General features: G+C 57.5%; 46 protein-coding genes and 1 pseudogene (1 of these 47 running past the window's edge). 24 read left to right on the forward strand and 23 right to left on the reverse strand.

Going from position 1 to position 54233, the window contains the following annotated elements:
- The 7 genes from CL546_RS09030 to CL546_RS09060 all read right to left on the reverse strand — a co-directional run.
- Positions 1 to 764: the 5' portion of a putative solute-binding protein gene (locus CL546_RS09030; protein ID WP_290494250.1), read on the reverse strand. Its footprint begins 430 nt before the window's first position; the window shows 764 of its 1194 coding nt (coding positions 1-764); it begins with the start codon at positions 762 to 764; its stop codon lies off the left edge, out of view.
- A 159-nt stretch (positions 765 to 923) separates the two neighbouring features.
- Positions 924 to 1970 carry a putative solute-binding protein gene (locus tag CL546_RS09035; RefSeq protein ID WP_290494252.1) on the reverse strand — a complete coding sequence of 349 codons (1047 nt, stop codon included), beginning with the start codon at positions 1968 to 1970 and terminating at the stop codon, positions 924 to 926.
- A gap of 164 nt (positions 1971 to 2134) precedes the next feature.
- Positions 2135 to 3304: a putative solute-binding protein gene (locus CL546_RS09040; RefSeq protein WP_290494254.1), complete on the reverse strand. Its 1170-nt coding sequence runs from the start codon at positions 3302 to 3304 to the stop codon at positions 2135 to 2137.
- 226 nt (positions 3305 to 3530) lie between these two features.
- Complete coding sequence (locus tag CL546_RS09045; RefSeq protein ID WP_290494256.1) at positions 3531 to 4298, reverse strand: YciK family oxidoreductase; 768 nt, start codon at positions 4296 to 4298, stop codon at positions 3531 to 3533.
- A 163-nt stretch (positions 4299 to 4461) separates the two neighbouring features.
- Complete coding sequence (locus tag CL546_RS09050) at positions 4462 to 5142, reverse strand: HAD-IA family hydrolase (protein WP_290494257.1); 681 nt, start codon at positions 5140 to 5142, stop codon at positions 4462 to 4464.
- 108 nt (positions 5143 to 5250) lie between these two features.
- Entirely contained in the window at positions 5251 to 5985 is a 735-nt protein-coding gene (gene ubiG, locus CL546_RS09055; protein ID WP_290494259.1) for a bifunctional 2-polyprenyl-6-hydroxyphenol methylase/3-demethylubiquinol 3-O-methyltransferase UbiG, read from the reverse strand.
- Entirely contained in the window at positions 5978 to 7309 is a 1332-nt protein-coding gene (locus CL546_RS09060) for a TRZ/ATZ family hydrolase (protein WP_290494261.1), read from the reverse strand. Before CL546_RS09060 ends, ubiG begins: the two co-directional genes overlap by 8 nt.
- Before the next feature lie 381 nt (positions 7310 to 7690).
- Between CL546_RS09060 and gyrA the strand changes: the two genes are divergently transcribed.
- The 12 genes and pseudogenes from gyrA (at position 7691) to CL546_RS09120 (ending at position 22465) form a co-directional block, all read left to right on the forward strand.
- Positions 7691 to 10447, forward strand: coding sequence for a DNA gyrase subunit A (gene gyrA / locus CL546_RS09065; protein ID WP_290494262.1), 2757 nt, complete (start codon positions 7691 to 7693; stop codon positions 10445 to 10447).
- A 219-nt stretch (positions 10448 to 10666) separates the two neighbouring features.
- Positions 10667 to 11749, forward strand: coding sequence for a 3-phosphoserine/phosphohydroxythreonine transaminase (gene serC / locus CL546_RS09070; RefSeq protein ID WP_290494264.1), 1083 nt, complete (start codon positions 10667 to 10669; stop codon positions 11747 to 11749).
- Positions 11750 to 11927: 178 nt separating this feature from the next.
- Positions 11928 to 13010, forward strand: a complete 1083-nt coding sequence (gene pheA / locus CL546_RS09075) for a prephenate dehydratase (protein ID WP_290494266.1) — start codon at positions 11928 to 11930, stop codon at positions 13008 to 13010.
- A 95-nt stretch (positions 13011 to 13105) separates the two neighbouring features.
- Complete coding sequence (gene hisC / locus CL546_RS09080; RefSeq protein WP_290494268.1) at positions 13106 to 14212, forward strand: histidinol-phosphate transaminase; 1107 nt, start codon at positions 13106 to 13108, stop codon at positions 14210 to 14212.
- A 128-nt stretch (positions 14213 to 14340) separates the two neighbouring features.
- A complete protein-coding gene (locus tag CL546_RS09085; RefSeq protein ID WP_290494270.1) occupies positions 14341 to 16599 on the forward strand; it encodes a bifunctional prephenate dehydrogenase/3-phosphoshikimate 1-carboxyvinyltransferase in 2259 nt (752 codons plus the stop codon).
- Complete coding sequence (gene cmk, locus CL546_RS09090) at positions 16596 to 17267, forward strand: (d)CMP kinase (protein ID WP_290494272.1); 672 nt, start codon at positions 16596 to 16598, stop codon at positions 17265 to 17267. The genes CL546_RS09085 and cmk overlap by 4 nt, the downstream gene beginning before the upstream one ends.
- A gap of 175 nt (positions 17268 to 17442) precedes the next feature.
- A pseudogene (gene rpsA, locus CL546_RS09095) lies at positions 17443 to 19124 on the forward strand (30S ribosomal protein S1).
- 67 nt (positions 19125 to 19191) lie between these two features.
- On the forward strand, positions 19192 to 19542 hold the full coding sequence (gene ihfB / locus CL546_RS09100) for an integration host factor subunit beta (RefSeq protein WP_007149969.1): 351 nt from the start codon (positions 19192 to 19194) through the stop codon (positions 19540 to 19542).
- A gap of 42 nt (positions 19543 to 19584) precedes the next feature.
- A complete protein-coding gene (locus CL546_RS09105; RefSeq protein ID WP_063521210.1) occupies positions 19585 to 19815 on the forward strand; it encodes a lipopolysaccharide assembly protein LapA domain-containing protein in 231 nt (76 codons plus the stop codon).
- A complete protein-coding gene (gene lapB, locus CL546_RS09110) occupies positions 19812 to 20981 on the forward strand; it encodes a lipopolysaccharide assembly protein LapB (RefSeq protein WP_290494275.1) in 1170 nt (389 codons plus the stop codon). The genes CL546_RS09105 and lapB overlap by 4 nt, the downstream gene beginning before the upstream one ends.
- A gap of 328 nt (positions 20982 to 21309) precedes the next feature.
- A complete protein-coding gene (pyrF, locus tag CL546_RS09115; RefSeq protein ID WP_290494277.1) occupies positions 21310 to 22005 on the forward strand; it encodes an orotidine-5'-phosphate decarboxylase in 696 nt (231 codons plus the stop codon).
- 97 nt (positions 22006 to 22102) lie between these two features.
- Positions 22103 to 22465: a ComEA family DNA-binding protein gene (locus CL546_RS09120; protein WP_290494279.1), complete on the forward strand. Its 363-nt coding sequence runs from the start codon at positions 22103 to 22105 to the stop codon at positions 22463 to 22465.
- A 57-nt stretch (positions 22466 to 22522) separates the two neighbouring features.
- On the opposite strand, the gene CL546_RS09125 is transcribed toward CL546_RS09120, so the two are convergent.
- Together CL546_RS09125 and uup are read right to left on the reverse strand one after the other, a co-directional pair.
- Positions 22523 to 23881, reverse strand: coding sequence for a succinylglutamate desuccinylase/aspartoacylase family protein (locus CL546_RS09125; RefSeq protein ID WP_290494281.1), 1359 nt, complete (start codon positions 23879 to 23881; stop codon positions 22523 to 22525).
- A 56-nt stretch (positions 23882 to 23937) separates the two neighbouring features.
- On the reverse strand, positions 23938 to 25818 hold the full coding sequence (gene uup, locus CL546_RS09130) for an ATP-binding cassette ATPase Uup (RefSeq protein ID WP_290494283.1): 1881 nt from the start codon (positions 25816 to 25818) through the stop codon (positions 23938 to 23940).
- A gap of 314 nt (positions 25819 to 26132) precedes the next feature.
- On the opposite strand from uup, the gene CL546_RS09135 reads away from it, so the two are divergent.
- A complete protein-coding gene (locus tag CL546_RS09135) occupies positions 26133 to 27251 on the forward strand; it encodes a sterol desaturase family protein (protein ID WP_290494284.1) in 1119 nt (372 codons plus the stop codon).
- 37 nt (positions 27252 to 27288) lie between these two features.
- Positions 27289 to 27696 (forward strand): SMI1/KNR4 family protein, encoded by a 408-nt coding sequence (locus CL546_RS09140; RefSeq protein ID WP_290494286.1) that lies wholly within the window; start codon positions 27289 to 27291, stop codon positions 27694 to 27696.
- A 166-nt stretch (positions 27697 to 27862) separates the two neighbouring features.
- Here the strand turns inward: CL546_RS09140 and trmY are convergent, their stop codons facing one another.
- Positions 27863 to 28465, reverse strand: a complete 603-nt coding sequence (gene trmY, locus CL546_RS09145) for a tRNA (pseudouridine(54)-N(1))-methyltransferase TrmY (RefSeq protein ID WP_290494288.1) — start codon at positions 28463 to 28465, stop codon at positions 27863 to 27865.
- A 748-nt stretch (positions 28466 to 29213) separates the two neighbouring features.
- On the opposite strand from trmY, the gene CL546_RS09150 reads away from it, so the two are divergent.
- From CL546_RS09150 to CL546_RS09175, 6 genes are all read left to right on the forward strand, one after another.
- Positions 29214 to 29501: a hypothetical protein gene (locus tag CL546_RS09150; RefSeq protein ID WP_290494290.1), complete on the forward strand. Its 288-nt coding sequence runs from the start codon at positions 29214 to 29216 to the stop codon at positions 29499 to 29501.
- Positions 29502 to 29651: 150 nt separating this feature from the next.
- A complete protein-coding gene (locus CL546_RS09155; RefSeq protein WP_290494292.1) occupies positions 29652 to 30080 on the forward strand; it encodes a hypothetical protein in 429 nt (142 codons plus the stop codon).
- A 221-nt stretch (positions 30081 to 30301) separates the two neighbouring features.
- Complete coding sequence (locus CL546_RS09160; RefSeq protein WP_463671039.1) at positions 30302 to 30664, forward strand: DUF3592 domain-containing protein; 363 nt, start codon at positions 30302 to 30304, stop codon at positions 30662 to 30664.
- A gap of 599 nt (positions 30665 to 31263) precedes the next feature.
- A complete protein-coding gene (locus CL546_RS09165; RefSeq protein WP_290494294.1) occupies positions 31264 to 32052 on the forward strand; it encodes a hypothetical protein in 789 nt (262 codons plus the stop codon).
- Positions 32053 to 32148: 96 nt separating this feature from the next.
- A complete protein-coding gene (locus CL546_RS09170; protein WP_290494296.1) occupies positions 32149 to 32712 on the forward strand; it encodes a hypothetical protein in 564 nt (187 codons plus the stop codon).
- Positions 32713 to 32964: 252 nt separating this feature from the next.
- On the forward strand, positions 32965 to 33894 hold the full coding sequence (locus CL546_RS09175; protein ID WP_290494298.1) for an alpha/beta fold hydrolase: 930 nt from the start codon (positions 32965 to 32967) through the stop codon (positions 33892 to 33894).
- A gap of 332 nt (positions 33895 to 34226) precedes the next feature.
- On the opposite strand, the gene mscK is transcribed toward CL546_RS09175, so the two are convergent.
- Both mscK and CL546_RS09185 read right to left on the reverse strand, forming a co-directional pair.
- Positions 34227 to 37580, reverse strand: coding sequence for a mechanosensitive channel MscK (gene mscK, locus CL546_RS09180; RefSeq protein WP_290494300.1), 3354 nt, complete (start codon positions 37578 to 37580; stop codon positions 34227 to 34229).
- A gap of 103 nt (positions 37581 to 37683) precedes the next feature.
- The gene (locus tag CL546_RS09185) at positions 37684 to 38346 is read right to left on the reverse strand and encodes a tRNA/rRNA methyltransferase (protein ID WP_290494301.1); all 663 of its coding nucleotides are present in this window, start codon (positions 38344 to 38346) and stop codon (positions 37684 to 37686) included.
- Between the two features lie 223 nt (positions 38347 to 38569).
- Between CL546_RS09185 and CL546_RS09190 the strand changes: the two genes are divergently transcribed.
- From CL546_RS09190 to CL546_RS09200, 3 genes are all read left to right on the forward strand, one after another.
- A complete protein-coding gene (locus tag CL546_RS09190; protein WP_290494303.1) occupies positions 38570 to 39601 on the forward strand; it encodes a phospholipase C/P1 nuclease family protein in 1032 nt (343 codons plus the stop codon).
- 114 nt (positions 39602 to 39715) lie between these two features.
- On the forward strand, positions 39716 to 41083 hold the full coding sequence (locus tag CL546_RS09195; protein ID WP_290494305.1) for a peptidylprolyl isomerase: 1368 nt from the start codon (positions 39716 to 39718) through the stop codon (positions 41081 to 41083).
- On the forward strand, positions 41083 to 41766 hold the full coding sequence (locus CL546_RS09200) for a hypothetical protein (RefSeq protein WP_290494306.1): 684 nt from the start codon (positions 41083 to 41085) through the stop codon (positions 41764 to 41766). The genes CL546_RS09195 and CL546_RS09200 overlap by 1 nt, the downstream gene beginning before the upstream one ends.
- On the opposite strand, the gene CL546_RS09205 is transcribed toward CL546_RS09200, so the two are convergent.
- The 11 genes from CL546_RS09205 to CL546_RS09255 form a co-directional block, all read right to left on the reverse strand.
- Positions 41712 to 42686, reverse strand: a complete 975-nt coding sequence (locus CL546_RS09205) for a PA2778 family cysteine peptidase (RefSeq protein ID WP_290494308.1) — start codon at positions 42684 to 42686, stop codon at positions 41712 to 41714. The two genes, CL546_RS09200 and CL546_RS09205, sit on opposite strands and share 55 nt — an antisense overlap.
- Before the next feature lie 15 nt (positions 42687 to 42701).
- Positions 42702 to 43097 (reverse strand): PA2779 family protein, encoded by a 396-nt coding sequence (locus tag CL546_RS09210; RefSeq protein WP_290494310.1) that lies wholly within the window; start codon positions 43095 to 43097, stop codon positions 42702 to 42704.
- A 27-nt stretch (positions 43098 to 43124) separates the two neighbouring features.
- Entirely contained in the window at positions 43125 to 45341 is a 2217-nt protein-coding gene (selD, locus tag CL546_RS09215; protein ID WP_290494312.1) for a selenide, water dikinase SelD, read from the reverse strand.
- Positions 45338 to 46111: a PhzF family phenazine biosynthesis protein gene (locus CL546_RS09220; protein ID WP_290494314.1), complete on the reverse strand. Its 774-nt coding sequence runs from the start codon at positions 46109 to 46111 to the stop codon at positions 45338 to 45340. The genes selD and CL546_RS09220 overlap by 4 nt, the downstream gene beginning before the upstream one ends.
- A gap of 72 nt (positions 46112 to 46183) precedes the next feature.
- Entirely contained in the window at positions 46184 to 46612 is a 429-nt protein-coding gene (locus CL546_RS09225; RefSeq protein ID WP_290494315.1) for a hypothetical protein, read from the reverse strand.
- Between the two features lie 71 nt (positions 46613 to 46683).
- A complete protein-coding gene (locus tag CL546_RS09230) occupies positions 46684 to 48177 on the reverse strand; it encodes a PhnE/PtxC family ABC transporter permease (RefSeq protein WP_290494317.1) in 1494 nt (497 codons plus the stop codon).
- A gap of 16 nt (positions 48178 to 48193) precedes the next feature.
- Positions 48194 to 48850 carry an ATP-binding cassette domain-containing protein gene (locus CL546_RS09235; protein ID WP_290494318.1) on the reverse strand — a complete coding sequence of 219 codons (657 nt, stop codon included), beginning with the start codon at positions 48848 to 48850 and terminating at the stop codon, positions 48194 to 48196.
- Between the two features lie 21 nt (positions 48851 to 48871).
- Positions 48872 to 49738 (reverse strand): putative selenate ABC transporter substrate-binding protein, encoded by an 867-nt coding sequence (locus tag CL546_RS09240; protein WP_290494319.1) that lies wholly within the window; start codon positions 49736 to 49738, stop codon positions 48872 to 48874.
- A gap of 121 nt (positions 49739 to 49859) precedes the next feature.
- Positions 49860 to 50948 (reverse strand): tRNA 2-selenouridine(34) synthase MnmH, encoded by a 1089-nt coding sequence (mnmH, locus tag CL546_RS09245; RefSeq protein WP_290494321.1) that lies wholly within the window; start codon positions 50946 to 50948, stop codon positions 49860 to 49862.
- Positions 50949 to 51140: 192 nt separating this feature from the next.
- A complete protein-coding gene (locus tag CL546_RS09250) occupies positions 51141 to 52010 on the reverse strand; it encodes a MaoC family dehydratase (protein WP_290494323.1) in 870 nt (289 codons plus the stop codon).
- 161 nt (positions 52011 to 52171) lie between these two features.
- On the reverse strand, positions 52172 to 52822 hold the full coding sequence (locus CL546_RS09255; RefSeq protein ID WP_290494325.1) for a TetR family transcriptional regulator: 651 nt from the start codon (positions 52820 to 52822) through the stop codon (positions 52172 to 52174).
- Positions 52823 to 53016: 194 nt separating this feature from the next.
- Here CL546_RS09255 and CL546_RS09260 point away from each other — a divergent pair, with 194 nt between their 5' ends.
- Positions 53017 to 54126, forward strand: a complete 1110-nt coding sequence (locus CL546_RS09260) for a ferredoxin reductase (RefSeq protein WP_290494327.1) — start codon at positions 53017 to 53019, stop codon at positions 54124 to 54126.
- Positions 54127 to 54233 lie beyond the last annotated feature (107 nt).

Genomic DNA, 54233 nt, shown 5'->3' on the forward strand with positions numbered 1-54233 from the left:
GGTGCAGAAACAATATCGGATGCGACCGGTGTTGCCCCGATCTGCGAGACCATCTCCGCTTGCGTGGGGTCATAGTCGAGCACCGCCACACGCTTTCCTGCTGCATTGGCAAGAGTGTTGATGCTTCTGTCGTTAACAAAGACATACGCGCCGCCAGCTGGAGCCAGGCCGAGAATGACATATTCGCCGCTTGCCATCTTGTCGGCGCTTTTCGGGCTGGCCAGGACCTGCAGAAGAATTTTCATGTGTGCCTTGGTGGGAAGTGCACCAATGGCATCGATAGTGCCTGTGTATCTGTTGAACTGACGGCCGCGTAAGCCGGTAATCAGTGCGGCATCACAAATGCCGGCCTTGAGGTCTTCGGCAACGACGCTTTCGCTGGTGTAGGGCTGCACATCCAGATCCACACCGTATTGCAGCAGGCGTGTACGCTGGTCCTCTGCTGCCTTGAAAATCGGTCCGGCGCGGCCTGCGATATCCCAGATACAAATACGTCGTTTGAGAGGTTCGCCCTGGCTGAAGCCCGCCGCTTTCTGCATGGCCTTGATGCGATCATCCAGGCTTCGGTTCTGATCGAAAGCAATGGCGCGTAATTTTTCTGCCAGCGCTGGGGTTAACTCCACGCCGGGGGCAAAGCTCTCCAGTTCAGCTTGTTGGGCTGGCGACAGATCAAGCCTGTCATCGCTGAAGGCAAAGGGGCTGCCAATTAGCAGGGAAAGTAGAAACAGGTGACGAAGAAATCGCACGATAGCCTCCGTGGCCATTATTGTTTGTTGTTGGCATCACGATCTGGTGTTAGCCGTAATAGCGTTACAGCATTGTGGGCAGGTTAGAGGCGTTGCGTCGCTGGCTGATCAGCCCGCCTGCCTGGCGGCGCCGCCAATCGGGCTGATCAATATTGCGTGGCATTTGATGCGTGTTGATTACTCTGTGCTTTGACTGCATTCCGGTCGGTCTGCTTCAAGGGTGCAGCGTATCCTTTTCATAATGCTCAACATGGCTGGGTCATAGTAGCCACTGCTACGCAGTTTGATGCGTGCGTCACGCATCATGCTGTTGTAGTCGCGTTTTTCTTCATCAGGGAGAGGAATCCACCAATGTGAAGGAATGCGCCCGGCTTCTTTTTCCAGTGCCGTCTGCACAGACCGGAAGCTGTCGGCGGCGACTTCGCGGATCAGTCCGGCAAAGGCGGGTGGGAAGCGATCCGTGTGTGCGATGAGTTGCGCGGTTAGTTGCACGATGGGGTAATCCACAATTCCGCCTGCGGGCTCCATTCCCTTGTAAAGCTCCAGAGCTTGATAGGCAATCAGCGGAGCAGGCAGCACATCGACACTGCCATTGTTGAACTGGCTGGGAGCTGTGGCCAGGGTGCTGGCAACGGGAGTGGCGCCAATTCGGGTCACCATCTTTGACTGGCCGGGATCAAAATCCAGAACCGCCACTTTTTTTCCTGCCACTTTGCTGAGGGAATTCAGGGCGCGGTCATTGACGAAAAGGTACGCGGCCCCCGCAGGCGTGATGGCCAGTGTCTGAAATTTGTTGCTGACCATGTTGTCGGCCAGTTTTGGGTGGGCCAACGTGCGTAACAGAAGGTTGACGTGTTCCAGTGTTGGCAGCGCACCCAGTGCATCAATGCTGCCGGTAAAGCGATTGAACTGACGGGCGCGAAATCCACTCATTAGGGCGGCATCGCAGTGGCCGTTCTTCAGCGAGGCAACCAGCACGCCTTCATTGGTAAATGCTTCCAGGCTGATATCAACATTATAACGCAGCAAATCCACGCGCAAATTGGTCGCGCCGTTATACACGGGCCCGGAACGACCGGATAAATCCCAGAGGCAGATATGCCTTTTCAGTTTTTCGTTTTCCGCAAGGCCCATGGATTGCCGGGCCTGTTTGAGTTGTGTTTGCTGCTTGTCGGTAAGCGTCAGCGCTGAGCCATTGGCTGCAGCAACAAAAAGCAGTGCCATGCATAAGTATCGAAACGTTCCCATGACCGATCCTTTGTCATTATATGAAACGCTTATAGCACGTTGCCGGGCGGTGAAGTTTTACCGCCTGTATGACAATTGTACGAAGCGCCCTGAGGGGCGCTGCAGGGCTGGAATTCTTTGTAAATGGCTAGCCTGAGATGTTACTGGGTGATACTGCACTCGGAGCGTGCCGCGTTGAATTTGCAGCGAATTTTTCGTTGCAGCATCAGCATTTCGCTACTGTAATAACCTTGCTCGCGCAGGGCGTCACGGGCGTCTTGCATCATGACTTCGTATTCCTGTTTGTCTTTTTCCGGGATATGGATCATCCAGCGGTCAGGTACCCGTTTGGTTTCCTGTTCAATGCGGCCCATCACCATGGGGTAGGCTTCAAAAGAGGCTTCACGAATCAGTTGCGCCACTTCATTGGGGAACTTGTCCAGCCTGCCGATTAGCTGCATGGACAGTTGCGTTAGCGGGTAATCGACAATGCCACCATCCGGGCTCATGCCTTTATAAAGTTCCAGAATTTCGTAGGCAACGAGGGGGGCCGGGAGGATGTCAATCTGGCCGTTGTTGAATTTGTTCGGAGCGGAAACGATATCGGTGGTGACCGGGGTGGCACCGATGGCGGCCACCATTTCTGCCTGGGTCTGGTCATAATCGAGCACGGCCACACGGTGGCCGGCGGCTTTCGCCAGTGAACTGATGCTGCGGTCGTTAACAAAAATGTGGGCTGCCCCGGCAGGGTAAATACCCATTACGACGTAGTCACCTTGCACCATATGACCGGCTTGTTTCGGATGAGAGAGCACCTGCAACAGGGTCTGCATATGCTGGTCGTCAGGCACGGCACCAATGGCGTCCACGCTGCCGCTGTAAAGGTTGAATTGGCGTGCCCGCAAGCCGCTCATTAATGCCGCATCACAGCGGCCAGCCTTGAATTCCTCCACCATCACGGTTTCGTTGGTGTAGGGCACCATGTCCAGGTTGATGCCGTATTCCACTGCCAGAGCCCGTTGCTCCATGGCGGCATTGAAAACCGGCCCATTGCGTCCGCCAATATCCCAAATGCAAATGGTGCGTTTAAGGGTGCTGCCGGCAGGCATTTGGTCGAGACCAACCATCTGGCTGATGGCCTTGAGGCGACTGCGCACTGGCATTTCCCGGGTATAAAAGACGTCTTCGAGCTCTTCGATGGTGCTGTCGCTCAACGTCACGCCGGGCAGCAGGGTCTTGAGTCGGTCTTTCTGGGCCTGTGTCAGTGTGGCGGCACTGAGTGAAGAGCACAGCAGGCTGATAAGGAAAAATAGTGTGATGGTGATGCGCATGGCGGTCTCCCTGACGCGGCATTCTTGTTATGAGCGTCATAAGTAGCATGCTGTTGCAGGATAAGGGAGGACTTTGGCGCAGGGGGTGGCCGCGTTACGGCAAGCAGGGGCGAAACGGTCAAGGGGCGGGCTGGGGATACGGACGGGAAGGGGAAAAGGAAAGACAAAGCGAGTGGCGAGTGTCGAAAATCCTGATCTTCGCTCCTCGTCACTCGCTTCTCGCGACTTACCTGGGCTGCGCGTCGATGGACACCCCGTTGACCTCGCGGCTGGCCGGGCCCAGCAGGTACAGATAAGGGGCCATGATGTCCGCGGGGGTCTTCAGTGTCTGCGGGTCTTCGCCGGGATAAGCAAGGGCACGCATATCCGTGCGGGTGCCGCCGGGGTTGAGTGTGTTGACGCGAATATTACTGGTGTTTTCCAGCTCTTCGGCCAGCACCTGGGCCAGGTTTTCGGTGGCCGCTTTGGAAACCGCATAGGCCCCCCAGAATGCCCGACCCTTGCGGCCCACGCTGGAGGACGTGAACAGCAAGCGGGCGTCGTCGCTGGCGCGCAACAGAGGCAGCATGGCCTGGGTCAGGTAGAAAGCGCTGTTTACATTGGTCTGCATGACGGACTCCCAGGTGCCGGCACCATAGCGGTCCATGGGGGTGATATCACCGAGCATGGAGGCGTTGTGGAGGATGCCGTCCAGGCGGCCGAATTCCTTGTCGAACAGACCGGCCAGCTCCTGGAAATCTTCCGGGCGGGCGACCGTCAGATTGACCGGTGCCAGGGCGGGTTCTGGCCCGCCAGCGGCCTTGATTTCATCGTAAACCGCTTCCAGTTTTTCCTGGGTGCGCCCCAGCAGAATGACCGTGGCGCCGTGGGCGGCCAGTGTGAGTGCGGCGGTGCGGCCGATGCCGGCACCGGCGCCAGTGACAAGAATAATGCGGTCTTTGAATGTGTCTTGAGCGCATTGATAGTTGAGGGCGTTTTGCTGGATGTCGGTCATGGTGATTCCTGTGTTTCTTTTGCTGCAGGCGTAATGCCTGACGCCGAATACCTTTAATCGTAGGGCGGAAATCCGCGCGAGTCACATGTGTGGCACATAAAGCTGGCCGCTGTGACCTTGGCCGATGGCGGTGGCGGATAATGTGTCCATTTCCGTCCTGCGGTTAGTGTGCTTTCTGCTCGTAGAGTTTCTGCAAAAGTGGCAACAGTTCGCTGCCTTGTTCCAGATAATAGTCGGCTTGCCAGTCGCGGGGATCATCGTCCGCGTCGATGTAGCCGAAGGCCGCCACGGCTGTTTCCATGCCTGCGTTCTGGCCGGCCTGAATGTCCCGCAGGTGGTCGCCGACGTACAGGCAGTTGGCCGGGCTGACGTTGTCATCGCGGGCCGCGATCAGCAGGCCTTCCGGATCCGGTTTGCGCTGTTTGACGTGGTCCGGACAAATGACGGGTCCCACCCGTTGATGGAGGTCGAGCCCTTCCAGTACCGGGCCGGTAAAACGGGCCGGTTTGTTGGTGACGATGCCCCAGGGCAGCTGCTGGGTGTCGAGCCAGTCGAGTACTTCGGCCAGGCCGGGAAACAGCACGGTATCCACGGCCAGGTGTTGTTCGTAGGCATTGAGCAGTTCGTCCAGCAGGGGCGCAAAGCTGGCATCGCCCGGCCCGACACCGAAGCCCAGCTCGGTGAGTGCGCGGGCGCCGTTGGAGACGTTGGCGCGTACGGCAGAGTAAGTGACTTCCGGGCGGCCGTGTTTTTTCAGTAGGGCATTCAGCACCGTGTAAAAGTCCGGTGCGGTATCAATCAGGGTGCCGTCGAGATCGAAGTAAACGGCTTCCAGCTTTTCCATGTATTCTCTCTACAGAGTCGCCGTAGGAGCGCCGCTTGAGGCGCGAAGTGAGCGCGGCGGAATACCGAAACGCCTTCGCGCCTCAAGCGGCGCTCCTACAGGGGGAATTTATTCGCCCTTGCGGGCGTGCATCAGATAGTTCACGGATACATCCCGGTTCAGCTTGTACACCTGCGTTAGCGGGTTGTAGACCATGCCGGCGGTGTCTTTGACTTCCAGCCCGGCATCGCGGGCCCAGCCGGCCAATTCCGACGGTTTGATCAGTTTGGCGTATTCGTGGGTGCCGCGGGGCAGCAGGCGCAGCACATATTCCGCCCCGACAATGGCAAACATGAATGCCTTGGGGTTGCGATTGATGGTGCTGAAGAACACCTGCCCGCCAGGTTTTACCAGCGTGGCGCAGGCGCGGATCACTGAGGACGGGTCCGGTACGTGTTCCAGCATTTCCAGACAAGTGACCACGTCATATTGACCAGCGCGCTGTTCGGCGATCTGTTCTGCCGGGGTTTGCAGGTATTCCACGGCCACGCCGGCTTGTTCGGCATGAATGCGCGCCACGGCCAGCGGCGCTTCCCCCATGTCGATGCCAGTCACTTCCGCGCCACGGCGGGACATGCCTTCGGAAAGCAGGCCGCCACCACAGCCGATGTCGATGACTTTCTTGCCCGGCAGGCTGACGCGCTCGTCGATATAATTCAGGCGCAGGGGGTTGATGTCGTGGAGCGGGCGGAACTGGGAATTCGGGTCCCACCATTGCTCGGCCAGGGCGTTGAACTTGGCGATTTCACCCGCGTCTACGTTCTGTTTGTTAGAGGGGGGCGTTTGGGCTTGTTGTTCAGTCACGGTCGGCTCCGGCAATTTTTTCCTGCCACTGCTGGGCATTGTTGAGGATCAGGGCTTCATTGAGCGTGGTCAGCTGACGGTTGTCCATCAGGCAGCGCCCGCCGACCCAAGTGTGGGTAATCTGATCGCGGGTGGCGGCGTAAATCAATTGGGCCACCGGATCATAGACCGGTTGGGTTTCCAGTCGGTTCAAGTCCACCGCCACCATGTCCGCCTGCTTGCCGATTTCCAGCGAGCCGATTTCGTCATCTCGACCCAACGCTTTGGCGCCATTCAGGGTGGCCATTTTCAGTGTTTCCATGGCGGGTTGGGCATCGGCCTGCAGGCTCACGCCCTTGGTCAGGAAGGCCGCGGTGCGGGCTTCGCCGAGCATGTCCAGGTCGTTATTGCTGGCGGCGCCGTCGGTGCCCAGTGCCACGTTGATGTTGGCCTTGCGCAGTTTTTCCACCGGGGCAAAGCCGCTGGCCAGCTTCAGGTTGGATTCCGGGCAGTGCACCACGTGAGTGCCGGTCTCGGCCACCAGCGCGATCTCGTCGTCGGTGAGCTGGGTCATGTGCACGGCCAGCAGGCGTGGCGACAGCAGGCCGAGGTTGTGCAAGCGGGTGAGCGGGCGCTCGCCGGTGTTGCCCACGGCCATCTGGATTTCGCCAGCGGTTTCATGCACATGCATCATTACGGGCACATCCAGCTCTTCGGCCAGGGTGATCACTTTCTGTAGCGGTGCATCGGACACGGTGTACGGTGCGTGGGGGCCGAATCCGATCTGGATGCGTGGCTCATGCTGCCATTCGTCCATGGCGTCCGTGGCCAGGCGCAGGTAGTCCTCCGGCCCGGAGCCCATGGGGGTGGGGAAATCCAGCAGCGGGCAGAACAGGCTGGCGCGCAGGCCGGCTTCCACGGTGGCGCGGGCCGCATGGGCGGGGAAGAAATACATATCGGCAAAGCAGGTGGTGCCGGAGCGGATCATTTCCGCCGCCGCCAACCGGGTGCCGTCGTACACAAAGCTCTCGCTGATAAAGCGCCCTTCGGCGGGCCAGATATGTTTTTCCAGCCAGGTCATCAGGGGCAAGTCGTCGGCGATGCCGCGCAGCAGGTTCATCGCTGCGTGGGTGTGCGCATTGACCAGGCCGGGGATCAGCAGGTGATCACCCAGATGCTGTTGTTCCTCGCTTTGCCACTTTTCGTTGGCCAGGGCGCTGGGCAGCAAGTCGGCAATACGGCCGTCCTTGACCACCAGGGCATGGTTTTCCAGTACAGTGCCCTGCGGGGCGACGGGGGCAATCCAGCGGGCGTGGACGATCAGGTCGGCCTGATGGTCGCTCATGCATAACTCCTTGACGGAACAGGGGGCTGCGGCCCCGAATTATGCGCCGCAGTATAGCCTGTCACGGCGCGTTTTGCCTTTGCTCTATGGTGAGAAAGTGCTCTGGCACTGGCGAAGAAAAGCCATCTTGCGAGGATCGACGCGAGTATGGCGCCGATACCGTCCAGCTGTGCTATCATCCGGGGCTTTTCCGGGCTTTATGAGCCGGAATTCGCGACGGTAGTGGAGCCGGGTAGGGCGTCTGCCCCCTGAAATTCCACTGCCTATAAGAACAGACTGCACGGGCGGCCATGGGCATCCCGTGAAATCGGCCCCGAAAACGGGCCGGCTTGGGGAAGCCGCAGGGGCTTTCCCAACACCTTGTGGATAGTAAGGATCGCTATGACGGATCTCGCCAGAGAAGTTACCCCGGTCAACATCGAAGACGAACTCAAGCAGTCATACCTGGATTACGCCATGAGCGTAATCGTCGGGCGGGCGTTGCCGGACGTGCGCGATGGCCTCAAGCCGGTGCACCGCCGTGTGCTGTTTGCCATGCACGAGCTGAACAACGACTGGAACAAGCCCTACAAGAAATCGGCCCGTGTGGTCGGTGACGTAATTGGTAAATACCACCCCCACGGTGATTCCGCGGTGTATGACACCATCGTGCGGATGGCGCAGCCTTTTTCCCTGCGCTACATGCTGGTGGATGGTCAGGGTAACTTTGGTTCCATCGATGGTGACTCCGCCGCTGCCATGCGTTACACCGAAGTGCGCATGGCCAAGATCGCCCACGAGCTGCTGGCGGATCTGGACAAGGAAACCGTGGATTTCGTCGATAACTACGACGGCACGGAAAAGATTCCCGATGTGATGCCCACCCGGGTGCCCAACCTGCTGGTAAACGGTTCTTCCGGTATTGCCGTCGGCATGGCCACCAATATCCCGCCTCATAATCTGGGTGAAGTGGTGGATGGCTGTCTGGCGCTGATTGATGACGACAGCCTGACCCCGGACGACCTGATGGAATACATCAAGGGCCCGGATTTCCCCACCGCCGGTATCATCAATGGCCGCGCCGGTATCGTGCAGGCTTACCGCACTGGCCGTGGCCGCGTATACATGCGCGCCCGCGCCGAGATCGAGGCCACGGACAAGAGCGGTAAAGAAGCCATCATTGTCACCGAGATCCCGTATCAGGTGAACAAGGCGCGGTTGATCGAGAAGATCGCCGAGTTGGTGAAAGACAAGAAGATTGAAGGCATTACCGAGCTGCGCGACGAATCCGATAAAGAAGGGATGCGCGTGGTGATCGAGCTGCGCCGTGGCGAAAATGCCGAGGTGGTGCTCAACAACTTGTACCAGCAGACCCAGATGGAGTCTGTGTTCGGTATTAATACCGTGGCGTTGGTTGACGGTCAGCCCAAGATTCTTAACCTGCGCGAGCTGCTGGATGCCTTTATCCGCCACCGCCGTGAAGTGGTGACCCGTCGTACCGTGTTCGAGCTGCGCAAGGCTCGTGAAAAAGCGCACTTGCTGGAGGGCCTGGCGGTTGCCCTGAGCAACATCGACCCGGTGATCGAGCTGATCAAAGCCTCTCCCAGCGGCGCCGAGGCTAAAGCCAAACTGCTGGACAAGGGCTGGAAGCCCGGTGACGTGTTGCAGATGCTGGAGCGGGCCGGTGGCGAGAACGCGGCGCGCCCGGATGGCTTAGAAGAACAGTATGGCCTGGTGGATGGCCTATATCACCTGAGCCCAGAACAGGCTCAGGCGATTCTGGACCTGCGCTTGCAGAAGCTGACCGGCCTGGAACGGGAAAAGCTGATCAGTGACTACCAGGAATTGCTGGAGCAGATCGCTGAATTGCTGAAGATTCTGGGTAATCCGGAACGCCTGATGGAGGTGATCCGCGAAGAGTTGCAGGCGGTACGCGAAGAATACGCCGACGAGCGTCGCTCCGAGATCGTGGCCTCCCGTCAGGACTTCAGCATGGAAGACCTGATCGCCGAAGAAACCGTGGTGGTGACCCTGTCTAACGGTGGTTACGCCAAGATGCAGCCCATCGACACTTATCGCGCCCAGAAGCGGGGTGGCCGCGGCAAGTCCGCCGGGCAGCTGAAAGACGAAGATTATGTGGAACATCTGCTGGTAGCCGGCACCCACGACACCCTGTTGCTGTTTACCGATGCGGGCAAGGTGTTCTGGCTGCGTACCTTCGAGTTGCCCCAGGGCGGTCGGGCATCGCGCGGCAAGCCGATCGTGAATTTGTTGCCGGCACTGGGTAATGAAGAACGCATTACGGCCATCCTGCGTCTGGATGCGGAAATGGTGCGCCAGCAGAAGGCCGACGCGGAAGATGATGCCGTTGATGTCGAGGATGCGGCGGACGTTATTGAAGACGAAGTGGATAGTGAGGTTGAGGGTGAAGTCGAGGCGGTGGCCGATACTGTTCCCGGGCCCTTTATCTTCATGGCCACCTCCAGCGGTATCGTCAAGCGAACTGCGCTGGCTAACTTCGCCCGTCCGCGCAGCTCCGGTCTTATCGCGGTCAAATTGCAGGAAGGCGAGCACCTGGTGAATGTGGCCATTACTCAAGGCCACGAAGACATCATGCTGGTTGCCCGCAACGGCAAAGCGGTGCGCTTCCATCAGTCCAAGGTGCGCGTCATGAGCCGTCTGGCCCGTGGTGTGCGAGGTATCAAGCTGGCCGAAGGGGTGGACGTTATTTCCCTGATCGTGCCGGAAGAAGATGGCCAGATCCTCACTGCCTCCGAACATGGCTACGGTAAGCGTACTCCGCTCACCGACTATCCCACTAAAGGTCGTGGTGGCCAGGGTGTGATTGCCATGGTGATCAATGAGCGAAATGGTGAGCTGGTTGGTGCCACCCAGGTGTTCGGCGAAGAAGATATCATGCTGATTTCCAACCAGGGCACCCTGGTGCGTACCGGTGTGAATCAGGTGAGCACGTCTGGCCGTAATACCCAGGGTGTCCGCTTGATCCGTCTGGCTGATGGCGAAGCCCTCTGTGGTCTGGCCACTATCCCCGAGCTGGAAGGTGTCGAGGAAGAGGAAGGTGAAGACGGCGAGGTGATCGAAGGGGAAGCGTCCTCGGAAGCACCGGAATCCGACGCCAGCGACGACGCTGAGGAATAAAGCCTCAGAAGCGAGTGACGAGTAACGAGTCTCGAAGAGCAATAGCAGAAAGCGCTTTTGCATTTCGCAGCTCGAAACTTGTCACTCGCAACGCTTGTCACGCTTTTAACCCGATATCAGGGCAAGGGCGGGCAAGCGGAATGATGAGCAAGGTAATTCCCAAGCCCGGCCCCGCCGGGCTTCTTTGATTAACCGGATTCGTTTAAACGGAGAAAATGCATGTCCCGCGCCTATAACTTCTGCGCAGGCCCGGCGGCGTTGCCGCAGGCGGTACTCGAACAAGCCCAGCAGGAAATGCTGGATTATCGGGGACTGGGTCTTTCCATTATGGAAATGAGCCACCGCGATAACGTCTTTGTAGAGATTGCCGAGCAGGCAGAGAAAGACCTGCGCGATCTGATGGGCATCAGCGATGATTACGCTGTGCTGTTCTTGCAGGGCGGGGCGTCCAGCCAGTTCGCCATGGTGCCGATGAACCTGTTGGGTGAAGGGCAAACGGCGGATTACATCAACACCGGGCAGTGGTCCAAGAAAGCCATCAAGGAAGCGGGCCGTTACGGCAAGATCAATGTGGCGGCCAGCAGTGAAGACACCAATTTCAGTACCGTGCCGCCGCAGGACAGCTGGAACCTGTCTGATAACCCGGCCTATGTGCATTACTGCCCCAATGAGACCATTGGTGGCCTGGAATACAGCTTTGTGCCGGCGGTAGGTGACACCCCGCTGGTGGCGGACATGAGCTCGACCATCCTGTCCCGGCCAGTGGATGTGAACCAGTACGGGCTGATTTATGCCGGTGCCCAGAAAAATATCGGCCCGGCCGGCCTGACTCTGGTCATCGTGCGTAAGGACCTGCTCGGCAAAGCCTCAAGCAGTGTTCCTGCCATGCTCAATTACCAGATCCATGCCGACAACGGCAGCATGTACAACACCCCGCCCACCTATGCCTGGTACCTGTCTGGTCTGGTGTTCTCCTGGCTGAAAAAGCAGGGCGGCGTGGGCAACATGGGTGAAATAAACCAGCGCAAAGCAGAAAAGCTGTATGGTTTTATTGATGCCAGCGGTTTGTACAGCAACCCGGTAGAGGTGATCAGCCGCAGCCGCATGAATGTGCCTTTTGTCCTGGCTGATGACCGTCTCGACAAGCCGTTCCTGGATCAGGCTCAGGCAGCTGGCCTGTTGAATCTCAAAGGTCACCGCAGCGTGGGTGGCATGCGCGCGAGCATCTACAATGCGGTGCCGGAAGCGGCGGTGGATGCGCTGATTGCCTTTATGGCAGAGTTTGAAAAGAAACACGGCTAGACGCTTCAGGCAACACGCATCACGCCATACTTGCCAGGGTAGTGCAGGTGTTTAGCGACGAGATTGTTTGAGAGGTGGGTAGAACAATGGATTTGAATGGTTGGCACGAAATCGCAACGAATGCTCCCACGCCTGTTCGCGTGTTGCGTGATGCGTGCTGCATGCTTGCGAGGGCAGAATGACCGATTCTCTGGATTCCCTGCGTAACCAGATCGACGAGCTGGATCAAAAACTTCAGGACCTGCTCAACGAGCGCGCGACTTTGGCCCATAAAGTGGCTGAGGTGAAAACGGCCACCGACCCCAACCCGGTTTTCTACCGGCCTGAGCGTGAAGCCCAGGTGCTGCGTCGGGTCAAAGAGCGTAATCAGGGGCCGCTGGATGGCGAGACCATGGCGCGCTTTTTCCGTGAAGTGATGAGCGCCTGCCTGGCGCTGGAACAGCGCATGAAGGTGGCGTTTCTGGGGCCGGAAGGTACCTTTACCCAGCAGGCTGCCCTCAAGCATTTTGGTCATGCAGTGGAGAGCCTGCCGCTGGGTGCCATTGATGAAGTCTTTCGTGAAGTGGAATCCGGTGCCGCCAACTACGGTGTGGTGCCAGTGGAAAACTCCACTGAAGGGGTGGTGAACCACACCCTGGATACGTTCATGACCTCCAGCCTGAAAATCTGCGGGGAAGTGGAACTGCGTATTCATCATCATCTGCTGGCGGGTGAGCATACCCGCCAGGACAAGGTGACTCGGGTGTATTCCCACCAGCAGACGCTGGCCCAGTGTCGTCAGTGGCTGGACGCCCACATGCCCGGGGTAGAGCGGATCGCGGTTAGCTCCAATGCCGAGGCAGCGCGCCGCCTGAAAGATGAATGGAATGCCCTGGCCATTGCCGGGGAAATGGCGGAAGAGCTTTATGGGCTCACTGCCGTACAACGCAACATTGAAGATCGCCCGGACAACACCACCCGCTTTATTATCATCGGTCGCCAGGACACGCCGGCCTCCGGCTGCGACAAAACCAGCCTGATGATCAGCGGCAAGAACCGCCCGGGGTTGTTGTACGAAGTGTTGTCCCCCTTCCGGGACGAAGGCATCAACCTGACCCGTCTGGAATCCAGGCCCTCACGCACTGCCAACTGGAGCTATGTGTTCTTCGTGGATTGCGAAGGCCACAAGGAAGATGCGGCCTTGCAGGCGGTGCTGGATAAACTGGAAGCCGCCGGCAATACCATCAAGCTGCTGGGCTCGTATCCCAAGGCAGTGCTTTAGAACGCTCGAAGCCTGATGCAGGATGCCTGACGCTGGAAGACACCCCTCGTCAGGCATTGGGCGTCCGGCATCAGGCCTGAAATTGCGGAGCGAATATGGACTACATCAAACTCGCCAACAACGGTATCCAGCAGCTCAAGCCCTACGAGCCGGGCAAGCCCATCGAGGAGCTGGAGCGTGAGCTGGGCGTCACCGATATCGTCAAGCTGGCCAGTAACGAGAATCCGCTGGGGGCCAGCCACAAGGCGCTTCATGCCCTTAAACATCTCCACGATCTGCATCTGTATCCGGATGGCGCCACGTTTTCCCTGAAAGCGGCCTTGTCGGAGAAGCTGGGTGTGGACAGCGCGCAGCTGACACTGGGTAACGGTTCCAACGATGTACTGGATCTGGTTGCCAGGGCTTACCTGCAGGAAGGCGACGAAGCGATTTTCTCCGAATACGCTTTTGCGGTGTACCCGATTGCAACCCTGGCCTGCAACGCCAAGCCGGTGCAGGTGCCTTCCAATCTGTTTGGTCACGATCTGGCGGCCATGGCCGAGGCTGTGACCGATCGCACCCGGGTGATTTTTGTTGCCAACCCGAACAACCCCACCGGCACCTGGTTTAATGCTCATGCCCTGGATGAATTCCTGTCACGGATTCCCGATCGGGTGGTTGTGGTGCTGGATGAGGCCTACGTGGAGTATGTGGAAGAAAGCCACTACCCGAATGGGATTGAACGACTGGCCAAACACCCTAACCTGATCGTGACCCGCACTTTCTCCAAGATCTATGGTCTCGCCGGGCTGCGGGTGGGGTATGGCATCTCCAGCCCGCAGATCGCCGATGTGCTGAATCGCGTGCGCCAGCCGTTCAATGTGAATACGCCGGCACAGGTGGCGGCGGAAGCGGCCCTGCAGGATGACGATCACATCGAAAACTCCCGCAGCGAGAACACCTCAGGTCTGGTGCAGATCGCCGAAGGCCTGCAGAAGCTGCATCTTGAGCAGATCCCTTCCGTAGCCAATTTCATTGCCTTCGATTGTGGCCGTGACGCCATGCCTGTCTATGAAGGGCTCTTGAAGCAGGGAGTGATCGTGCGTCCGCTGGGAGGTTACGGCATGCCCAACCACCTGCGCGTCACCGTGGGCACCAGCCGCGAAAATGAACGCTTCCTGGATGCGCTCAAGCATGTGCTGAAGGATTTGGCGGATGGGTAACGTCAAAACCTTGGAAATGCCCGCTGTAGGAGCACCTCTTGAGGTGCGAACCTGCTTGCGGCATGCCGTGCCAGATTCGGTTCGCACCTCAAGAGGTGCTCCTACAATGCGAAGCGGGAGCGTTTGCCATGCCTGAACCTCTCTTCAATCGCATTGCCGTTATTGGCCTTGGCTTGATTGGCGGCTCTTTCGCTGCCGCCGCTCGCGAAAACGGCCTGGCCCGTTCCATCGTGGCCGGTTCCCGCTCCGAGCGTACCCTGGAGCAGGGCATCGCTTTGGGCGTGGTCGACGAGGGCAGTCAGGATCTTGCCGAGGCCGTGGACGGCTCCGATCTGGTGTTCGTGTCCACCCCCGTGTCCGCCATGGGGAAGGTGCTGGCGGCTTTGAAACCGGGCCTGTCCGGCACGGCCATCGTCACCGATGGCGGCAGTGTGAAAGGCAACGTGGTTACGGCCGCCCGTGAAGCGCTGGGGGAACATTTCTCCCGGTTTGTGCCCGGCCATCCTATTGCCGGCAAGGAAAAAAGCGGTGTGACCGCCGCCGATGCCCAGTTGTATCGCGATCACCGGGTGATCCTGACGCCCACTGATGCCACCGACCCGGCGGCCACCGCCAAAGTGCGGGCCATCTGGACGGCCATGGGCGCGGAAGTGTTGCAGATGTCGCCGGATTACCACGACCAGGTCTTGGCGGAAACCAGCCATTTGCCGCATCTGTTGGCGTTCTCACTGGTGGATACGCTGGCCAGGCAGGGAGATTCCACCGAGATCTTCCGCTATGCTGCCGGCGGTTTTCGCGACTTCACCCGCATCGCCAGCTCTGATCCGGTGATGTGGCACGACATCTTTCGTGAAAACAAGGCGGCCTTGCTGCAGGCGCTGGACCAGTTCAGCGACGGCATCGGCCGCTTCCGCCAGGCGGTGGAAAACGAGGATTCCGATGCCCTGATGGGCATCATGACCCGGGCCAATACGGCCCGGGCCCATTTTTTGGCTATGAACGGGCGCACCTCCTATACGCGCGCCCACCATGTTCAGTGTGCAGGTGACGACGTAACCATGACAGACAGTAATGACGCCGCCCAGAATCCCACTTTTGTGGTAACACCGGGTGGTCAGCTACAGGGCCGCCTGCGCGTGCCCGGCGATAAATCCATGTCCCACCGTTCCATCATGCTTGGTTCGCTGGCAGAAGGGGTGACCCAGGTAGAAGGCTTCCTGGAAGGGGAGGATGCTTTGGCGACCCTGCAGGCATTCCGCGACATGGGGGTAGTGATTGAAGGTCCCCATAACGGTCAGGTAACGATTCACGGGGTCGGACTGCATGGCCTCAAAGCACCGGGTAAAGCGTTGTACATGGGCAACTCTGGCACCTCCATGCGCCTGCTGACCGGCTTGTTGGCCGGCCAGGCCTTCGATGTGGAGCTGACCGGGGATGCCTCCCTGTCCAAACGCCCCATGGAGCGCGTCGCCAAACCGCTGCGGGAGATGGGCGCCCAGATCACCACGGGCGAGCAGGGGCGTCCCCCGGTGCGGATTCGTGGCGGCCAGCCGCTCAAGGGTTTCCATTACGACCTGCCCATGGCATCTGCTCAGGTGAAATCAGCCGTGCTGCTGGGCGGCTTGTACGCCGAGGGTGAAACCTCTGTGACCGAGCCGGCTCCCACTCGGGATCATACCGAGCGGATGCTGGGCGGGTTTGGCTATGACGTGCGCCGCGACGGCCCCACCAGCGCGCTGACGGGCGGTGGCACACTGTCGGCCGGCAAGCTGGAAGTGCCGGCGGACATCTCCTCCGCCGCGTTCTTCCTGGTGGGGGCGTCCATCGCGGCCGACAGCGAAGTGACCTTGCCGCACGTGGGCATCAACCCTACACGCACTGGCGTGATCGACATTCTCAAACTGATGGGGGCGGATATTCGCCTGGAAAATCAGCGAGATGCCGGCGGCGAGCCGGTGGCGGACCTGGTCGTCAAGGCGGCGCCGCTCAAGGGAATCGAGATCCCCGAAGCGCTGGTGCCGCTGGCCATCGACGAGTTTCCGGCGATCTTCATCGCTGCGGCCTGCGCCGAAGGCGAGACAATCCTGCGCGGCGCGGAAGAGCTGCGCGTGAAGGAATCCGACCGCATCCAGGTGATGGCCGATGGCCTGGCCGCACTGGGCGTGAGCCATGAGGTGTTCGAAGACGGCATTCGTATCACCGGTGGTGCGTTTGGTGGTGGTGAGATCCAGTCCCATGGTGATCACCGCATCGCCATGAGCTTTGCCATGGCCGCCCTACGGGCCACTGGCCCCATTACCATTCATGATTGCGCCAACGTGGCTACCAGCTTCCCAGGGTTCGCCCAGTTAGCGACCCATGCGGGCCTGAAGCTGGAGGTGAAATGACCCCGATTTTAACCATTGATGGGCCGGTATCATCCGGCAAAGGCACCGTGGCCCGCCTGGTGGCAATCCGCCTGGGCTGGCATCTGCTGGATTCCGGTGCCTTGTACCGTGTGCTTGGATATTATGCGCAAAATCAAGGGGTTGCCCTGGATGATGAGCCTGCACTGATCGCTCTTGCGGAAGATTTGCCGGTGCGGTTTGTGGAGCAGGAAGGTGATACCGCGGTGATGCTTGCGGGTGAGGATGTATCCAATATCATTCGCCAGGAAAGTGTCGGCGAACTGGCCAGCCAGGTGGCCGTGCTGCAGCCCGTGCGCGACGCCTTGTTGGCCCGTCAGCGGGCTTTTGCCGAGTCCCCCGGACTGGTGGCGGATGGCCGTGACATGGGCACTGTGGTGTTTACCTCCGCCCCCCTCAAGATTTACCTGACTGCCAGCGCTGAAGAGCGCGCCAGACGGCGCTTTGAGCAGTTGAAGGAAAAGGGCTTTGGTGCTACCCTCGCGACCCTCGTCGAGGACATCCGCACCCGGGATGATCGTGACATGAACCGTGAGGTGGCGCCATTGCGCCCGGCAGACGATGCCGTGGTGATCGATTCCACCACCATGACGGTTGATGACGTGGTAAACCGGATTCTTGATGAGGCTGCCGCACGTCAGTTGGCGTAACGGTAGCACACACTTCGTTAGCGCCCTCCGGTTGATTGCCATCGCGGGGCAACTCTGTGTTAAGCGGCCGATCTGCTCAACCCTGAAAAAGTAAGCCAGCTGGGGAAGGGCGGATCTCATCTATTGACTAACCCATGTCTGCTGGTTGGCATGTGCGAAAACTTGAGTGAATTTCATGACTGAATCTTTTGCTGATCTCTTTGAAGAAAGCCTAAAGGACCTGGACGTTGCCCGTGGCTCCATTATCAAGGGTACTGTTGTATCCATCGATAGCGACTGGGTAACCGTTAACGCAGGCCTGAAATCCGAAGGCATTATTGCCCGTGACGAATTCATTAACGAGGCAGGCGAACTGGAAATCGTCGAAGGCGATGAAGTAGACGTAGCCGTAGATGCCATCGACGATGGCATGGGCTTCACCCGCCTGTCCCGTGAAAAAGCCAAGCGCGCCGAAGTATGGGGCGAGCTGGAAAAAGCTTTCGACGAAGACGAGATCGTAAAAGGTATGATTTCCGGCAAAGTGAAGGGTGGCTTCACTGTCGATATCGGCCCGATCCGCGCCTTCCTGCCAGGCTCTCTGGTTGATATCCGTCCGGTTCGCGACGTTGCGCACCTGGAAGGCAAAGAGCTGGACTTCAAGGTCATCAAACTCGATCCCAAGCGTAACAACGTGGTGGTTTCCCGTCGTGCGGTGATGGAAGCAGAGCACAGCGCAGAGCGCGAGCAGCTGCTGGAATCCCTGCAGGAAGGCATGGAAGTCAAGGGTATCGTGAAGAACCTGACCGACTACGGTGCGTTCGTAGATCTGGGTGGCATCGACGGCCTGCTGCACATCACCGACATGGCCTGGAAGCGTATCAAGCACCCGAGCGAGATCGTGGAAGTTGGCCAGGAAATCGACGTCAAGGTACTCAAGTTCGACCGCGAGAAGATGCGTGTCTCCCTGGGTCTGAAGCAGCTGGGCGAAGATCCGTGGCACGATATCGTCGGCAAGTACCCGGAAGGTACCCGCGTGAAAGCCAAGGTGACCAACCTGACCGACTACGGCTGCTTTGCCGAAATCGAAGAAGGTGTGGAAGGCCTGGTTCACGTTTCCGAAATGGATTGGACCAACAAGAACATCCACCCGTCCAAGGTTGTAGAGATCGGCGACGAAGTGGAAGTGATGATCCTGGACATCGACGAAGACCGTCGTCGTATCTCCCTGGGTATCAAGCAGTGCCAGTCCAACCCGTGGGATGCCTTCGAGCAGAAGTACCAGAAAGGCGAGCGCATCAGCGGCAAAATCAAGTCCATCACTGACTTCGGCATCTTCATCGGCCTGGAAGGCGGTATCGATGGTCTGGTTCACTTGTCCGACATTTCCTGGGAAGAGCAGGGCGAAGACGCCGTGCGTAACTTCAACAAGGGCGATGAGCTGGAAACCGTGGTACTTTCTATCGACGCAGAGCGCGAAAGAATTTCCTTGGTATCAAGCAGTTGACAGATGATCCGTTTGCTCAGTATGTTGCTGCTAACGATAAGGGTGCAATTGTTAAGGGCGTAGTGAAAGCAGTCGACGCGAAAGCGGCCACTGTTGAGCTGGCTGAGAACGTTGAAGGTACCCTGCGTGCCAGCGAAATCAGCCGCGATCGCGTTAACGATGCGACCGAGGTTCTCAAGGTTGGTGACGAGGTGGAAGCCAAAATCACCAACGTTGATCGCAAGAACCGTGTTCTCAGCTTGTCCATCAAGTCCAAGGATCAGGCTGATGAGCGTGAAGCCGTCGAAGGCCATCAGGAGCAGCAAGACGCTAACGCTCCGAAGACCATTGGCGACTTGATCAAGAAGCAAATGGAAAGCAGCAACGAGTCATAAACGGCTCCTCCCGGGGGCCGGCATCGCGCCGGCCCCACTGGGCTGGGAGCCCAGGGAGTAAGCTGTAATGGCATTAACCAAGTCAGAACTGATTGAGCGCATTGCCGACCGGCAAGCGCAGCTGTCCCCCAAGGATGTGGAGCTGGCAGTCAAGACCTTGATCGAGCAAATGGCCGATTCCCTGGCCGGCGGTGGTCGCATTGAAATTCGCGGCTTCGGCAGTTTTTCCCTCCATTTCCGCGCCCCCCGCGTGGGTCGCAATCCCAAAACCGGTGCCAGCGTCGAGCTGCACGGTAAATACGTTCCTCACTTCAAACCTGGCAAAGAGCTCCGTGAGCGTGTCAATGAATCGCTGACAGACTCAGGCGAAGATGTTGATAATAACGGCAGTGACGGCAATCAAGCTGCCGCCAGTTAGTGTTGCCCGGCTTTCGAGCCTGGCCAGAAAAGGACGTTCCCGATGCGAAACCTTTACCGGATTCTGGTAATTCTGGCCGTTGTGGCCATTTTTCTTGTCGCCTTCCTCTTTGTTACCAGCAATCGTGATCTGGTGATGATCGATCTCTTGGTGGATGCCTGGCAGTGGCAGGTCTCACTGGGCGTACTGGTGGTCTCTGTGCTGGCCATTGGCTTGCTGGTGGGCCTGCTGGCCGGGGTTGGCCTGCGTGGCATCAAGGGCCTGTTTTCATGAGCGAATCGTTGTGGCTGATTCCGCTGTTTTTTGTGGCCATTTCTGCCGGTTTTTTCATGGGGCGGCGCGAAAGCAAGCGGCGCCAGCGCCGCCGCATGGCGTCTTTGTCCAAGGACTATGTGGCCGGTATTAACTTCTTCCTCAATGAAGAGCCGGACAAGGGCATCGAAGCCTTGCTCAATAGTCTGGATGTGAGCGAAGAGGGGCTGGAGACCCATCTGGCCCTGGGTAAGTTGTTCCGCAAGCGGGGCGAGTTTGACCGTGCCGCGCAGTTGCATACTCATCTGCTTGAACATGGCGACTATGGTCGGCCGGTGCAGGAAGAAATTCAGTTGGAGCTGGCACAGGATTATCTGGCCAGCGGCATCTTTGATCTGGCCGAACAGGTACTGCTGGAAATGCTGGACCAGGATTGCCAGGCCAAAGATGAAGTGTGCGAACAATTGATGGGCCTGTACGAACAGGAGCGTGACTGGGTCAACGCTATCAGCATGGGCGAGCGCCTGCTCAAGAACCGTGCGAACCTGGCGCCGGTGCTGGCCCAGTTCTGCTGTGAACAGGCGGAAACCCTGCGTCGGGACGGCGATACCAATCCGGCCCGCCGCATGCTGCGCCGGGCGCTGTCATTCGATAACCAGTGCGTGCGCGCCAGCCTGACGGAAGGTGACCTGGAAATGGCGGAATCCAACTGGGGCACCGCGATTGATGCCTTTCAACGAGTCTGGAATCAGGACAGCGATTTCTTTGATGAAACACTGGAGCGTCTGCGACAGTGTTTTCAGCATCAGGAAAAGGAAGAAGATTTCATCCAGATGCTGGCCGATTACAGTGCAGAGAAACCCAGTACCACGCGTATTTTGTTGCTCTCTGAAACGTTAAAAGAGCGTTATGGTGACAAGGAAGCCGCGGATTTTATTCGTGAATATATGAAGGCCAACCCGTCCGTGCGGGGGCTCAACCGCATCATCGATATGAGCCTGGCCAGCACCGCCGAGGGTGAGGCCCGTGAGCATCTGGACATGCTCAAGCAGGTTTCGGAGAAGCTGCTGAGCGACAAGAGCCTGTACAAGTGCCGCCGCTGTGGCTTTGAAACGCCATTGATGCAATGGCGCTGCCCAAGCTGCAAGCGCTGGGGCACCATCAAGCCGGTGGTGAAGGAAGTTTAAAGCAGTTACCAGCTGCCGCTGATTGGATTAAGAACCAGGGCGCTCCCTGGATTCCGGGGTTTCTACGGAGCTGCTGTAGGAGTCCCGCTTGAGGGACGAACCGTGCGAAGCACGGAATTGATCCGCAGGGCGATCAGGCATTTTCGGGCTCTACGGGCCTCTAAGAATGGCTTCCCTTTGGTGGCCTCGCTACGCTCGGTTCGCACCTCAAGCGGTGCTCCTACAAAAGCCGCCTGCAGGACGATTAAAGCTTGCCACTGCCCATTCTTGAACCGCTTCTGCGCAGCGCCTACCATAGCCCCGCCTACCACCACTCAGGATCTCTGCCATGCCCATTTCCAGCCCCGTTATTGTCGCACTGGACTATCCCGATGCAGCCCAGGCTTTGGCCATGGCCAAGCAACTGGATCCGACCAAGGTGCGGGTAAAGGTGGGCAAGGAAATTTTTACCCGCAGTGGCCCGGTGGTGGTGGAGTCATTGCATAAGCTGGGTTTCGAGGTCTTTCTCGATCTGAAATTCCATGACATTCCCAATACCGTGGCGGGTGCTGTCGCTGCGGCTGCAGACATGGGCGTGTGGATGGTGAATGTACACGCCAGTGGCGGCCAGCGGATGATGGAAGGCGCGGCCAATGCCATCGCCAATCACAAGCAGCGTCCACACCTGATTGCCGTGACGGTGTTGACCAGCATGGACGACAGCGACCTGCAGCAGGTGGGCGTGGTGGATGTGCCCAAGGTGCAGGTGCAGCGCCTGGCAGAGCTGGCTAAAGCCTCGGGCATGGATGGCGTGGTCTGTTCCGCCCAGGAAGCGGTAATGCTGAAGCAGGCCTGCGGACCCAGCTTTGAGCTGGTGACACCGGGCATTCGGCCGGAAGGGGCCGAGGCGGGGGACCAGCGTCGTGTATTAACGCCTGTGCAGGCTCGGGACGCTGGTGTGGATTACATGGTAATCGGCCGGCCCATCACCCAGTCCGCAACACCTACGGACGTAGTCGACGCTATATTACACAGCTTGGCATAGCTTGCTTACAGTGCCGCTCGCCACAGGCGGATAACAGCGGCGTTGACCCCTCTCTAAGGTGGGATCTCCATTGAAAAAAGAGAACCGGAGATCTCACATGCAAAAACGTTACCTGGCAATTCTGCCCTTCCTGATGGCACTGACCATGCCAGCGACGGCCGTTGAACTACAATCGGCGCCGACTTCTGACAGCCTCAAGAGCGCATCTGCAGAACAAGAGGATAAGGCAGTGTCTGGCATTGCGACCGCCAAGGAAAAGAGCGAAGCCGCTATCAATTTAAACACTGCTGATATGGCCGAGCTGGAAACGTTGCACGGGGTTGGTCCGAAAACGGCCCAGGCGATTATCGATTTTCGCGATACCCAGGGCGGCTTTACCAGCCCGGATCAGTTGCTGGCCATCAAGGGAATTGGCGAGAAAACGCTGGCGAAAATGCGCGACCAGATCGTGGTGCAATAGCGGGGGACATCAATCGCTGCGCGGGCAGCGCGCCCTGCGCAGCGATTTAGCAGTGAATCAGGGGTGAGGTTCGTTGTCGTCATTGTCCTGATGGTCGACGGCGCTGAGGTCGTCGGCACGGTCCACATCCAATTCAGGCCGCGGCGCCTTGGGAGGGGCGGGCTCGTTGCCTTCTTCGGACTTTTCTCCTTTCTCGCCTTTGCTTTCTTTCTCCTTGCTGGCTTTCTCTGCCTGCGCTTCCACTTCTTCGGTGCTCTTCTCTTCACCGATGCGGAAGGCGGCAAAACCGGCGTGGACCACCTGGTTGACGGCCATGCCGAGCACACGACCGTTGTAAGGGGCGATAATGGCGCTGCCGGTATTGCTGATCGGGTCGGTGACGGTGCCCAGGATCTGGCCTTTCTTCACCTTGTCGTTGAGTTTCACTTCGGAGAGCAGAATCCCGCCCTGGCTGGCACGAATCCATTCTGATTCGAAGAACACAGGCTGTGGCGCGCTCCAGAAACGGCTGGCTTTGCGCATTTCCAGGTTTTCCAGCAGGGTCTCGATGGCTTGCACGCCGTAGTTCACCGCCTGGGTCTCCAGCCGGTTGGGGCCGCCCGCTTCCATGGTCACAGCAATAATGCCGTCTTTTACCGCTGCATCGCGGAGCATGCCGCTCACCCCTGGGCTGTGCAGAACAGTCATGCCGCCAAAGTGCTTGGCAAAGGCCACCACGTCCTGGTTATCCAGGTCTGCGCGCAGCTGGGGCAGGTTGACCCGCTTCTGGGAGCCGGTGTGCAGATCTACCAGATAGTCACAGTGGCTGACGATATTGCTGAACAATGAAGAGGCCACGCGACTGGCGGCGCTGCCATTCTTGTTGCCGGGGAAGTAACGATTCAAATCGCGGCGGTCGCTCAGGTAGCGCGTGCCACTGCGAAAACCGTCCAGATTGACGATAGGGACACCAATCACGGTGCCCGCCAGCTGGTCCGGCTCCAGTTCGTACATGAGCCGGCGAACCATCTCGATGCCGTTCAGCTCGTCACCATGGATGGCAGCGGTAAGGCACAGCTTGGGGCCGGGCTTGTCGCCGTGGGCCACCAGCACAGGCACTGGCGTGGCAATGGATGCGAAGGATTGATCCGGCGTCCAGTGCAGGGTGGCGAAGGTCCCCGGTTCTACTGTCTGGCCCAGCAGGGGCAGGGGGGAGGGTTTTTCCGGCTCTGACTCGGCGTTGCCAGACTCTTCGTCTGCATCACTCTCGCTGGTATCCGCCCGGTGAGGGGGTTTGTTGGGCGTGTCGGCATCGGTTTCCTGCTGCCGCTCCAGTGCGCGCTCTTCGTCTTCCACTTCGGTGGCCCAGACAGGCTGAGCCAGGGCGGTAAGCAATGACAGGATGCTCAAGGTTATCCATGACAGGCGTTTGTGCACAACGGCTCCTTGCGTGTCGTTTTCCGTACGGCGGACGCGGCGCACCCGCGCCTGCGCTAGCCCTGTTGGTCCAGCTCATCCCAGCGGGAAAAAGCCTCTTCCAGTTGCTGCTCCAGCTCACTTTGCCGGGTTTGTGCGGCACTGATGTCAGCCGGCTCACCCTTGTAAAAATCCGGGTCGGACATGCGCGTCTGTACCGCGTCCAGATCCGCTTCCAGCTGTTCAATGCGAGCGGGTAATTGTTCCAGCTCCCGTTGATCCTTATATGACAGTTTCTTGCGGGCAGGCGCAGGCTTTTCCACTACCGCGGCCGGCTTGGCGGGTTTGACGGTTTTTTCCCGCCGGGGTTCCGGGCGTTGCCGTAACCAGTCCTGATAACCGCCCACGTAACTGTTCAACCCACCGTGCTCGAAGACCAGGGTGGAGGTCACCACATTGTCGATGAACTCCCGGTCATGGCTGACCAGCAGCAAGGTGCCCTGGTAGTTGATCAATTGTTCTTCCAGGAGTTCCAGGGTTTCTGCATCCAGATCGTTGGTGGGCTCATCGAGCACCAGCAGGTTGAACGGTTTGGTAAACAGTTTGGCCAGCAGCAGACGGTTACGCTCGCCGCCGGACAGGGATTTCACCGGCTGGCGAACCCGGGCGGGGTCGAACAGAAAATCCTGCAGGTAGCCGATCACATGCTTGTTCTGGCCATTCAGGTTGATCACATCGGAGCCTTCGGCCACGTTGTCGATCACGCTCTTTTCTTCGTCCAGGGTATCGCGCAGCTGGTCGAAGTAGGCCACCTGAAGTTGAGTGCCCTGTTTGACGGTACCGGTATCCGGGGCCAGCCGATCCAGCAACAGGCGAATCAGGGTGGATTTACCGCATCCGTTCGGGCCAAGAATGCCCACCCGGTCGCCGCGCATCAGGGCCACGGAAAAGTCGCGGACAATCTGTTTGCCGCCCACGGCATAGCTGATGTTGTCAGCTTCCACCACAACCTTGCCGGAGTTGTCGCTGCTCTGGATGGTCAGGCTGGCGGTGCCGGTGCGGCTGCGGCGCTGGGAAAATTCGTCGCGCATGGCTTTCAGGGCCCGCACCCGGCCTTCATTGCGGGTGCGGCGGGCCTTGATGCCCTGGCGAATCCATTTTTCTTCCTGGCTCAGTTTTTTGTCGAACTCGGCATTGGCTTTTTCTTCCGCATCCAGCGCCGCTTGTTTGCCGCTCAGGTACTTTTCATAACTGCCTGGCCAACTGGTCAGTTTGCCGCGATCCAGCTCGATGATGCGGGTAGCCAGTGAACGAATGAAGGCCCGGTCGTGGGAAATAAACACCAGGGTGGTGCCAAAATTTTTCAGGAACTCTTCCAGCCACTGGATGGATTCCATGTCCAGGTGGTTAGTGGGCTCGTCCAGCAGCAGGATGTCCGGGTCTTGCACCAGGGCACGGGCCAGCAGTACGCGCCGCTTCATACCGCCGGAAAGGCCGGCGAAAGGCATGTCGCCGTCCAGATTGAGCTTGGACAGCACCGTGTCCACCCGCTGGGACAGCTGCCAGGCACCGCGGGCCTCGATTTCGCTACTCAGTTCTTCAAAACGGGCCAACACTTTGTCGTCCCCGTCGCCCAGATGGTGTACCAGTTCGGCATGTTCGCTGAGCAGGGCGCCTTGCTCCCCCAGCCCTTCGGCCACCATGAAGTGCACGCTGTGTTCCTGGTCATCGGGCACTTCCTGTTCCAGCCGGGCCACACTCAGCCCCTGGGTCTTCTCGATCTGACCGTCATCGGCCTGAATTTCTTCGGCGATGACCTTCATCAGGGTGGACTTGCCCGCCCCGTTACGGCCGATCAGACACAGGCGCTCACCCACGTCGATAGACAGGTTGACGTGGTCCAGCAGCGGTTGTTGGCCATAACTGAGTTGAATGTCGCGAAGGGTAATGAGAGGCATACTGTATAAATCCAGGCATCAGGCAAGACGCAGCACACAACACGGTATACACAGGACAATGGCAAGGCGTGAGAATCAGTGCCTCGCGCCTGAGCCTTTAAGGGCGGAGAATAGCGGCCGGATAAGCGCGGTTTGTCCCGTGTTGAAGCGTGTTGCGTGCTGCGTGCAGCATCTATCTAATTGAACGCGCAGTGTAGCAGCTTGTTACGGGCGTGTACTGGTACTTGGCGCCAGGTCGCTGCAGCATGGTCTGGTAAAGAAAGGCTGGCGGCAGGGCCGCCGCAGGACAAGAAAGAGCAAGCAAGGGAGGGGTAATGTCGGAATTTTTGCGCGAACGCTACGAAGAGGTGGATCTGACGCCGGGGCAGGGCAAGATCACGGCGACGATTTCCATCGGGCTGGGTTTTTTGGCGCTGCTGGGCAGTTTCTGTTTTCTTTACCCTGAACTGTTTACCACGCCTGAATTCAGGGCTTTCTACAATGCCGAGGTGTTGCGCATCGCCTTGTTTATTGGCATTGGTATCGGGTTTATCTGCGGCTTCTTTAGTGTTTTCCGCCATCAGGAGCGTCGTTACGGCATCATCGGTATGGTGCTGGCCTGCATGGCTGCGCTTATTGGTTCCGGGCGTTTGGATGTGTCGCCGGTGGATGGCCGCAGCCTCTATGCCGGCCTGGATTATTTTATCCTGACGCTGCTGGTGCTGGGATTGGTCTTTATTCCGCTGGAGCGTGCCTACCCGAAGAATCGGGAACAGAAGACCCTGCGTGGTGGCTGGGTGACGGATATGAAGTACTTCCTGTTCAGCCACGTGGCTCTGCAGTTAATCAGCTTTTTTACCATTATTCCGATTCAGGTGTTGCTGCACGACAAGGTGCATATCGGCTTCCAGCAGGCCATCGCCAGCCAGCCCCTGTGGCTGCAGTTTATTGAAATTCTGATTGTGATCGATCTGGGCAGTTACTGGATTCACCGTGCCTTCCATGAAGTGCCCTGGTTATGGAAATTCCACGCCGTGCACCATTCCACTACCCAGATGGACTGGCTGGCCTCATCGCGCCTGCATGTGGTGGAAATCATCGCCAATCGCTTTGTTGGCTATCTGCCGATCTTTATCCTCGGCTTCTCGCCCTCGGCGGTGTATGCCTATCTGGTGTTCGTCTCGTTTCATGCCATCTTTATCCATGCCAATGTGCGTTTCCGGTTCCCGGGCGTGCGCTGGCTGATCGCGACGCCGGAATTCCACCATTGGCATCATTCCTCGGAAGACGAAGCCGTGGACAAAAACTACGCCGCCTTCCTGCCCATCTACGATAAACTGTTCGGCACCCTGATCATGCCGGACCGGCTGGCCAGCGAGTACGGTACGCGTGCCAGCACCCAGGTGCCGGAAGGGGTGGTCAAACAGTTCCTGTTCCCGTTCCGTCGGGGCTGAAGGTAAATTTCCCACAGTAACCCTGAAAGTTGAATGTATGGATGACGTGATAGACATGCTGCGCGAACGCCATGACGGCGGTCTTGTCGCGTTGGAGCTACCGGACGAAGACCGGTTGGTGGAAATCGAAGAACAGTTGTTGATCTCCCTGCCCGGGGACTACAAGGAGTTTCTGCTCAACGCCAGCGACATCGTCTGTGGCAGCCTGGAGCCGGCCACGGTAATGGACGACTACGCCCACAACTTCCTTCCGGAAATGGCCGCCAACGCCTGGGATCAGGGCTTGCCGCGATACCTGATTCCCGTTTGTGAGGCTTCCACCGGCATCTATGCCATGTCTCAGGAAGGCGAAGTGGTGCTGTGGGAGCCGGGTAGCGGCATCAATGAAGATGAGGTGTGGGGCAGCATCTGGCAGTGGGCCAGAGAAGTGTGGCTGGAAAGTTAACCCAAAGCCATCAACATGTCCCCTGTAGGAGTTCCCTTCCAGGGGACGAACCTTGCGCAGCAAGGCTTTTCTTCGCAGTGAAATCACCGCTTGTACACAACATCACCTCGCTTGGGCGAGGGTTCGTCCCCTGGAAGGGAACTCCTACTGTAGGGCCTGCAGGCTTCTAGAAACCCGCCAGATCCAACTCATTATTAATCAGCACTACACACTGTGATGCAAACAGCATGGTCGGCCCCAGGCTGATTTTTTCCGTACCCAGTCGCTTCAGGCTGTTGAAACTCTTTTTCGGCATGGGAATGTGATCGGTGAGCAAAAAGCACGGCTTCTCGGCAAAGGTGAGCTCGCGGATGCTCTCGCCTTTCGGGTCCATCATGTACAACTGATGGCCATCCTCGGCCAGCTCCTTCACCAGCTTTTCAAAGCTCACTGTACGCACGGTAATCCCGCTCTCCACCGCTTTCGTTTGTTCCTTGCCCATGCCGGCAGAGGCATCCAATGCCCGCACCACCTTGGCCAGCAGCGCCTGCTCATGAAATCCGCCAATATCCCGCATCTCCGCCGCCACAAAAGAAATCGTCCGGGAATAGTCCTGGGTGCTTTCCAGCACCAGATGCACTACAGCATCGTTTCGATGCGACTGGGCCACAAAGATCGCATTCATCAGTGTATGGGCGAGGATTTCGCTGTGGGCATCGCCGCCCACATTGGCCAGCAGGGTCTGGCTGTTGGTGGACGCCGCACGGGCGCGGAGAACGAAGGTGCGCATGGGATTGGGCTCTGGAGAATGTGGGCGTGATTGTACATCAGTGGTTGTGTGATCGTGGATGTTCGCGCCAAGGACCTGGCTGGTGGGCCGTTTTCAGCGGAACGTTCCGCATAACTCGGGGCCGAAATTTCAACACACTGATTTCACTCGACATTCTAGTGCCGGGGATCGGGATAGCAGGAATGGAGTTCAAAGGAAGGTTCCTCTGAACTCCATGTAGGACATTGGCTATTTCATTGTAAGTCATTGTTATGAGAGTATTTTAATCCCGTTTGTGGGGCGGGGGCTCGGAGTTATGCGGAACCGAGTTATAAGGAACGTTCTAACTAATACGCTGTTAAGTGACGATATGAACTGTCTCCACTGTCATGAACCGTTTGATCTAGAGAATGCTCTCGCGAAAAGCCCATTTTCTTGGCCTTACATGGCCACATTTTGGCACCTGTGCGAAAGCTGTGGTCATGGAAACCACATCAATGTCTTGGAAAAAGGGTATGGGCAGATCAAAATTCTCGGCGCGCCAGGTCCCAATTGGGCCCAGGTTACTTTCTTCCCCTGCGATTCAATTCGGTTTCGTAAAGACCCTGAGTTTCTTCATGTGTGGGTAGGGGGGAAGCACTTTGAAGTTGTGGCAAGGAAATAAACACTTAACAAGCGGCGCCTGGCGGATCAAATTTCCGCTCGTTCCTCGCTCCAATTTGCCCGCTGCGTCGGGCGTTATGTGTAGATAGCTACTATGGAAGTACGAATGTATCTTGGTATTGCAGCTGCGTGTGAAGGAAATATCCAAGAATTTCCGACAGGGGAAAGGCATGCTTTTAACTTGTTTTTGGCGCAAGAGGTGGGTTCAGACCCAGATTTAGCTTTAGCTGAAGATGCCGTAAAGAATGAATTCTGGAGTGATATTGAGCTGACAAAAACCGGTATCTTCAACAGCAAGGCGGTCGATAACTCTGAGCCTCCTTTTCCCGGTCTATACAAGCAAGCGCTTGCAAACGGTTCTGCACTTTTGATTTACCTAGACCCCGTGCCATGAATACACATAACAAACAGCGGCAGAGCGACAGCCAACGCTACACACCTTTTGTGTTACTCGCTGGCGCTCAAACATTAACAAAAAATGCGCTCCGCTCTGGCTGCGCCTGCGCCTGCGCCTGCGCTGGGCGTTAGTTTTCAGGATAAGCCCGTGACTATATCTAATAAAGCAAGGCTCGATGGGCTGCTAGAAGAATATAAGGCGCAGCCTGTCGGAGACGGTTACATCGACATAATTGTGTCGAGAGAAAACTATCGCTCTTTCGCGAAAGCAATTATTGAAAGTAGATTTCTCATCGAAGCCATTAGTTGGTGGGAGTATCTTGAAAGCATTGACGCCCCGAACACTTATGGTATGGGTGGGCCTCGCAGCAGGTTTTATCCAGGCTGGTTTGCTGAAACTTGTACTGATGTAGATGACGTGCCGCATTCAAACAACGCTTTGGCCGCGGTCGTCGAAATAGTTGAGGGAAAAGTTCTTGGTGAGTATGGCGGGGAACAGCTCAGTTTTAAAGAAACGAAATCGCTGACACCTGCATTTTGGCTAAAAGTCGATGAAGGCTGGAAAAGTAGGCAGTAGCAAATGAAAACTAACAAGCGCATTTTGTCGGGCTGGTTTTCCGCTGCGCTCCAAACCAGCCGCAAATGCGGGCGTTAAGCATAAATACGGCTACAGCTTTTAAGTGTGCTTTGTGAGGGGTTGTGACTAGAAGAATAATTATTTCGTTCATTTTGCTTGCGTTATTTCTCTTCTTGATTCAGGTGAACACAAGAGCGTATAGCATTTGGTATGAGTACTTGATGAGTGATATCGACAGTTCAACTGAAGGTAAGATTCTCAGTATTCGAAAAGATTATGCAAGTGGGTCTGGTCGCGGTGCGGGCTTTCATAGATACCACTTTAACTATATTTACTATATAGATGGGGTCCCATATACGGGCCATATTTTTAGTCATGAAGGGCTCGCTATGCCCGAAGATGTAACGGAAAAGTATTCAGAGGCGTCGGTTGTGACTATTCATTATGATTCTGATAATCCATATTATTCAGCAATAGAAGTCCGCGATCCGGGATACAGAATGTATGGCGCCTTTTTGCCATTAATTTTTTTCTTTTTATACGTCGTAGTGGTTCCATTTATATGGAGGGGTGAAGTTGCTTAACAAGAGCATGTTACGGATAAATTTACGCTGCGCTTCAATTTTCCGAAAATGCTGGCGTTAGGCTTTTAGAGTATGAAATATCTATTTTTTTCACCCCTATTCTTTGTTATAGCCTGTACTAATGTGCAAACTAAACATAGCTCTATAGCAAAATCACAATTCGAGAAAGCGCTAGCTGGATGGTGGGATGAAGGACGTGAGAGTGAAGGCCTTTGTGGCCCAGACCGCTCTTTACATAGGCACGTATTTAGCTCCGATTACAAGCAAGTTACTTGGAAATTTGACAAACCTTTCCAAAGGAAACGTCAAGGAGATACTGTAAGCTCATACGGATATGACATCCTAGATGCGTCTAGTGTTGTTCTCACACTATCCATGCAGGATGAAGATAGAATTCTAGAAAACGGAGAGCCAGTTTTATGGGAGTTAGTTATAGTCGGGCCTAACATATACAAATGGCGAGCTACTCATTGGGGTGAGATCGGTTTTGCACCAATCATTGGCGTCCGCTGTAAGTAGCCTAACAAACGCAAGCACCGGAAAACCTTCCGCTGCGCTTCAGTTTTTCGGTATTACGGACGTTATAAGGTAATACGGATATGACTTCGAAACCTGAATCAATGAAAAAAGAAGTAGATGCTTTAATTTCAAAAGGCGGGCTCCTGTATTACTCAATGATTGATGACACCCAGGGCCTGCCTGAAAAGCTAGAAAAACAGTTGGAAGACAAAAAAATTAAGTTGCCAAATTTCAAAACGGAATACGATACTTGGTATTCCGAAGCTCACGCAGTAATAAAGAAAGTACTGCCAGATCGTTTAGTAGATTTCGTCAAACAATACAAAGATGAAAAAAGGAAAGAAATTGATTTTCTAACCTATGGTATAGCTGATTATTTGTTAGGGTTGAGAACAACTCGCTATGGAGGCTCAGAGGTTATTGCAGACGGTTCCGCTGCAGTTGGTAAAATGCAGATACAAAACTCAATACTAGAAGCTGCTGCAAAGAGATTTGAAAGTTCTCTCTTTGATATTCAGGAAGTTCTACAAGCAGATATGTTTGATTCAGAGCTTGGGGCTGCTAGAGAACTGGCAAAAAAGGGATTCGTAAGAGGAGGTGGCGCAATTGCCGGCGTAGTCTTAGAAAAGCACCTTTTCCATGTTTGTGAAGTGCACGGCCATAAGTCTCGCAAAAAACATCCATGTATTTCAGATTATTATCAACTGCTTAAAGAAAACGACATTATCGATACCCCTAAATGGCGTTTTATTCAACACCTTGGCGATTTGCGAAATCTGTGTGACCACAAAAAAGATCGAGAGCCTACAAAAGATGACGTGATCGAACTAGTTGAGGGTGTGGAAAAAGTAATTAAAACGGTGTTCTAAAATGCCTTATAACCAGTCAATGAACTTCGCGCGCTTCGGCGCCGGACGCAGCAAATCTGCGCCGGTTATTGAAGCGTTAAGCAAAAGGATACATCCATGAAATGGATAATCTTGGTAGCGATCATTTTGGCTGTAATTTGGCTGTCCAAGAGATCGAAGTCAGCATCGGTCAACCAGAACCAGCAAAAGAAAAACCAAGAAAAAAGTGTCTCGGAATCCAAAACCTATGTCACTAGGCAAGGTCAGTCAGTGGAAGCTGATGATGTATTTCATGCTTGGACATCCGGCAGCCTAAGCAAAATGGTTGATGCCCTTGAGAGCAAGACCAATCTTATTGATCGCCATTTTCTGCTGATGGGCATCGTAGATCAGGCATATAAAAACCGCAGCGTTAATGAGAATGCAGCTCTACTGCAGAGTGTGTCAGAAATGCATATTGCGGAGTTCCCAACAATAAAACCGGCCCTCGAAAAGGAAATGGATGGCATCCTTCCTCGTGTAACGACTTTCCAAAAGTACGCTACCTTTCTAACCGAGAAAGCTGAGTATGAAAAGGCGATAGAGGTTTGTGAGCAAGCAATCGCACACGGGTTGCATGATGGTACTAAATCCGGATTTGAGGGGCGGATCGAGCGTATCAAAAAGAAGATGCCCGTATAACTACTTAACAAGCGCATCAACGGGACCGTGTAATTCCCCCGCTTTAGTGGACACCTTCTCCTAAACAGAGAACCTGGCTTATTTCTTGGGGGCTGTTGGTGACAGCGCAATAGATTTGCGCCAAAACAAGGCTGGAAATTCAATAACTGTTTCTATGCACGGAACCGGTAGCAGGAACTGGGGTCTGTTCTTTTCACGTGCCTTGAATAAAGCAATATGACCTTACTCCAGCGCTCCTTCAGGAAATAACTCATGTATAGAAAAACCGTGATTGGAATTTATTTGATTCTGCTTGCCAGTCAGTACGGGTATGCAGAAGAGGGGGGGCCTTTAACACGGCCGGATGGGTCTGCAATCACTTTCTACCTGGACAAGAAAGGAGGTCGGCATCTGCTGGTTCTGATGCAGGGGTCGGACTGCAATAGTGTGGTCCACAGCAAGGTGATTAATGATCGCTTTGCCACGGTGCTCGATGATGCGGATGTCCTTACGGTGGAGAAATATGGCCTTACCCGGGCGGTTCCCTGGAACGGTTCCGGTGACAGCCCGGCGTGCCCGGCGTCGTATTATGAGCATGATTCTCCGCAACAGCGGGCGGACGACTATTTGCGGGTTATATCCTGGCTGGATGACCAATTTCACTATGACCACATCACGCTACTCGGGGGGAGCGAGGGGGCGTTGGTCGCGGCGATGGTGGCGTCCCGTAGTGATGCGGTGAGTGCAGTTATCTCGCTTAATGGCGGAGGCCGGTTTTTCGTTGATGATGCGCTGCACAGTATGGAACTTGAGCTTCCTCCAGCAGCATTCGAAGAGGCGAAACAGGGTTTTCTCGCGTTTGCCGCCTCTGTCGAAGCCGCCGAAAACATGGACCTTGTGATGAGCGGCCATGGATTTCGTTGGTGGAAAAGCATGCTGGCAGCCGATCAGACTGAATTGCTGCTGAGCATCCGCGCTCCTTTGCTGATTATTCAGTCCGAACTGGATAAGAGTGTTTCGCCAAAGCTGGCTTATGCTCAAGCCAAAATACTAATGGAAAACCGGAATAATGCTGAATTTCGGACGGTTAAGGGAGTTGATCACAAGTTTCATGATCTCTCTGGAAAGGATCGCTCAAGCGAAGTCGTTTCTTCGGTTAAAGAATGGTTAGGAAGTCTCCAGTTAACAAACGAAACCCGGTGATGATGTTGGTGCGCCAGCCAATAGGTACGTAAGGACATTTACCTGGAGCCAGCCGTAGCTAGAGTGTTTTGAGGTGGTGCTGTAAACCCCGCCCCCGCACAGGAGGCTTGCTGGCAGCGCGATAAAAAGCAGTTGAAAGTTGAAACGCGAAGCCGGGTCTGTGCCAACTTGCGTCTGGATGCTCCGCGCTCACCCTGCTTACATCGTAAACAGGGTAGGCACCCATGAGGTTCTAGTCCTTACTTTTCAACTTTCAACTTTCAACTTTCAACTTTCAACTTTCAACTTTCAACTCAGCTTGCCATCGTGCCGCCAGCCGCGCTTCTGCCGGATTAGCGCGGATCGCTGCTTTCATTGGATTTGCCGTCGTTGGCTTCCGGTGGCGGCGTATTGTCGTCTCCGTCGTCTCCTGATGTGCGCGTTTCCAGGTTGAGTTGCTCACCGTTGCCATTGCGGATATGGATATCCAGCTGGCTGAAGGCAATCTCCACGTTGTGTTCATGGCACAGTGCGTCGATATGGCGGTTCAGTTCGTCGGTGGCGGCAAGACGGTCGTTGATGTCGTTCACGTGCACCCGCAGTTCGTGATCCAGGGTGCTGGCGCCAAAGCCGAGGAACAAGACAACCGGTTCCGGATCACGCAGCACGCGGCTGTTTTCCTTGGCCACCTTTAACAGGATGTCCCGGCATTTCTGCAAATCGGAGCCGTAGGCGAAACCGACTTTGATAATGATCCGGGTCACGGTGTCGGAGAGGGACCAGTTGATCAGCCGTTCGGTGACGAACACCTTGTTGGGGACCAGGATTTCCTTGCGGTCAAAGTCGATCAAGGTGGTGGCACGGATGCGAATGCGGCTGACGGTGCCATCCAGGTTGTTGATGGTAATCACGTCACCGATGCGGATCGGGCGCTCGAACAGCAGGATGATGCCGGAGATAAAGTTGGCAAAGATTTCCTGCAGGCCAAAGCCCAGCCCCACGCCCAGTGCGGCCACTAGCCATTGCATCTTGTCCCAGCTGAGTCCCAAAGCACCAAGCGTGAGGATGATGCCGCTGGCCACAATCACGTAGGAGAGCAGTGTGGTGGTGGCATAACTGGTGCCTTGGCGCAGGTCCATGCGCGATAGCACCAGCACTTCCAGCAGGCCGGGCAGGTTGCTGGCCAGCAGGAAGGTCACGGCACCGATGACCAGTGAGGCAATCACGTCGCCCAGGCTGATGGGGGAGGTAGTGGCCGCCTGGCCGGTGCCTTCGGCGGTTTCCCACAGGACAATGTTGTCGGTATAGGCGAAGGCATGCAGCACGTCTGCCCAGACCCAATACACCAGCAGGCCCACCACGGCCACCAGTGCCAGACGGATCAGGCGCAGGGATTGCTGGTTCACCTGTTTCAGATCCAGTTGAGGCTCTTCCACTTCTACGGCTTCGGCGCTGCTGGTTTCTTCTTTCTGTTCCGCTTCGCGTTGGGCTACAGCTCGTTTATAGGACAGACGCTGGGCGGCCACGGCAAGCCCGCGAACGGCGGTGGCATCGAGGACGATCCACAGTGCAATCAGGTAGAGGCTATAGATCATGTGCCCGGTGAGGCGAACGGAAGTGTAGTAGTAGCCTACGCCGGTGAGAACGATGAGGGTGAGCGGGGCAAGAATGCACAGGGCGGTGGCCAGGGTGCGCATGGTGCGGCTGTAATGGCGGCCGGGGTAGGACTGGGCCACCCAGGGCAGGCTGACCATGATGGTAATCATGGACGCCATCATGATCACCAGGCCGAGACGGTCATTGCTGAGTTGAGCCGGCCATTGATCACCAAACGCTACCAAAAAGGTGAGAGGGATCAGGGCCAGGCCGGTGACTAGCAGGCGCCGCCGCATTTGATGGTTGTATTCCGCGCTCCAGCGGAAATGGCGCTGGGCGATGCCATTGGCCTTGAGCAGACGGTAGAGCACTTCAAATACCAGCCATAGCAGGGCGATCTGGGCCACGGCGGCACCCATCACGCTGGTAAAGGTGCCGGGCTGTACCCACAGGCCGGCAGCCAGCAAAACCAGGAAAAGCGGGACTGGGGCGGCTATCAGAAAGGTGTAAAGCAGGCTCAGGGGCGTGTGGGCCTGGCTGTCACGCCGCAGGAAACCCACATCCTTGTTCATTTCGTCGATGCGTCTTTTCAGTTTTCTGCGTATCGCGACCAATAGTGCTGCCGGGATCAGCAATCCGACCAGCCAGACCCATTTGCGGCTGAACAGGTCACCAGTGCCTATCCATAGGTCGTCCCAGGGAATGATTTTGAGTTGTTCCATCAACTCTTTCGGCAGCTTGCCGAGCCATTCGAAACTCAGGGGCTGGTTGCTGGGCATCCAGAATGTTTGTTCAGAAATGGTGTTGTGCAGGCTGCGGGTGATTTTGCGCAGTTGTTCATGGCTTAGCTGGGTGCGGGTGAGGATCGCTAACTGGCGGCTCAGTTCCTGGTCGAGCTGATCGTAAATGGCCAGCCGTTCTTCCCGGAGAATGGAAAAGGCTTGCTCCAGTGCCGGGGTCAGGGGTTCGTCGATCTGGTCTTGTGACGGTAGCGGCGCGTCATCCAGGTCCTGCATGGCTCGCTCGATATCAAACTGGCTGAGGCGGGCGTCAGAAATATCCTTGTCCAGATTCAGTTCGCCCTGATCCTGGGGCAGGCTTTTTTGCTGTTCGTACAGAATGCGCGATAGCAGCAAGCTGCCATCCAGCATGCGAATCTGGTCGTTGACGGTGGATGATAATGAGCGCGCTTTGTCCAGTTCTGTCTTGGTGTTGACCGCTTCGCGCAGCAAGCTGTTGACGCTCTCACTGGCACTGGCCAGTTGTTCGCGCAGAGCCTGGTTTTTTTCCATGGCCTTGCGAACCTGGGGGTGGTCCAAAACACTTGGCGGCAGGTCAGTTTCCGGGGAATTGGCGGTTGCTTCCAGTTGATTCAGACGGCGTTCATTGATCAATGGCTGGAGGGCGTCCAGTTTGGCTTCGATGATCAGCTGTTGCTGTTTGTCAGTCTGTTGTCGCAGGCGAGCAATATCCTGCTGTTTGTCAACGATAGCCAGTTCCTGGTTGTAACGCTCGATGCGCGACTCCAGGGCTTTTATTTCCGTATTCAGCGTTGCTGTCTGCAATTCAGACAAGGTTTCGCCTTCTTCGTCTACGCCCTGGTTGAGGCGGGTACGGACGGTATCCAGCCGGTCCATGGCGTTGCTGATTACGTTTTGGGCCTGTTCTGGCAGGGTCTGGGCGCGGGTCAGGTCGCTGTTGGCGTCAGCCAGGTCTTCCTGGTTGGTTTCCAGGGCATCGAGTTCACTGACCAGCGCTTTTACCAGGTTGTCCAGGCTGTCGCTGGCGTAATGTTTTTCCCAGTCAGTTTCACGTTCCTGACGCAGGCGCGTGAGTTTGGCATTCAGCTGCCTGCGCTGGCCGGCAGCTTCACGGGAAAAAGTTTTCAGCTCCTCGATTTTTTCCTGATTGCTGTCGATTTCCTGGCGGAATTTCAGGGTCTGCTTGAGTTGTTCTTTATCGGGGTTTTCTGTGCCGTCGGATTTTTTATCGCTGGTTTCGGTGAGTTGCTTTTGCAGATCGCCAACGCCGGGCAGGGAGAAACTGCTTGTCTGCGCCATGGCGAGAGCGGGGAGTAGTAACAGCAGTGCGATAGGCAGTCGTCGATCCATAACAGCTGGGGCTCCGGATGAGTGATGGTGTCTTTGTATCACAGGGCCGGGATCTTTGCTTTCCCGGGGTGTCTGCGGGGCTGGCGGAATGCACAGGATATGTTCAGCGGTTCCTGATACGGCGAAGCAGCTGGCGAACCAGGCCGAGTTCCCTGTCGCTGGCCAGCGGTAACAATTCGTCCACCCACTGGTGAAGGTTTTCGTTGGGCTGGATTTGCAGCGCCGCCAGTAGCTGATGCAGGGCTCGCCGGGTGTGGCCAAATGTGGCCGGGTTGACCTCGACCGGGAGTGCGGGCGGTCGCTTGCGCAATTCCCACGCATAGACCATTACGGCTTGCGCCAGGTTCAGTGAGGGTTGCTCCTGTGCCAGGGGGATGCTGCTGGCCAGATCGCAGCGGGCCACTTCCTCGCCGGTCAGACCGCTGGCTTCCCGGCCGAAGACGATGGCCACCCGCTGCACGCTGTTTCCCTTGCCGGCGACCAGTTCGGCGCATTGATCCGCATCCACATAACGGTCTTTCTGCAGGCGGTGCCGGGCGGTACAGGCAATACTCAGGTCCACATCGGCCAGTGCCTGCTCCAGGGTGTCCACGATCACGGCCTGCTCCAGCACCTCGTTGCTGTGGTGGGCAACCCATTGTGCTGCGCGCATGTCGCCGGGGTTAACCAGCCGTAACTGGTTGAAACCCATGGTTTTGATGGCGCGTGCAGCGGCGCCGATGTTTTCCGCGCGGGCGGGCTCCACCAGAACAAAAACGATGTCCATCTATTGTCACTTCTTCATGGCAGGGTGAGCAGGTGCCCATTCTATACGAGGGCGGATACCGGGAGGAGGCAAAGCAGGTGGCGGCATTACGGGCAGAACCAGCCTGTCAGAAAATGTCCATGTTTTGTCCGGCTCAGCCCTTGGGTTGGGTATCCGTGTTGTTTATTGTTTGATCAATAAACACAAAAAGTTACACAACGACAATAACGGGAGGGGACACCCCATGAAGATGCTTGCTCTCACCGGCCTGCTGGCCGCGGCTGTTCTGTCATCGCCTGCCCAGGCGTTCCAACAGATTACCCACAAACGCATTGCCATCGATGCCGTCAACTACATGAAGGCACACCCGAGCACCACGGAGTACAACCGCCTGAAGAGCTGGGTTAACGCAGCCGGCTACAGCATGGACCAGTTTGCGGAAGTGATTGGTCAGGGCGCCTACGACGTGGATGATTTCCAGGATACTTACCTGTGTGGCGCCGTCACCGGGGACTGCGTGTATGCGCCAGTCTTCAATGCCGGGGCTTCACTGGTAAATTACACCTCTTACTGGCATTTCCAGAACCACACCCGCGGGTCCGACGTGCACGGTAATGACCTGGGTGGCTATAACTACGACCTGCTCACCGTCTGGGGCGATATCGACAACCTGGCCGCCACCTGGCTGGTGGGCGACTACATGGACGATGGCAACGGCGGCATGACCGGTTGGTGTTTCTGGAGTTGCGCGGATGACAGCGAGTACAACACCTACGGCGTGACGGAAGCCAACTATCGTCAGGGCAGTACCTCCAGCAAGTCCATGTACGATGACTTCGAGGAAATGCCGTTCCAGCCCATCGATAACCTGGGCCAGTACTGGTACAGCCAGTTCCTCGCCAACCCCACTGCCCAGACCCTGGGTTTCGTAATGCACACCACCGACCTGCTGCAGCCGCACCATGTGTGGACGACCTCGGCACTGAATCACAGTGGCTGGGAATCCTGGGTGGCGGATTACTACGACAGTGAAAACCTGAATAACAGCGCTTTGGTGGATCAGGCCCTGCTGGATTTCACCCCGCTTTCCACTGCCAGCAATGACATCCGCCCCTTGCTGACGCAAGGCGGTGCCATGGCGTACAGCAACGGCGGGATCGTGCTATCCAGCACCGATCATGCAGACCGGGTGCAGGTGGCCCAGGTGGTGATCCCCCATGCCATCGCCATGGTGGTGCATGTGCTGAATCATGCCGCTGTGAAGGTTAATCCCTGATAAGAAGACACAACAAGCGGGCATGCATCACGCTACACGTAAAAGCACGTGCGGGGAGATGCGTGTCCGCGTTGTACCAATAAGTACCTAATAACAAGATAGAGGAAAGCGGCCATGGGATTACATCGATGGGTGTTAGCCATTGGGTTCGCGGCAGTTGCGCTGGCTGGCTATGCCAGCTGGCAGCGTTGGGGGCCGTTGCCTGATAACGTGGCAGCAAGCGTGGATGGCAGCGTGATTCCGGTGGATACCCTGAATGTGTTTGTGGCTGCCGCACAGCGCAGCGAACCGCAGGTCAGCCGTGAAGCGGTGCTCAAGGGGCTGGTGGAAAACCGGCTATTGGCGGCACTGGTCCACGAGCAGGATGACCCATCGGCGCACGATCATGCTGACGCCAGCCGGGTGGGTTACGACGCCAAGACTCGTCACGAACAACAACGTTTCAAGCTGATTCGTACCGCTTTTGCCGACGCACTGCGCGTGGCGGTGGAAGAGAGCGGCACAGCAAACAGCCTGGATTATCTTGCCGCGCCCCTGGTGCTGTCTGATGAGGCGTTGGCTCCTTTGTTGACGCTGGAACAGGCGTTATACGCCACCATGACCGAGGCGCAGCAGCAGGCAGCCAGCCAGCTGGTGATTGCCCGCTACCGGTTTACGGAGGATCAGCCTGAGCAGACACTGACGCTGTGGGATCTGTACCGCCGGCAGAACATCCAGCTGAAAGTGCAGATGCACAACCTCAATACCGGCTTTATCCGTGAAGCGATCAAGCAGCAGCTCACCATGGAGTATGTGTTCTACTGGTTTGATCAACGCTCCGGTTTGTCGGCCGATGCTGTCGCGGCAGTGGATGACTGTATTGATGACGCCATGCGCCGCGATGAGCTGCTCCATGACCTGGGGCTGATGCACGATATCCATGACGATAATCCGCAGTTACGGGCTTTGGCGGCTGAAGTGAGCCAGGAGCAGATCGCTGCGTATTACCAACAGCATCAGGACGAATTCACCCGTGTGGAGCGTGTGCATGCCTACCATTTGAGGGTGGATAGCCAGACCGAGGCGGACCGGATTTACGCCGAACTGCTGACCATTCAACAAGACGATAACGCCAATCCCGGCGAGGCGTTTGCCGACGCGGTGGCGCGCTACTCCGTTGCCGAGGATCGCGATCAGGGCGGGGCGCTGGGCTGGATAGACCGTGATAGCCGTGAGGATCACTGGACCCAGGCACTGGCGTTTGTGCAACCGGCTCAGCTAGTATCGCCGCCGTTCCGCAGCCCGACCACAGACAGAGCCCCTTATTGGGAGCTACTCTGGGTGGACCAGAAAGAAATGGGCTATCAACCTGTGGACAGTGAATCGGTGCGTTATCGCGCAGCCCAGGCCATTGCCCGGGAACAGATGCAGCAGCGGTTCCACACCTTGCTGGCAGAGGCCACCGAGGCGGCATCGTTGAGAGTAAATAACGAGGTGCTGTGATGTCTTTGCGTCCGCTTGCATCGATGCCCATGGAACGCCACCAGCAACAACGCGGCCTGCTGCGGCTGACTCTTTTGGCAGGGTTGGCGGTGGCGGTGAGCGCCGGAGCCTACTGGCTTTGGCCGCAAGATCCCGCGCCGCAGGGTGTGGCGGAGAGTGCGACGGAGAGGCGCGTTACTCACGCGCCTTCGCACCCGGCAGCCACGATGGAGAAGGAGACGCCGTCGAATCCGGCGGCGCTCCCGATGATCGATACGGTGGCGGAACGCCGGCTGCCACCGCCCGATGCCCGTATTGAGCGTAACCCCGCTGCGGTGCCGACGCCCTCACCGCGGGCAGTGGCGGCGCTACGCGAAAGCATGCGCAATGGCGACCCGCGCACGCCGCCGCTGGTGCGCAATACGGATTTACGCGAACCGCCCAGCGCGGCCGAACTGGCAGACCCGTCGCTATATCAGCAATACGAAGCGCGCCAGAATCAGCAGGTGCGTGCTTCATTCGTGGCGGCGGCGAATCGCAAAATGGCGGAGTTGGAAGGATTGATCGCCGAGGGTAAGGAATTCGGCATTGCCCCTGAGCAACTGGAGGAAGGCATCGCCAAACTGGACAAGCTGCGTGAGCAGCGAGATCAGTTAGTGGCGCAGCAGCCTGAGCTTGGCGCAGACGATAGTGCACAGGACTGAGCGTTCAGCTCGCTGACACTGTCTAGAATCGCGGTATCGTCCGGGGCAATGGATAGCGCCTGGCAGATACTCTGTTTGGCCTGCTTGGTGTTGCCAGCGGCTTGCTGGGCATAGGCCAGATTGTTCCAGGCGGCAGCCAGTTGCGGTGCATAGCGCACGGCTTTCTCAAACGCCGCCAGCGCCTCTTGCTGCTTATCCTGTGCCCACAGGGCATTGCCATAACCAAACCACAGCTGCCCACTTTGCGGGAAGGCTTCCACGGCCGCCGGCCAGAAGGCGGCGCTATTGGGGAGCGGCGAGATCGCCCGGAACAGGGCATCAGGCTTGGCACTGGCGGGCAACTGGCCGGCTTCCACCAGCGTGAACCCCCATTGATCGGCTCTCGCCCAGGTGCGAATAAAGCGGTTCCAGTGGCTGCTGTCGCCCTGGGTGGTGCCACTGTGCAGCACCACGGTATCGCCCTGATTCCGGTAGCCGGTGACCACAGCGAAATGCCATTTTGGCCAGCTGGGTAGCGCCAAATTCTGCATTACCAGCACCGGGCGGTTGGCCTGCAATTCCTGAAACAACGCCTCGGCGGATTCCACGGGGTAGGCCATCAGGCCACGGCTGCGGGCGGCGGCGCGCAATTCGATACCCAGTGAGCCTTTGCGCTCCGGTAGCCAGACCTCGTCCACCAGGGTGTCGGCGCTGACAGGTTTGCCAGCCCATTGCAGCATCATCGCCAGCGCGGCTGGGCCACACTGGTAGGCATCCTGGGGGACAAAGGGCACCACCACCTGTTGTTCGGTGTGCACGGTGGCGCTTTGCGGAGGGGGAAAACTCTGACAGCCACTCAGAGTGAGTAGTGCGGCTGTCAGTAGTGCGGCAATGGACTTGCAGGAAGCGGGCATCGGCTTACGGTGCAATACGCTTATCATCGGCTCGTCGGCCGCTTAATTGACCGGATCGATGACCGGGAAGACGTCAGTGGCGCCAAGCAGATCCAGGATCACCAACACTAGGATGATGGCGAGTACGATACCCAGCACACCTTGACCGGCAGGCAGCTCTTGCGATTTTTGCGCCAGTTGTTGCAACTCAGAATCGGTAAGGCGATCCAGTCGTTGGCTCACCTGTTGTTCGTTTACCCCGTACTCGCTCAATGCCTGGGCGGCAACCTTGTGATCCATCAGTTGCATGATCTGTTGCTTCATGGCAGCGCGATCCTGTTGCTGAATCACGGTGTCATTACCAATCATGGCGGCTTGTGCGGCGGGGACCATCAGCATTTGCATGAACAGCAAGACAGCGGCACTGAAAATACCGGTAACGCGTTTTGATGTGGTCATGAAGCATTCTCCTGTGTTCTTGAAGGGTTATACGTTACCAGTGTGACCGTTATTCAACAGGATCGCTGCGTCATCAGGGTGATCTTTTACAAGGACTTTACCGATATCCGCTGCTGCAATAGCTGCCTTATCAAGCTGTTGCAGTGCCTGTTGGGCATAGTCGCCGGGCAGGCAGAACAGCAGCCCGCCAGCGGTTTGCGGGTCACACAGGGCGGTGAGCAGGGAGTCATCCACGGGCTCGGATTGCTCGCACTGCATCAGAATGTGGCGATTGGCTTCACTGAGTGTGCTGGCCACGCCCTGGCGAATCAGCGAAAGCGTGCCGGGGAGCAGGGGGACGTTGTGGCAATCCACCGCCAGGGTGACGTCGCTTTGCTGACTAATTTCGTAGAGATGACCCAGTAGCCCAAAGCCGGTGATATCCGTGCAGGCGCTGACAGGTATGCCCTGCAAGGCTTGCTGAGCCAGCCGGTTGCTGACCAGCAGGTGTTGCAGGGTAGTGTCCAACCAGGGGCCGTGGAACGCGATGCCGGGGTTGCCTTGTGCCTGCATCAGGGCGGCCAGTTGAACACCGCTACCCAGCGGTTTGGTAAGAATAAGCCGGTCGCCGGCGCGGGCGCCGCGTTTGTGCCAGAGCTGTGCCGGGTGCGCCTGGCCGTTGACGGTGAACCCCGCGGCCATCTGTGGGCCTTCGATGGTGTGGCCGCCGACCAGGGTGCAGCCGGCTGCATTCAGTTCCCGGACGGCTCCGGCCATCATCCGTTGCAGATCTCGGCCCTGCAGCCGCGGGTGATGCCAGGGCAGGGTCACGTTGGCCAGGGCTGAGTGAGGCTGCGCATTCATAGCGTACAGGTCGCTGAGGCTATGCAGGGCGGCAATGCGCCCGAACAGGTAAGGCTCATCGATAAAGGCGGGGAAGTAATCCAGGCTTTGTACCAGCCGCTGCCCGGCGGGCCAGTCAATGATGGCCGCATCATCGGCGGCGTCTACACCGGCTTCGATGCCCGGATTAATGGCTGGCTGAAGGCCTGCCAGTGCCTCATGCAGGGCGTCGCTGCCGACTTTGGCGCCACAGCCGGCGCAGTGTAAAGCGTCCGGGGCTGCCGGGGCCGGGGCCATGGCGGGCAGGTGCTGATCGAACTTGGCCATGAAGGCTCGGTCGATGCGGTCTTTCCAGCGCCACACCCAATGGCCTGCCAGTGATCGCTTGCCGCCCCGGCTGGCAATGGCATCCTTGCCGCCGGCGGACAGCAGTGACAGGAAGCGTGCCTGTGGTCGATACGCCGCCAGCGGTTGTCCCTGAATGGCGGCGCGCAGGTTGTTGGCCAGCGTGCGTGCCTGGCGAACCGCATAGACACCGGCCTTGGGTAAGGGGGTGGGAAAGGCGGCACAGTCACCGGCGGCAAAAATACGTGCATCGGAGAGTGTTTGCAGGCTTTCCGTGACGCGTACAAAACCCCGTTCGTCGCAGTCCAGCCCACTGTTGTGTAGCAACGGCAAGCCTCGCACGCCGGTGCACCAGAGCACCCACTGGGCCGCCAGTGGCTGGTCGCCCATGCGCAATTGCTGTTGGGCATCGCGATGCACACGAGTGTCGGTATGCAGGGTGACGTGATGGGCGCTCAGCCGCGCGCGCATCTTCTTGCGCACGCTGGCGGAAAAGCCGGGTAGCAAGTCGCCACCGGTAATCAGCTGGATGTCTGCCGGTTGCTGGCGGTCCTGAAAATGCCTGGCCATGGCCAGCGCCATTTCGGTGCCGCCGGCACCGGCGCCAACCACCGCCAGAGACGCGGTTTGTCCACGGGTGTCCTGGCAGAGTTGCTGCCAGCGAGCGTAAAAACTGGCCACCGGTTTGACCGGGACGACGCTGGTGTGATCGTTGCCGATGGGGGTGAGGTCCGGCGTGGCGCCCACATCCAGGCTTAGCCAGTCGTAGGCCAATTGGCTGCCATCACTGAGCTGCAGTTGCCGCTGTTGAGGATCGAGTTGTGTGACGCTGGCTTGAATGAAGCGGCAACCGCTGGCCTGACAGAGCCGGTAAACGTCCACGTGGGTATCCGTCAGATCGTAGTGTCCGGCGATCAGTCCCGGCAGCATGCCGGAATAGGCGCTCAGGCTATCCGGGGAGACCAGGGTGAGGCGCACGCCGGGAATCGGTTTCATGGCCAGCATGCGCAGGGTCAGCGCATGGCTGTGGCCGGCGCCGACAAAGACCAGGTCGTATTGAGCGGAAGGACTTATCACAGTTGCAGGTCGCCTTGCAGATAGCAGCGTGCGGTGCCGCTGAGGGTGACGCGGTCGCCTTTTAGCTGACAGTGTAATTCACCGCCACGGGCAGAAAGCTGGCGAGCATGGAGGTGTGTCTTGCCGAGCTTTTCGGCCCAGTAGGGCACCAGGGTGCAGTGGGCCGAGCCGGTAACAGGATCCTCCGGGACACCTTTTGCCGGGGCGAAAAAACGACTGACAAAATCACAGTCCTCGCCGGGCGCGGAAATCATGACGGCGAAGGTATCCAGCGCCGCGATGGCGGTGAAGTCGGGTTGAAAATTGCGTACCTGATCGGCGCTGTCCACGATGATCAGGGTGTCCCGGGCTTGTAGTACCTCGCGAATGGGCAAATCCAGCGCCTGATGAAACGGTGCGGTATCAGCAAGTACATGGGCCGGTCGTGACGGAAAGTCCAGGCTCAGCGTTTGGCCGCTGCGAGTGACGAACAAGGGGCCGGAGGCGGTGGAAAAGCGCACCCGTTCACCGGGAAATCCCAGCGCATTGAACACCACCCAGGCGGCGGCCAGTGTGGCGTGGCCGCACAGGTCGACTTCCACCTGGGGGGTAAACCAGCGCAACGAATAGCCTTGCTCGTCTGGCACCAGAAAGGCGGTTTCTGACAGATTGTTTTCCAGCGCAATATTCTGCAGCAGACCATCATCCAGCCAGCGTTCCAGCGGCACCACAGCGGCGGGGTTGCCGGCAAAAAGGGAAGAGGTAAAGGCATCGACTTGGTAGAGTTTCATAGGTTGCCTTGGCTGTGAAGTTGACGATAACTGCCATTGCATTGTGGAGGCTAGCCGTTCAACGACTGGTTATTAACCGCTAGCGTTCAATAATTGAGCTACGGCATAACCAACAGCAAAAAAGATAATGATTTTCAAAAGAAGCCCGGAGCGTGATGGAGATATGTTCTCTTTTCTTTGTGGGGGCTTTGGAGTTTCCCATGCGCGGTTGTTTCTCCACTCACTATCGCCGTCATAAAATCTGGTGAGGATGTCGGCCATGTCATCGAAAGTCGGATCAGTAGGCGTTACTGATTCAGTATTCGACTCATAGAGCACAACGGAAAAGCCGTCTTCTGTCGACCCTGAACCCTCTATGGCCATTCCGTCTTTCTCGATTTTTATAGCTGATAATTGTTGCCAGCTCATGCCAGAGAGAATTGTTCGTAAATCTTCAACGCTGCTGCATGAGACTGGCTGGTGTTCTTCGTTGATTAGATTTCCTGTTTTGGTTACAAGCATTCCAAATCCCTTTGATAGTTATAAATTAGAGCACACCGTTAGGCTTTATTTTTAAAGCCGGGTCTATCTTTTTATAAGCCCAGCTCCGGCTTCAGCCTTAGCCGTTTGCGCAATCCCCGCGACAGGGCATCCACGCCCAGATTGAGCAACACCGTGGCCAGGATCAACAGGGCGGTTCGGTCAAAGCGGAATTCCGCCACGCTGGAATCAATATAGAAACCCAGGGTGTGAATGCCAAGAATCCCCAGTACCGCCGTTTCGCGCATGATCACTTCCCATCGATAGAGCAGGAATGCGAGCAGGTTTGGGCTGATACGCGGCAAGACCTCGTAGGCGTAGCGGTTGATCCCGGTTGGCGCGTCCACCCGCAGGCGCAGGGTTTCACTGAAGCGGCCGGTCAGGTGGGCGACGATGGCGCCAGTATGCAGGGCCAGCGCAAAAATGCCGGGCAACATGGAGGGCCCGAGCAGGATCAGGAAAAAGAAGGCGAGAAAAAACTCCGGTGTGGTGCGTAGCACCACCAGCAGGCCATGGCCCAGCATACGGCTGGCCCGGTTACCGAATAACGGTGAGGTAAGGGGAAACAATACCAGCGCCAGTACGCCGGTGAGCAGTAGCGCGGCCAGCCCCAGTACGCTGGTTTGCCACAGGCCGGGCCAGAGTTGTTGCTGCCAGAGCATGGCGAACCATTGCCACAGTTCCAGCAGGCCACCGCCGTGGCGCAGGGGAACGGGCACCAGATCGACCGTGATAAACCGTACCAGGGTGGACAGGTTGCCGGTAAAAACCGGCGGTGCCCAGGCCACGGCAGCAAGCAGATATACCGGAATCAATGTCGGGCGAAGCCACCAGCGCAGGGTGAAAATCAGCGCAAAAAACAGGTACAGCAAAGCTGCGCCCTGATCGTAGACTCCTTCACGAAAAGCGGTTTCCAGATGAAAGCCCAGAGTGGGCAAACCGATAAAGCCGAGAATGGCGGAGGCGCGCAGGGCGCATTCCAGCCGGTAGCTGCCGTAGGCTTTAAAGGCCTGCCAGACCAGCGGCAGGCGGGCGAAGAAAAAGCGGCTGACGGCGGAGGTGCTGGCGGGCAGTGCATGGGAAGGAGCCGGGTCTGATTCTTCGAGAAACTCGCCGAACACCTTGGCAAAGATGCCCGCATAGGGAATGGCGATGGCCAGCACCCCGGTGAGGGTGCTCAGGCCGGCCACTTGTAGCAGCAGCAAGCCCCAGAACAGTTCATGGACGGCGCGGATACTGGCGGCGAAACTGCGTACCGCCCGTGACGACCAGCAGATTGCCATGAGAAACCCGAACAGGGCGGCCAGTGCAGTGCCCTGCCAGGCAAAAGCCAGGGTATTGGCTAATGCCTGGCCAAGCTGTTCGGTGGCAAAAAAATCCGGGGTCATAAACCCCTTGGCCATGCGCAGCAGTTCCTGGCCGGGGCTGGAACGGGCGATCTCCATGTCGGCCAGCAACAGTGCCACCAGGCCGGCCAGAGCGAGACCACCGGTAGTGCGTCGCCAGCGGCGGGCTGTGGTGTTCAGCGGCGGGCTGGCGGGAGGCATGGTAGGGCGTTCACTGTTACGCATCGTCCTGATACAAGGCATCAAGATCGCTGAGGGACAGCGACCGGGTGGCGGCATCGAGGACAATCTGGCCCTGGTTCAGGCCGATGATCCGGTCGCTGCAGGCCAGTGCCAATGCCCGATCATGCAGGGCAATCACGGCGCTGTCGTGGCGAGCCAGAGACAGGGTGAGCAATGCCTGGCCCTGATGTTCGTCCAGGCTGGAGACCGGCTCGTCGGCGAGCAGGATCGGGCGTTGTGTATAGAGGGCCCGGCCTAGTGCGGTGCGTTGCGCCTGGCCGCCGGAGAGCTGATCAACGCTGGTGAACAGCTTGTCATGAAGCGCCAAGTCGGCCGCCAAAGCCCCCACCTGTTCACGCTCGTGTCGACTGGGGGCCAGCAGGTTGCGCAGATTGGTGAGGGTGCGGTTGCGCGACAGGGACCCCATGTAGATGTTGTGGAACACGCTTAGCATGGGGACCAGGGCGCCCGCCTGGGGGCACCAAGCACAGGCGGCTTCCTGCTGGCGGCGCAGGGCATCGAGAAGGGTGGACTTGCCGGCGCCGGACGGGCCGAGCAGGGCGACTTTTTCGCCGTGCTCGATGGTCAGCGTCAGGTCATCAAAAACAACCTGATCGCCATGCCCCAGCCGGGCCTGCTGAAAGTGGAACACGTTGGACTTTGCCTTTGGCCGTTAGTCCAACAGGCCGATGGCGCTGGCGGTTTCCTCGATGGGAGCATAGTCCGCATTGGAAGCCGGAATAAATTTTTCCCGGGGGAAAGCCTGCAGCAGTGCCGGATCGTCGATGGACAGCAGGGTGTCGGTAACGCGCTGGCTGAAGCCTTCGCCGAAGCGCTCATTCAGATCGCCGCGCACGGTCCAGTGGTAGTCCGGATAGGTGGGGGTTTCCCAGATCACGCTGACCTTGCTGGTGTCGATTTTGCCTTCCGACAGCTCGCGCTCCCAGACTTTGAAATTTACCGCGCCAGTGGCATAGGCACCGCTTTGTACCAGGGCGATAGTGCGACTGTGGTCGCCGGAGAAACCGACTTTTTCGAACAGGTTGTTCGGGGCTTCGTTGAAGGTATCGCGCAGATAGAATTCTGGCATCAGGCGGCCGGAGGTGCTGCCTTTGGAGCCGAAGGTGAATGACGGCTGTGCAATGAAGTCGTCGCCCAGCGTGTCGACGGGCTCAAGCCCGGTGCTGCTGTTGGCAATGAAATAGGATTTGAACGCGGTGTCTTCCTGGCCCTGGGCGATGGCCTGGGAACCGGGAACAAGACGCCGGGCCTGTACGCCGGACAGGCCGCCGAACCAGGCCATTTGCACTTCATCGTTGCGGAAGGCAGTCACTGCGGCAGCGTAGGATTTCACCGGCACGTATTTCACCGGCACGCCCAGCTGTTCTTCCAGATGAGCGGCGATGGTACCGAACCGTTTCACCAGCTGGGATTCATCCTGATCCGGAATCGCCGTAAAGGTGAAGGTGTTGGTTTTGGGGTCATTACAGGCAGAGAGCAGCAGGGCAGCAGCCAGTGCAGCCAGGAATTTCAAACGCATTGTTGTCTCCGTTCAATAGGGAGGCTTACCGAACTTTATGCGGGAAAACGCACGGATACGATTGCGGGTTCGGCCATACGCAGTCGTGGCAGCAGTATAACGGCTTGCGTGCGGTTTTGCGTTAGCGGTTGCTCAGGAAATCGCTGACCTCGGCGCGGGTGCCCTGGAAGACGATGGTGCCTTCACGGCGCGACAGCATGTAGTCGTACATGGGGTCGTAATAATCGGCGAGCAGGCTGTGAATCCATTCGCGATGCAACTCGGTATCGCCGCAGGCGGTTTGTACGGCGAGGGCCTCCTGGAGTTGCTGACGAAGCTGTTGATGGCGAATCCCGCCCAGGCGGCGGCGAATGCGATCCATGGCTGCCAGCAGTTCATCGCCAAGCTGCTTGAGGGCATTCTGCTCACCGAAGTAGCGGGCATATTCCTGTAACGGCCCGATCACGTAATCTTCCAGGGTGATCTGTACGCGGGAGTCCAGGGATTCCTCAATGACGATGCGTGGCTGTGCCTTGATCTGGTCTTGCAGGGAAAAAGGCAGATGGCAGCGTCCGATCAGTTTGCTTTCGTCTTCCACCAGAATGCGGGCAGGCTGGGCGGCACGTTGTTTTATCAGGGCGATAGCCAGGCTGTTTTCAAAATCAATCTGGCTGGGTTGGCCGCCGGGGCGTCGGCCAAAAGACGAACCACGGTGGTGGGCCAGGCCTTCCAGGTCGATGGCGTTGGCTTGTTGATCGATCACCCGTGTCTTCGCGCAACCGGTGCGCCCGCACAATACTTCCAGTGGCAGGCTGGCGATACAGGCTTCCATTTCATCAATCAAAAACCGCCGAAGTGCCTTGTAACCACCAGTGATCAGTGGTGCATCGATGCCTGCTTCGCGTAGCCAGGCCTGGGTGGTCTGGCTGCGCAGTCCGCCGCGGAAGCAATACAGGTAGCCGTTCGGGTTGGCCTGCCACCACTGCTGCCAGGCCTGCATACGCTGTTCCCGTTCCTCGCCGCTGACCAGCTTGTTGCCCAGATCAATGGCCGCCTGCTGGCCCTGCTGCTTGTAGCAGATGCCAATCCGGTGACGTTCGTCATCGTTGATCAGGGCAATATTGACCGCACCGGGAAAGGCGCCCTTGGCGAATTCCACGGGGGCGCGCACGTCCAGCAGGGGCGTGTCATTCAGAAACAGGGAAAGGTAATCACGGGTATCGTCTCGCATGGGGAGCGAGTTTAGTGCAGTGGCATGCAGCACGCTACAGGCAGCACGCAACAACACGGGCCGACGCTGGAAAGCCTGAAACGCCAGAGGCCGCGACCAGACTGTGGGCGCGGCCTCTGGCGTTTCGTCCTGCTCGAAAGCCGGACGTGTTGTTGCGTGCTGCGTGCTGCGTGATGCCTGTTGCGGCTGCTATTACTCCGCCGGGCGGATCTGGCCGGCCAGGTGGGGTTTGATCCCGTCCTTGGCGAGCAGCCGGAAATCGCTGCCGCCATCGGTCGGCTTGTTCTCGAACTTCACGGTGGCGGGCACGAACATGGGCAATTTGAACTGCACGTCCACGGTGAACGCGTCTTCCGGCAGCTGGTTCTGCAGTTCGGCCAGGCAGCGGGCCTTGGACCACATACCGTGGGCGATCTGGCGCTTGAAGCCGAACAGCTTGGCGGACAGCGGGTATAGATGAATGGGGTTACGGTCACCGGAAACGGCGCCGTAGCGACGGCCGATATCCCCCGGCACTTTCCATTCCACTGTGTCAGTAGCCGGTTGCGGCTTGGGTGCGTCTTTCTTCTTGCTGCTGCTACCGCCGCCGCTGCGGAAGAAATTCACGGACTCACTTTCCCAGACTCGCTCGCCACCGGTGCTGACACTGGTGAAGATGGAAAATTCGTACCCCTTATCGACTTTCTGCAGGTTGCCCAGAAAACACTTCACGTTCAGTTGTTCGCGCTCTGCAATGGGGCGGTACTGGGTAATGCTGTTGCGCACATGCACCAGGCCCATGGCGGGGAACGGAAAGCCGTCGGTAAGAATCAGTGCCATATGCAGCGGGAACGCGTGCATGTGCGGATAGGTCACGGGCAGTTTGCCGTCGGCGGCAAATCCGCACACCTTCCGGTAGGCGGTCAGATGCTTTTCATCGAGGGAGACGTCATTCAGTCGCAGGCCCACGTCCGGCAAGGTGGGGTTGCTGCCGGGCTTTACGGTGGCGCGCAATACGGCCTTGGCGAAGTTGATCACCATGGGCGGTGAATTACGCAGTTCGCGGAATTTGACCTCACTCATTACTCAATCCTTTCCCGTTGATTGCGTTGCAGCGTAGGCAACGGTGGCAATGCAAAAGAGTATAGAACAGGGCAGGCGAGTCGCTATTGGCCGTATAGACAGGCGGTCTGGTGAGTTAAGCACAGGGGGCGCGGCGCAAGGCCGTAAAGTGTGAAGTGTGTTCAGGAGTGACTCTTGTCCGAGCGCCACATGCCTACGCCGAAGTAAATCAGGCGCAGTTGTTTCTCCGCGGTGATCAGTACTTCTTGCTGGCCGGTCTCATCAATTTCTTCCAGTTCCAGCATTTCCTGTGTCAGCGCGGTGACGTTGTTGACAACCAGCCCGGCCATCATTTGCAGGTCTTCAGCATTAATGTGATTGAGGAAGGGGAAGCGCGCCATGTCCATGGCCAGCTCGTTGGTGAACATGCGGATTTCGCGGCGGATGGCATTGCGCATGGTGGGCGTGCCGCTGGCCAGCTCTTTGGAGACGAACAGAAAATGCGCCCGGTTGTTGCGCACATAGGTGAAGTAGGTCTCCACGGAGCCACGCAACATGCGCTCGTTGGGCAGTTCCTGCTGACGCACCTGGCGCATCATTTGACGCAGGGTACGGAACGATTCGTCCAGCAGCGTGAGGCCCAGGGCGCTCATGTCCGGGAAATGACGATAGAAGGCAGTAGGCACCACGCCCGCTTTCTTGGTGACTTCCCGCAGACTAAGGGCGGAAAAGGGCGCCTTTTTAACCACCAGCTCCAGCGCAGCCGACATCAGGGCTTCCCGGGTTTGGCCCCGTTTGGGCTTGCGAGTTCTGCTGGTGCTTTCCTTGGTCATCGGTTTTTGCCTCCAAAATCAGCTGCTTATTCTCTTCTGTGCGAGCTGGTGATGCAACCAATTCCCCCTGAGCCTTTGTAACACCATGATAAGAAAAGCCTTTATTTTTTTAGTGAACATGTGTTGACGTTAAGCGGCGTGTTGTGAATAATGCGTACAACTGTTCACTTATAGGGCCTGACCCCATGAACTCGATGACACTGACATCCAACCGTTTTCAGCAAGGCGTTAACCGTTTGCTGCAATCCCGTGTGGCGGAAATTCTGTCTTATCCCCACGGCGTTGACCGTTATCTGGAAGTGTTCAATCCGCTGTGGTCCGTTAACGAGGTACGCGCCAGGGTAGAAGCCGTACGTTACCTGACCAATGACAGCGTGACCCTGACCCTGCGTCCCAACCACAACTGGGAAGGCTTTATTCCGGGTCAGTTTGTCCAACTTTCCGTGACCATTGATGGCAAGCGTCAGACGCGCTGCTATTCCCCGGCCAATTCCCTGCACCGTACCGATGGCTGCATCGAATTGACCGCCAAAGTGCACGCCAACGGCTTTGTTTCCCGTCATTTGCGTGAACAGCTGAGTGTTGGCGACGTGGTGCTGTTGTCCCAGGCGGATGGCGAGTTCGCTCTGCCGGCACAGCGTCCGGAGCAGGTGCTGCTGATCAGTGGTGGTAGTGGCATCACCCCGGTGATGTCCATGCTGCGCACCCTGTGTGATGAGGGCTTTGCTGGCCCGATTACCTTTCTGCATTACGCCAACAGCGCCGCCGACATGATCTACGCCAGCGAGCTGGACGAGATCGCGCGGACCCACGACAACGTGACCCTGGTGCGCTGCTTCAACAATGACGGTGAACAGGGCGAGCTGTCTGGCCTGTTTTCCCGTGAACATCTGTATACCGCTGCGCCAGAATTTGCACAGGCAACCACTTTTCTGTGTGGCCCGCCGCCGATGATGGCTGCGGTGGAGAAAGTCTGGGAAGCAGACGGCTTGGCAGAACGGTTGCACAAGGAGCAGTTCACCCTGGCGGCACCGCAGATCGAAAGCGATAGCGCTGAAGGCGAAGTGCGCTTCGTAAAGAGCGAGAAAATGGCCATCAATAATGGCGCCACCCTGCTGGAGCAGGCCGAGTCCGCCGGGCTGACCCCGGAATCCGGTTGCCGCATGGGTATCTGCCACGCCTGTACCTGCCGCAAGACGGCTGGTGAAGTGCGCGATATCCGCACCGGTGAGATCACCAGTGGTGAAGAAGACATTCAAATTTGCATCAGCGTGCCAGTGGGCACGGTGACGCTGGACATCTAAACGGAATTACCCAAACCGAAGCGTCCCGAGACGAATCTTCAAACCGGGTTTAAGGAGAAAGCACATGAGTATTTTCAGCAACTTGACCGCCGAACAATTCGAGACCA

This window comes from Alcanivorax sp. (assembly GCF_002726155.1).
Taxonomy (GTDB): Bacteria; Pseudomonadota; Gammaproteobacteria; order Pseudomonadales; family Alcanivoracaceae; genus Alcanivorax.

Excerpts from the sequence above, each read along its gene's own strand:
- lapB (WP_290494275.1), top strand. The coding sequence starts at position 19,812 with ATGAGCGAATCGTTGTGGCTGATTCCGCTGTTTTTTGTGGCCATTTCT.
- CL546_RS09060 (WP_290494261.1), bottom strand. The coding sequence starts at position 7,309 with ATGAGCGACCATCAGGCCGACCTGATCGTCCACGCCCGCTGGATTGCC.
- CL546_RS09050 (WP_290494257.1), bottom strand. The coding sequence starts at position 5,142 with ATGGAAAAGCTGGAAGCCGTTTACTTCGATCTCGACGGCACCCTGATT.
- CL546_RS09045 (WP_290494256.1), bottom strand. The coding sequence starts at position 4,298 with ATGACCGACATCCAGCAAAACGCCCTCAACTATCAATGCGCTCAAGAC.
- pyrF (WP_290494277.1), top strand. The coding sequence starts at position 21,310 with ATGCCCATTTCCAGCCCCGTTATTGTCGCACTGGACTATCCCGATGCA.
- trmY (WP_290494288.1), bottom strand. The coding sequence starts at position 28,465 with ATGCGCACCTTCGTTCTCCGCGCCCGTGCGGCGTCCACCAACAGCCAG.
- CL546_RS09190 (WP_290494303.1), top strand. The coding sequence starts at position 38,570 with ATGAAGATGCTTGCTCTCACCGGCCTGCTGGCCGCGGCTGTTCTGTCA.
- ihfB (WP_007149969.1), top strand. The coding sequence starts at position 19,192 with ATGGCATTAACCAAGTCAGAACTGATTGAGCGCATTGCCGACCGGCAA.
- CL546_RS09150 (WP_290494290.1), top strand. The coding sequence starts at position 29,214 with ATGTATCTTGGTATTGCAGCTGCGTGTGAAGGAAATATCCAAGAATTT.
- CL546_RS09170 (WP_290494296.1), top strand. The coding sequence starts at position 32,149 with ATGAAATGGATAATCTTGGTAGCGATCATTTTGGCTGTAATTTGGCTG.
- CL546_RS09200 (WP_290494306.1), top strand. The coding sequence starts at position 41,083 with ATGTCTTTGCGTCCGCTTGCATCGATGCCCATGGAACGCCACCAGCAA.
- CL546_RS09220 (WP_290494314.1), bottom strand. The coding sequence starts at position 46,111 with ATGAAACTCTACCAAGTCGATGCCTTTACCTCTTCCCTTTTTGCCGGC.
- gyrA (WP_290494262.1), top strand. The coding sequence starts at position 7,691 with ATGACGGATCTCGCCAGAGAAGTTACCCCGGTCAACATCGAAGACGAA.
- CL546_RS09260 (WP_290494327.1), top strand. The coding sequence starts at position 53,017 with ATGACACTGACATCCAACCGTTTTCAGCAAGGCGTTAACCGTTTGCTG.
- CL546_RS09185 (WP_290494301.1), bottom strand. The coding sequence starts at position 38,346 with ATGGACATCGTTTTTGTTCTGGTGGAGCCCGCCCGCGCGGAAAACATC.
- CL546_RS09165 (WP_290494294.1), top strand. The coding sequence starts at position 31,264 with ATGACTTCGAAACCTGAATCAATGAAAAAAGAAGTAGATGCTTTAATT.
- CL546_RS09140 (WP_290494286.1), top strand. The coding sequence starts at position 27,289 with ATGGATGACGTGATAGACATGCTGCGCGAACGCCATGACGGCGGTCTT.
- CL546_RS09210 (WP_290494310.1), bottom strand. The coding sequence starts at position 43,097 with ATGACCACATCAAAACGCGTTACCGGTATTTTCAGTGCCGCTGTCTTG.
- mscK (WP_290494300.1), bottom strand. The coding sequence starts at position 37,580 with ATGGATCGACGACTGCCTATCGCACTGCTGTTACTACTCCCCGCTCTC.
- CL546_RS09085 (WP_290494270.1), top strand. The coding sequence starts at position 14,341 with ATGCCTGAACCTCTCTTCAATCGCATTGCCGTTATTGGCCTTGGCTTG.
- uup (WP_290494283.1), bottom strand. The coding sequence starts at position 25,818 with ATGCCTCTCATTACCCTTCGCGACATTCAACTCAGTTATGGCCAACAA.
- mnmH (WP_290494321.1), bottom strand. The coding sequence starts at position 50,948 with ATGCGAGACGATACCCGTGATTACCTTTCCCTGTTTCTGAATGACACG.
- CL546_RS09105 (WP_063521210.1), top strand. The coding sequence starts at position 19,585 with ATGCGAAACCTTTACCGGATTCTGGTAATTCTGGCCGTTGTGGCCATT.
- CL546_RS09240 (WP_290494319.1), bottom strand. The coding sequence starts at position 49,738 with ATGCGTTTGAAATTCCTGGCTGCACTGGCTGCTGCCCTGCTGCTCTCT.
- CL546_RS09040 (WP_290494254.1), bottom strand. The coding sequence starts at position 3,304 with ATGCGCATCACCATCACACTATTTTTCCTTATCAGCCTGCTGTGCTCT.
- pheA (WP_290494266.1), top strand. The coding sequence starts at position 11,928 with ATGACCGATTCTCTGGATTCCCTGCGTAACCAGATCGACGAGCTGGAT.
- CL546_RS09205 (WP_290494308.1), bottom strand. The coding sequence starts at position 42,686 with ATGATAAGCGTATTGCACCGTAAGCCGATGCCCGCTTCCTGCAAGTCC.
- CL546_RS09255 (WP_290494325.1), bottom strand. The coding sequence starts at position 52,822 with ATGACCAAGGAAAGCACCAGCAGAACTCGCAAGCCCAAACGGGGCCAA.
- CL546_RS09175 (WP_290494298.1), top strand. The coding sequence starts at position 32,965 with ATGTATAGAAAAACCGTGATTGGAATTTATTTGATTCTGCTTGCCAGT.
- CL546_RS09135 (WP_290494284.1), top strand. The coding sequence starts at position 26,133 with ATGTCGGAATTTTTGCGCGAACGCTACGAAGAGGTGGATCTGACGCCG.
- CL546_RS09035 (WP_290494252.1), bottom strand. The coding sequence starts at position 1,970 with ATGGCACTGCTTTTTGTTGCTGCAGCCAATGGCTCAGCGCTGACGCTT.
- CL546_RS09230 (WP_290494317.1), bottom strand. The coding sequence starts at position 48,177 with ATGCCTCCCGCCAGCCCGCCGCTGAACACCACAGCCCGCCGCTGGCGA.
- hisC (WP_290494268.1), top strand. The coding sequence starts at position 13,106 with ATGGACTACATCAAACTCGCCAACAACGGTATCCAGCAGCTCAAGCCC.
- CL546_RS09250 (WP_290494323.1), bottom strand. The coding sequence starts at position 52,010 with ATGAGTGAGGTCAAATTCCGCGAACTGCGTAATTCACCGCCCATGGTG.
- CL546_RS09160 (WP_463671039.1), top strand. The coding sequence starts at position 30,302 with ATGAGTGATATCGACAGTTCAACTGAAGGTAAGATTCTCAGTATTCGA.
- cmk (WP_290494272.1), top strand. The coding sequence starts at position 16,596 with ATGACCCCGATTTTAACCATTGATGGGCCGGTATCATCCGGCAAAGGC.
- CL546_RS09195 (WP_290494305.1), top strand. The coding sequence starts at position 39,716 with ATGGGATTACATCGATGGGTGTTAGCCATTGGGTTCGCGGCAGTTGCG.
- CL546_RS09120 (WP_290494279.1), top strand. The coding sequence starts at position 22,103 with ATGCAAAAACGTTACCTGGCAATTCTGCCCTTCCTGATGGCACTGACC.
- CL546_RS09225 (WP_290494315.1), bottom strand. The coding sequence starts at position 46,612 with ATGCTTGTAACCAAAACAGGAAATCTAATCAACGAAGAACACCAGCCA.
- serC (WP_290494264.1), top strand. The coding sequence starts at position 10,667 with ATGTCCCGCGCCTATAACTTCTGCGCAGGCCCGGCGGCGTTGCCGCAG.